The organism is Alteromonas sp. WD8-37 (assembly GCF_055326825.1).
In genome coordinates, this window is record NZ_JBUZOV010000010.1 from 1 (window position 1) to 57,671 (window position 57,671).

At 53.9% G+C, this 57,671-nt stretch carries 51 protein-coding genes, 1 tRNA gene and 2 rRNA genes (1 of these 54 running past the window's edge); 34 read left to right on the forward strand and 20 right to left on the reverse strand.

Annotated elements, in window-relative coordinates; all coding sequences use genetic code 11:
- Both ACTUJZ_RS15265 and rrf read left to right on the forward strand, forming a co-directional pair.
- Positions 1–104, forward strand: a 23S ribosomal RNA gene (locus ACTUJZ_RS15265); the annotation flags it as partial.
- 235 nt (positions 105–339) lie between these two features.
- A 5S ribosomal RNA gene (gene rrf / locus ACTUJZ_RS15270) occupies positions 340–455 on the forward strand.
- 912 nt (positions 456–1,367) lie between these two features.
- On the opposite strand, the gene ACTUJZ_RS15275 is transcribed toward rrf, so the two are convergent.
- The 9 genes from ACTUJZ_RS15275 to ACTUJZ_RS15315 all read right to left on the reverse strand — a co-directional run bounded on the left by ACTUJZ_RS15275 (position 1,368) and on the right by ACTUJZ_RS15315 (position 11,727).
- Positions 1,368–2,087, reverse strand: a complete 720-nt coding sequence (locus tag ACTUJZ_RS15275; protein WP_463637203.1) for an EF-hand domain-containing protein — start codon at positions 2,085–2,087, stop codon at positions 1,368–1,370.
- A gap of 184 nt (positions 2,088–2,271) precedes the next feature.
- Positions 2,272–2,775 carry an acyloxyacyl hydrolase gene (locus tag ACTUJZ_RS15280; RefSeq protein ID WP_463637204.1) on the reverse strand — a complete coding sequence of 168 codons (504 nt, stop codon included), beginning with the start codon at positions 2,773–2,775 and terminating at the stop codon, positions 2,272–2,274.
- A 218-nt stretch (positions 2,776–2,993) separates the two neighbouring features.
- Entirely contained in the window at positions 2,994–3,740 is a 747-nt protein-coding gene (locus ACTUJZ_RS15285) for a hypothetical protein (protein ID WP_463637205.1), read from the reverse strand.
- A 64-nt stretch (positions 3,741–3,804) separates the two neighbouring features.
- Positions 3,805–6,879 (reverse strand): error-prone DNA polymerase, encoded by a 3,075-nt coding sequence (locus ACTUJZ_RS15290; RefSeq protein WP_463637206.1) that lies wholly within the window; start codon positions 6,877–6,879, stop codon positions 3,805–3,807.
- Positions 6,879–8,276, reverse strand: coding sequence for a Y-family DNA polymerase (locus ACTUJZ_RS15295; protein ID WP_463637207.1), 1,398 nt, complete (start codon positions 8,274–8,276; stop codon positions 6,879–6,881). Before ACTUJZ_RS15295 ends, ACTUJZ_RS15290 begins: the two co-directional genes overlap by 1 nt.
- Before the next feature lie 7 nt (positions 8,277–8,283).
- Positions 8,284–8,964 (reverse strand): translesion DNA synthesis-associated protein ImuA, encoded by a 681-nt coding sequence (gene imuA / locus ACTUJZ_RS15300; protein ID WP_463637208.1) that lies wholly within the window; start codon positions 8,962–8,964, stop codon positions 8,284–8,286.
- Between the two features lie 147 nt (positions 8,965–9,111).
- Positions 9,112–9,612 carry a hypothetical protein gene (locus ACTUJZ_RS15305; RefSeq protein WP_463637209.1) on the reverse strand — a complete coding sequence of 167 codons (501 nt, stop codon included), beginning with the start codon at positions 9,610–9,612 and terminating at the stop codon, positions 9,112–9,114.
- Positions 9,613–9,614: 2 nt separating this feature from the next.
- Positions 9,615–11,360, reverse strand: coding sequence for a DUF885 domain-containing protein (locus tag ACTUJZ_RS15310; RefSeq protein ID WP_463637210.1), 1,746 nt, complete (start codon positions 11,358–11,360; stop codon positions 9,615–9,617).
- Positions 11,361–11,400: 40 nt separating this feature from the next.
- Positions 11,401–11,727: a DUF1820 family protein gene (locus tag ACTUJZ_RS15315; protein ID WP_463637211.1), complete on the reverse strand. Its 327-nt coding sequence runs from the start codon at positions 11,725–11,727 to the stop codon at positions 11,401–11,403.
- 198 nt (positions 11,728–11,925) lie between these two features.
- Between ACTUJZ_RS15315 and ACTUJZ_RS15320 the strand changes: the two genes are divergently transcribed.
- Positions 11,926–13,581: a M28 family metallopeptidase gene (locus tag ACTUJZ_RS15320; protein ID WP_463637212.1), complete on the forward strand. Its 1,656-nt coding sequence runs from the start codon at positions 11,926–11,928 to the stop codon at positions 13,579–13,581.
- A 79-nt stretch (positions 13,582–13,660) separates the two neighbouring features.
- On the opposite strand, the gene slmA is transcribed toward ACTUJZ_RS15320, so the two are convergent.
- Complete coding sequence (gene slmA / locus ACTUJZ_RS15325; protein WP_463637213.1) at positions 13,661–14,248, reverse strand: nucleoid occlusion factor SlmA; 588 nt, start codon at positions 14,246–14,248, stop codon at positions 13,661–13,663.
- 100 nt (positions 14,249–14,348) lie between these two features.
- Entirely contained in the window at positions 14,349–15,560 is a 1,212-nt protein-coding gene (gene coaBC / locus ACTUJZ_RS15330; protein ID WP_463637214.1) for a bifunctional phosphopantothenoylcysteine decarboxylase/phosphopantothenate--cysteine ligase CoaBC, read from the reverse strand.
- Positions 15,561–15,716: 156 nt separating this feature from the next.
- On the opposite strand from coaBC, the gene radC reads away from it, so the two are divergent.
- The 10 genes from radC (at position 15,717) to mutM (ending at position 23,718) form a co-directional block, all read left to right on the forward strand.
- Positions 15,717–16,403: a RadC family protein gene (gene radC, locus ACTUJZ_RS15335; protein WP_463637215.1), complete on the forward strand. Its 687-nt coding sequence runs from the start codon at positions 15,717–15,719 to the stop codon at positions 16,401–16,403.
- 165 nt (positions 16,404–16,568) lie between these two features.
- A complete protein-coding gene (locus ACTUJZ_RS15340) occupies positions 16,569–16,913 on the forward strand; it encodes a hypothetical protein (RefSeq protein ID WP_463637216.1) in 345 nt (114 codons plus the stop codon).
- Between the two features lie 85 nt (positions 16,914–16,998).
- A complete protein-coding gene (locus ACTUJZ_RS15345) occupies positions 16,999–17,694 on the forward strand; it encodes a YjbF family lipoprotein (protein ID WP_463637217.1) in 696 nt (231 codons plus the stop codon).
- Positions 17,694–18,416: a capsule biosynthesis GfcC family protein gene (locus ACTUJZ_RS15350; RefSeq protein WP_463637218.1), complete on the forward strand. Its 723-nt coding sequence runs from the start codon at positions 17,694–17,696 to the stop codon at positions 18,414–18,416. The genes ACTUJZ_RS15345 and ACTUJZ_RS15350 overlap by 1 nt, the downstream gene beginning before the upstream one ends.
- Positions 18,416–20,521: a YjbH domain-containing protein gene (locus ACTUJZ_RS15355; protein WP_463637219.1), complete on the forward strand. Its 2,106-nt coding sequence runs from the start codon at positions 18,416–18,418 to the stop codon at positions 20,519–20,521. The genes ACTUJZ_RS15350 and ACTUJZ_RS15355 overlap by 1 nt, the downstream gene beginning before the upstream one ends.
- A 55-nt stretch (positions 20,522–20,576) precedes the next feature.
- Positions 20,577–21,578, forward strand: a complete 1,002-nt coding sequence (locus ACTUJZ_RS15360; protein WP_463637220.1) for a glycosyltransferase — start codon at positions 20,577–20,579, stop codon at positions 21,576–21,578.
- Between the two features lie 303 nt (positions 21,579–21,881).
- Complete coding sequence (gene rpmB, locus ACTUJZ_RS15365; RefSeq protein ID WP_139754770.1) at positions 21,882–22,118, forward strand: 50S ribosomal protein L28; 237 nt, start codon at positions 21,882–21,884, stop codon at positions 22,116–22,118.
- A 12-nt stretch (positions 22,119–22,130) separates the two neighbouring features.
- On the forward strand, positions 22,131–22,286 hold the full coding sequence (rpmG, locus tag ACTUJZ_RS15370; RefSeq protein WP_013786148.1) for a 50S ribosomal protein L33: 156 nt from the start codon (positions 22,131–22,133) through the stop codon (positions 22,284–22,286).
- A gap of 166 nt (positions 22,287–22,452) precedes the next feature.
- On the forward strand, positions 22,453–22,896 hold the full coding sequence (locus ACTUJZ_RS15375; RefSeq protein WP_463637221.1) for a hypothetical protein: 444 nt from the start codon (positions 22,453–22,455) through the stop codon (positions 22,894–22,896).
- Positions 22,897–22,908: 12 nt separating this feature from the next.
- Entirely contained in the window at positions 22,909–23,718 is an 810-nt protein-coding gene (gene mutM, locus ACTUJZ_RS15380) for a bifunctional DNA-formamidopyrimidine glycosylase/DNA-(apurinic or apyrimidinic site) lyase (protein ID WP_463637222.1), read from the forward strand.
- Here mutM and coaD read toward each other — a convergent pair whose 3' ends face one another.
- Both coaD and ACTUJZ_RS15390 read right to left on the reverse strand, forming a co-directional pair.
- A complete protein-coding gene (gene coaD / locus ACTUJZ_RS15385; RefSeq protein ID WP_463637223.1) occupies positions 23,719–24,228 on the reverse strand; it encodes a pantetheine-phosphate adenylyltransferase in 510 nt (169 codons plus the stop codon).
- Positions 24,229–24,293: 65 nt separating this feature from the next.
- On the reverse strand, positions 24,294–25,013 hold the full coding sequence (locus tag ACTUJZ_RS15390; RefSeq protein WP_463637224.1) for a 3-deoxy-D-manno-octulosonic acid kinase: 720 nt from the start codon (positions 25,011–25,013) through the stop codon (positions 24,294–24,296).
- A gap of 135 nt (positions 25,014–25,148) precedes the next feature.
- Here ACTUJZ_RS15390 and ACTUJZ_RS15395 point away from each other — a divergent pair, with 135 nt between their 5' ends.
- From ACTUJZ_RS15395 to glpG, 8 genes are all read left to right on the forward strand, one after another.
- Positions 25,149–26,105 carry a glycosyltransferase family 9 protein gene (locus tag ACTUJZ_RS15395; protein WP_463637276.1) on the forward strand — a complete coding sequence of 319 codons (957 nt, stop codon included), beginning with the start codon at positions 25,149–25,151 and terminating at the stop codon, positions 26,103–26,105.
- Between the two features lie 163 nt (positions 26,106–26,268).
- Positions 26,269–26,667 (forward strand): hypothetical protein, encoded by a 399-nt coding sequence (locus tag ACTUJZ_RS15400; protein ID WP_463637225.1) that lies wholly within the window; start codon positions 26,269–26,271, stop codon positions 26,665–26,667.
- Positions 26,664–27,830: a hypothetical protein gene (locus ACTUJZ_RS15405; RefSeq protein WP_463637226.1), complete on the forward strand. Its 1,167-nt coding sequence runs from the start codon at positions 26,664–26,666 to the stop codon at positions 27,828–27,830. The genes ACTUJZ_RS15400 and ACTUJZ_RS15405 overlap by 4 nt, the downstream gene beginning before the upstream one ends.
- 4 nt (positions 27,831–27,834) lie before the next feature.
- On the forward strand, positions 27,835–30,291 hold the full coding sequence (locus tag ACTUJZ_RS15410) for a putative bifunctional diguanylate cyclase/phosphodiesterase (RefSeq protein WP_463637227.1): 2,457 nt from the start codon (positions 27,835–27,837) through the stop codon (positions 30,289–30,291).
- Positions 30,292–30,421: 130 nt separating this feature from the next.
- On the forward strand, positions 30,422–31,618 hold the full coding sequence (locus ACTUJZ_RS15415) for a glycine C-acetyltransferase (RefSeq protein WP_463637228.1): 1,197 nt from the start codon (positions 30,422–30,424) through the stop codon (positions 31,616–31,618).
- Complete coding sequence (tdh, locus tag ACTUJZ_RS15420) at positions 31,615–32,637, forward strand: L-threonine 3-dehydrogenase (protein ID WP_463637229.1); 1,023 nt, start codon at positions 31,615–31,617, stop codon at positions 32,635–32,637. The genes ACTUJZ_RS15415 and tdh overlap by 4 nt, the downstream gene beginning before the upstream one ends.
- Before the next feature lie 6 nt (positions 32,638–32,643).
- Complete coding sequence (gene glpE / locus ACTUJZ_RS15425) at positions 32,644–32,961, forward strand: thiosulfate sulfurtransferase GlpE (protein WP_463637230.1); 318 nt, start codon at positions 32,644–32,646, stop codon at positions 32,959–32,961.
- Positions 32,958–33,818, forward strand: coding sequence for a rhomboid family intramembrane serine protease GlpG (gene glpG, locus ACTUJZ_RS15430; protein WP_463637231.1), 861 nt, complete (start codon positions 32,958–32,960; stop codon positions 33,816–33,818). Before glpE ends, glpG begins: the two co-directional genes overlap by 4 nt.
- Here glpG and ACTUJZ_RS15435 read toward each other — a convergent pair.
- Positions 33,815–34,225: a flagellar basal body-associated protein FliL gene (locus tag ACTUJZ_RS15435; RefSeq protein ID WP_463637232.1), complete on the reverse strand. Its 411-nt coding sequence runs from the start codon at positions 34,223–34,225 to the stop codon at positions 33,815–33,817. The genes glpG and ACTUJZ_RS15435 overlap by 4 nt on opposite strands.
- 277 nt (positions 34,226–34,502) lie before the next feature.
- Here ACTUJZ_RS15435 and ACTUJZ_RS15440 point away from each other — a divergent pair, with 277 nt between their 5' ends.
- Both ACTUJZ_RS15440 and ubiA read left to right on the forward strand, forming a co-directional pair.
- Positions 34,503–35,051 carry a chorismate--pyruvate lyase family protein gene (locus ACTUJZ_RS15440; RefSeq protein ID WP_463637233.1) on the forward strand — a complete coding sequence of 183 codons (549 nt, stop codon included), beginning with the start codon at positions 34,503–34,505 and terminating at the stop codon, positions 35,049–35,051.
- Positions 35,052–35,053: 2 nt separating this feature from the next.
- Positions 35,054–35,932 (forward strand): 4-hydroxybenzoate octaprenyltransferase, encoded by an 879-nt coding sequence (ubiA, locus tag ACTUJZ_RS15445; protein WP_463637234.1) that lies wholly within the window; start codon positions 35,054–35,056, stop codon positions 35,930–35,932.
- A 4-nt stretch (positions 35,933–35,936) separates the two neighbouring features.
- Here the strand turns inward: ubiA and ubiK are convergent, their stop codons facing one another.
- A complete protein-coding gene (gene ubiK / locus ACTUJZ_RS15450; protein WP_463637235.1) occupies positions 35,937–36,191 on the reverse strand; it encodes a ubiquinone biosynthesis accessory factor UbiK in 255 nt (84 codons plus the stop codon).
- A 112-nt stretch (positions 36,192–36,303) separates the two neighbouring features.
- Between ubiK and rep the strand changes: the two genes are divergently transcribed.
- Positions 36,304–38,319: a DNA helicase Rep gene (gene rep / locus ACTUJZ_RS15455; RefSeq protein ID WP_463637236.1), complete on the forward strand. Its 2,016-nt coding sequence runs from the start codon at positions 36,304–36,306 to the stop codon at positions 38,317–38,319.
- Between the two features lie 98 nt (positions 38,320–38,417).
- Here rep and ACTUJZ_RS15460 read toward each other — a convergent pair whose 3' ends face one another.
- Complete coding sequence (locus ACTUJZ_RS15460) at positions 38,418–41,018, reverse strand: sensor domain-containing phosphodiesterase (protein WP_463637237.1); 2,601 nt, start codon at positions 41,016–41,018, stop codon at positions 38,418–38,420.
- A gap of 239 nt (positions 41,019–41,257) precedes the next feature.
- A complete protein-coding gene (locus tag ACTUJZ_RS15465) occupies positions 41,258–41,668 on the reverse strand; it encodes a c-type cytochrome (protein ID WP_463637238.1) in 411 nt (136 codons plus the stop codon).
- Between the two features lie 284 nt (positions 41,669–41,952).
- Between ACTUJZ_RS15465 and ACTUJZ_RS15470 the strand changes: the two genes are divergently transcribed.
- A tRNA-Arg gene (locus tag ACTUJZ_RS15470) sits at positions 41,953–42,029 on the forward strand.
- A gap of 671 nt (positions 42,030–42,700) precedes the next feature.
- On the opposite strand, the gene ACTUJZ_RS15475 is transcribed toward ACTUJZ_RS15470, so the two are convergent.
- Positions 42,701–46,012, reverse strand: a complete 3,312-nt coding sequence (locus ACTUJZ_RS15475) for a DUF3427 domain-containing protein (protein WP_463637239.1) — start codon at positions 46,010–46,012, stop codon at positions 42,701–42,703.
- Entirely contained in the window at positions 46,009–46,620 is a 612-nt protein-coding gene (locus tag ACTUJZ_RS15480) for a class I SAM-dependent methyltransferase (RefSeq protein WP_463637240.1), read from the reverse strand. The genes ACTUJZ_RS15475 and ACTUJZ_RS15480 overlap by 4 nt, the downstream gene beginning before the upstream one ends.
- Before the next feature lie 169 nt (positions 46,621–46,789).
- On the opposite strand from ACTUJZ_RS15480, the gene ACTUJZ_RS15485 reads away from it, so the two are divergent.
- The 9 genes from ACTUJZ_RS15485 (at position 46,790) to ACTUJZ_RS15525 (ending at position 57,558) form a co-directional block, all read left to right on the forward strand.
- Entirely contained in the window at positions 46,790–48,385 is a 1,596-nt protein-coding gene (locus ACTUJZ_RS15485; RefSeq protein WP_463637241.1) for a hypothetical protein, read from the forward strand.
- A gap of 329 nt (positions 48,386–48,714) precedes the next feature.
- Positions 48,715–49,116: a hypothetical protein gene (locus tag ACTUJZ_RS15490; RefSeq protein WP_463637242.1), complete on the forward strand. Its 402-nt coding sequence runs from the start codon at positions 48,715–48,717 to the stop codon at positions 49,114–49,116.
- A 369-nt stretch (positions 49,117–49,485) separates the two neighbouring features.
- Complete coding sequence (locus ACTUJZ_RS15495) at positions 49,486–51,573, forward strand: TonB-dependent receptor (RefSeq protein ID WP_463637243.1); 2,088 nt, start codon at positions 49,486–49,488, stop codon at positions 51,571–51,573.
- Positions 51,574–51,654: 81 nt separating this feature from the next.
- The gene (locus tag ACTUJZ_RS15500) at positions 51,655–52,413 is read left to right on the forward strand and encodes an MBL fold metallo-hydrolase (protein WP_463637244.1); all 759 of its coding nucleotides are present in this window, start codon (positions 51,655–51,657) and stop codon (positions 52,411–52,413) included.
- 54 nt (positions 52,414–52,467) lie between these two features.
- Positions 52,468–53,595, forward strand: coding sequence for a hypothetical protein (locus ACTUJZ_RS15505; protein WP_463637277.1), 1,128 nt, complete (start codon positions 52,468–52,470; stop codon positions 53,593–53,595).
- Positions 53,596–53,665: 70 nt separating this feature from the next.
- Positions 53,666–53,899, forward strand: coding sequence for a DUF1656 domain-containing protein (locus ACTUJZ_RS15510; protein ID WP_463637245.1), 234 nt, complete (start codon positions 53,666–53,668; stop codon positions 53,897–53,899).
- Complete coding sequence (locus tag ACTUJZ_RS15515) at positions 53,872–54,732, forward strand: efflux RND transporter periplasmic adaptor subunit (RefSeq protein ID WP_463637246.1); 861 nt, start codon at positions 53,872–53,874, stop codon at positions 54,730–54,732. The genes ACTUJZ_RS15510 and ACTUJZ_RS15515 overlap by 28 nt, the downstream gene beginning before the upstream one ends.
- A gap of 4 nt (positions 54,733–54,736) precedes the next feature.
- The gene (locus tag ACTUJZ_RS15520; protein WP_463637247.1) at positions 54,737–56,791 is read left to right on the forward strand and encodes an FUSC family protein; all 2,055 of its coding nucleotides are present in this window, start codon (positions 54,737–54,739) and stop codon (positions 56,789–56,791) included.
- 80 nt (positions 56,792–56,871) lie between these two features.
- The gene (locus ACTUJZ_RS15525; RefSeq protein WP_463637248.1) at positions 56,872–57,558 is read left to right on the forward strand and encodes a hypothetical protein; all 687 of its coding nucleotides are present in this window, start codon (positions 56,872–56,874) and stop codon (positions 57,556–57,558) included.
- 18 nt (positions 57,559–57,576) lie between these two features.
- Here ACTUJZ_RS15525 and ACTUJZ_RS15530 read toward each other — a convergent pair whose 3' ends face one another.
- Positions 57,577–57,671, reverse strand: partial view of a Card1-like endonuclease domain-containing protein gene (locus ACTUJZ_RS15530; RefSeq protein WP_463637249.1) — the end only. It continues 1,042 nt past the right edge of the window; 95 of the gene's 1,137 nt are visible here — the last part of the coding sequence; its start codon lies beyond the right edge, outside the window — the gene reads right to left on this strand; its stop codon occupies positions 57,577–57,579.

Genomic DNA, 57,671 nt, shown 5'->3' on the forward strand with positions numbered 1-57,671 from the left:
ACTTCTGGAAGGGTTGTCGTAGACTACGACGTTGATAGGCAGGGTGTGGAAGCGTTGTAAGGCGTTAAGCTAACCTGTACTAATTGCCCGAGAGGCTTAACCATACAACCCAAAGCAAGCTTTTTACCTACAAACACTTGCTTCGCAAGTGGGCGTGCAAACTGCTTTATCGTCGAGGTAAACTCGACTGAGCATTTTGCTACTCGCTAAAGACAGGTAATTCGAAACTTTGAGTTGTAGCAAGCTAATAAATTAGAGTAGTGAAGTTACTCAACATGATTGAATATCAGACTTTCCCAAATTGTTAGTTATCGACATTGTCGGTAACACCTTTTTTTGTCTGGCGGCCATAGCGACGTGGCACCACCTGATCCCATTCCGAACTCAGAAGTGAAACACGTTAGCGGCGATGGTAGTGTGGGGTCTCCCCATGTGAGAGTAGCACACCGCCAGACTCCTAATTTGAAAAACAAAAGACCCCGCGCAAGCGGGGTTTTTTGCTTTTAGGACCCGCACTGGCGTGCGGCTCCCCGTGGACACCTAACCCATCGGGTCGTTGAGTCATTGCATTCGGAAACATCCATGTTGGTTAGTGCCAGGGCGTACGTCCTTTACGCCCGTTCGTTCCTTTTAAGGTGACGTTAAGTCACCTTAAATTTGCGTTGCAAACCGGAGCCTCACCCATCCCTGGTGCATTGTCCAGCTCGGCATCCATACCTCGCGCTCTTCACTTTATTCACCACATCCATGTGGTTCACCTGCTTACGCAGGCCAGCTAAAGCTGTTCAAACTGCTTCCAAACCAGTTTGTTAGCGTGCCACTGGCACCCCTCGCTCGCTACGCTCACCGCTCATCGCCCAGTGTGGGCCCAGCCCCATGTGAGAGCTTATCTGGCTTTTTACTACTAAGTTTCATCCACAAATTAGGGCGGTCATCGCGGCGCAGGCCGCGATCTCCTACAGTACTTAGGGTGTTTAAAATATCCTCGTCATCGCGGTGAAAACCGCGATCTCCCACAGTACTTAGGGTGTTTAAAAGGTGAAGCACGCATGCCTGCCCATGGAAGTGTCCCCAGGGAGATCCCGGATTGCGCCAGGACGACTATTATTGATAGCCGGGATAACAAACATCCTCGTCATCGCGGTGAAAACCGCGATCTCCTGCAGTACTTATGGTATCTGAAATAACAAGAGGACGTCGCGAGCCATACTAGCAACTCCCGATAGGTCCCGGCCTGCGCCGGGACGACGAATAATAAAAGCCGGGGTTTTTAACAACACATACTGCGACAAAGCAAACAGGCTGTGAGCATGCCAAAAAAAACCACTGCGAGGCAGTGGTTTTTGCTGAACAATCAACGTTAGAAATTAATATCCAACTTGTTCGCTCTTACGAAACTCGCGATATTCTTCACGGGTGATCATATCATCCTGGTTTTCATCAAGCTCTTCGAATACCAGGTACATGTTGGCCATTTTGGCTTCTTCTACCGAAATCTTGCCATCATTGTTGGCGTCTGCTTTTGCAAATTCGGCGGTTTCATCTACATGTGTATCAGTGCCGGCCATCTCATCATGATTGCGCAAGTCGGCGTCATCGCCTAGCGTATCCACATCATGCATGGCATCCTCGCCATGTGCCTGAGCAGATTGCATACTGTCCTTCATTCCATCATCCATGTATTCAGTATCTTGCTGCTCAGTGTCATAGTCGCCATCCATTGACGCCACCTGGGTTTCGTCAGTTTTCAGCTCTTTGGGCGATTTGTCTAATACTTCTTCGCGCTCGGCGACTACTTTGGCTTCAGTGTATTGCACCTTGTCTTTTACTTCGCTGGCAAACATATCCGGATTGGCTTCCAGATAAGTAACATACTCATCTTCAGACAACATGTTATCGCTGTTCTCATCTAACTTAGCAAAATAATCAGCAATTGCATGATCGCCGGCTTCCTGCTGTGTCAGCATGCCATCACCGTTTTTATCTAGCGAATGAAAGGTGTGGGCAATCTTATCTTCATGGTGACCGGCCATCGCGCTGGCCGACATAAGTGCTGAAACAGATAGTGCAAGTGTTAACTTTTTCATCATTTCTCCTTAATCGTTGCCTCCAAAAGACTGCGTACGGAGGAAAATGTACCCAATTACTTATTCATAACGTGTGCCGGTCTGATCTTTGGTAGTAAATTCAGTTGCTTGTACAAAAATGTACCGATAGAAAAAATGACTATCCCTGTCAGATATTTATACGCTGTGAAAATTCTGCCTAGGCTTAGAAGTGATAAGCGTAAGACAGGCTGAGAAAATCCAGGCCCGGATTTTTGTCACTCAACCCGGCATTGGAATAATGCATATAGCGCAGTGTTAGCTGAGATGTTTCCTGTTCGTTCAGGCTCAGCGTCAGACCTAAGCGATCTTCAAACTGAAAATGCGAACCAATATGTTTACCGGCGAAGGTTTTGTCATTTACCACACTGACTCCGACACCAAATTCTGCGTAAAGCGGATACTGTTCGCCAAAGGTTGTGAGATGATTGACAAACACTGGCGACAAAGAGAGGGCATAATTCGACGAATGGGTATCCTGCTCACCGTACTCCCACAAATTGACACTGGCCTCCCAATACAGATTAAATGTGCCCAGCCAATCAGTTTTCCACTGCTGAGTTACAGGTCGATAGGCAAAGCGCAGGCCATCAATATTGTCGGTGCCATGCATGTAATCCAGCGTCACTGCTTGGTGTGGCGGCTTGGCTTGGGCGGTAAGGGGCAACATGCACAAGGCTGCGAAAAGAAAAGCATAGAAAGATTTCATGACAGGCTCGCTGACTAACAAAGCGCTAGTACGAGCAAGATCATCGCCAATCTGAAAATTGAACGACTGTTCAAGTGTTTATAAAAAAATACCCCATTTGCCTGAGAAGCGCAATGAGAAAAGAGCACAGACTATTGGCAAAAATTACACTGCACGGTGTAGTTTAGATATTTACTATGTCATTGTTGCAAAATTTCGGCAGGTTGGTGGATCTGATAACGCTCATACAAGGCAGTGATAAGCCCTTGGTTTTGCGTGATAAACCGGCTAAAGTCGTCCACCAGTGCCGGGTGACGAATGGTCGATAAACGAAAACCGACCACAGTATACGGTAAGGCGGGGTCCAGAGTGAACGGGCCCAGTTCCGGTGTGGTAGAGGCAAAATGCTGTACCACATTCAATTCCAGGTTAGTGGCATCCACCCGGTCTAACTGCAACAATTGCAAAGCCGTTATCGAATCTTTGACTTCTACCAGGCGGGTCAGTTTTTGGTCGATACGTTGCTGCCAGTTAACCGGTGAAAAGCCTCTGGGCACAGCCAGGCGTGTAATCGAATCGATCCCTTTGCCGCGATTGTGGGGCTTGATGATGGTGCCCCCGACAATTTGCACCAATGGCACCGAAAAATGCTTTTGCGAGCTGACAGCACGTGGCACATACCATTTGGGGTTATCCGGATAAACAAAATCCACATTGCCTTTGGCTAGCTCGCGCTGTAACCGAAGAATGGGCATGGCGTGGTAGCTGAACGTGTGACCCGATTCTTTGGCATAGGCTTCAAGAATTGCCCAGCCCAGCCCTTTATCAATGGAGGACTGAAAATCATAGTGAGGGTAGTACTGAATATTCTGTGCACCGACAATAAAGGTTTCGGCGCGAACCGTGACGGCTAAAAACAGCGCCAGGAAGAAAGCTGACAAGCGCATAGCAATCCTAATTAAAAGTGTTCCTGCTAAGCATAGTCAATATTAAGCAAACAGCTACACTGGATTAATGAAAGTCGCGCGAGGCCACCTGCAACTCGCCTAACCAATCGGTACGATCGGTTAGCTTGCCGGCAATCACATGAATCACGCCTTCCGGGCTGCGCTCTAAAATACCGTCCACCTGGAGCAACCGGGCTTTCAGATAAGGCTGTTTTTGCGCCCGCGCGGTTGCCTGCCAGATAACCACATTGGTATTGCCGGTATGATCCTCCAGGGTTAAAAAGGTCACCCCCGAAGCGGTACCCGGGGCCTGCCGGCAGGTAACACAGCCTAACAGGTGAACCACCGATTGGTTCGCGGCAGTGGCCAGTTGCGCCGCCAGCGTCAGATTACGGATATTCTTATGCTGCAAAATCAGTTCGACCGGATGCTGGCGTAACGACACACTGGTAGCCGCATAATCTTCCAGCACATTAACGGTGTCGGAGGGGAATAAGACCAACTGGCTATCCTGACTCTGAGTTGCAAATAACGGCAGATCGCTGTGTTTATCCATCAACTGCCAGCGAGCCTGGTAGCGATTTGCCCCCAACTGATGAAAGGCATCGGCACTGGCCAGAGCTTCCAGCTCATTGGCCCGCAGCAGATCCAGCTGGCGGATGTCAGTGGTGTGAACAAAGCCACCGGACGGGCGCTGGGCTAATAATGCCTGGATATGATCCTCATTGAGCCCCTTGACCAGGCACAAGCCTAAGCGAATTTTTTTGTGGTGCCCGCTTATGATCACCTGGTGAGCCCAGTCAGAGTGATTAATACACACCGGCAGTACATCAATCTCGTGGCGCCGGGCGTCCTGAATCAGTTGCGCCGGGGTGTAAAAGCCCATGGGCCAGCTATTGAGCAGGCCTACGTAAAACTCCACCGGGAAGTAATATTTTAACCAGCACGAAACATAGGCCAGCACCGCAAAAGAAGCACTGTGCGACTCCGGAAAACCATAACCACTAAACCCTTTGATTTGATCAAACAGGCGCGTGGCAAAGTTAGCGTCATAGCCTTTGTCAAGCATGCCGTCGATGAGCTTTTGCCGAAACTCATGCAGGCGGCCATTTTTTTTCCAGCTGGCCATGGCCCGGCGCAACTGGTCTGCCTCACCACCGGTAAAGCCGGCTGCCACCATGGCCAGCTGGATCACCTGCTCCTGAAAAATCGGTACACCCATGGTACGGCCCAGCACCCGTTCTACATCCGGTGACGGGTAGGTGATATGTTCCTGGCCCTGACGGCGTTTTAAATACGGGTGCACCATGTCACCCTGGATGGGGCCGGGGCGGACAATGGCAATTTGGACCACCAGATCATAATAGGTTTGGGGCTTTAAGCGTGGCAACATGCTCATTTGCGCCCGCGACTCAATCTGAAACACTCCCACGGTATCGGCCCGTCCAATCATCTCATACACCTGGGCATCATCGCCCAGGCCGGTAATAAAGGGAATGGAGACCGGCACCGGCGAGTGTGCATTAATTGTTTCAAAAGTACGCCTGATAGCCGATAACATGCCCAGCGCCAGCACATCGACCTTGAGCAGGCCGAGGGTTTCCAGATCGTCTTTGTCCCACTGGATAACCGTGCGCTCTGCCATTGAGGCATTTTCCACCGGGACCAGTTCATACAGTGGGCCGGAAGAGATCACAAAGCCGCCCACATGCTGTGACAGATGCCGGGGAAAGCCCACCACTTCATTGACCAGTGCAATCAGCTGGCGCACTTTAGCTGACTCAGGATGAAAGCCCAATTCGGCTAACTGGGTTTGCCAGGGAATCGTGCGGTCGCGCCGGTTGATATTTTTAATCGCAAAGTCGAGTTGCGATTCGGCAAATCCCAGCGCTTTGCCCACTTCGCGAAAGGCACTGCGAAAGCGAAAACTGATCACCGTGGCGGCCAGGGCGGTGCGCTCGCGGCCGTATTTTTGGTAGATATACTGAATGATTTCTTCGCGCCGCTGATGTTCAAAATCCACATCGATATCGGGCGGCTCATCCCGCTCTTTGGAGATAAAGCGTTCAAACAGCACATCAATCTGGCGCGGGTCCACCGCAGTAATTTCCAGGCAGTAGCACACTACCGAATTAGCCGCCGAGCCCCGCCCCTGATACAAGATGCCCTGGGCCTTGGCAAACTGCACAATGTCGTAAATGGTCAGAAAAAAATATTCATACTGTTGTTCGGCAATCAGCGCCATTTCTTTTTCGATAGTGGCCCGAATGCCCGGACTGATATTTTGCCCGAAACGTCGTGTGATGCCGGTTTCCACACATTCACGCAGGTAGGTTTGCGCGGTATAGCCAGCCGGGATGATTTCGGCCGGATACTGATATTGCAGCTCTTGCAGTGAAAAGGTGCAGCGGCTGGCAAGCTCAGTGGCGGTGTCCAGCCAGGCCGCCGGGAACAGTTTTTGTAACTTGGCCGGGGCGCGCAGCACCCGCTCTGCATTGGCCAGGTTAACAAAGCCGAGCTGGTCTACCGTGGTATGACGGTTAATCGCATGCAGCACCTGCTGTAAGGGCAGCCGATCAGCATGATGAAACAATACCTGGGAGGTGGCCAGCACCGGCAACTGATACTGTTGCTGCAGCCTCACCACCTCCTGCAGATGGGCTTCATCGGTGCCGTCCAACAGCCGGCTGGCCGCCAGATAACAGCGGGTGCTGTGAAAACGTGTCAGCCAGCGCCCCCAGTGATCATTGGTTTGGCTGGAGGCCCCAGGCAGCCACAGCACATAGCAGTGGCGCAGCGACTTAATGTCCCATTCTGCCAGCTGGTACTCGCCCTTTGGGGAGCGGCGGCGGGCATTGGTAATAATGCGGCATAATTCTGCATAGGCTGCCTTGGTGGGGCACAACAGAACCAGCTCCAACGACTCGGCCAGGCTAAAGCGGCTGCCTACAATCAACTGCAATGATAGATTATTACGGCGAATTTCGGCATAGGCACGAACCACTCCGGCCACCGAGCACTCATCGGTGATGGCCAGGCTGCGATACCCTAAAAAGGCTGCGGTATTGACCAGCTCCTCGGGATCCGAAGCGCCGGTCAAAAAACTAAAATTAGACTGACAAATGAGTTCGGCCACCATCAGCAATACCAGCCTTGTACAAACCATTGTTGCTGGTCGTCACGAAACAACTGTAGCCGTCGCCCATCCTGAGTGCGGCCGATAAAGTAATCGCGCTTGACCGGATGACCATCCCACCAGCCGGTTTGAATGCGCACCGGGCCATATTCAATATGCGGCGATTCATTAAGCGGACGCGGCTGGGTAAAACATACAGCCGGCAGCGTCTGTGGATGGCTGTGAGCTGCTGGCCGGGGGTGGCTGACCAACAATTTTTCAGGCCGGTAATCCTGCCCGCTGGCCGGGTAGGCGATGGCAGCGCTACCCAACCGGGTTTGTAGGCGACTTAGCAGGTGCTTTTGCGCAAACACATGCACCCGGTGGGCAAAAAAATCGTCGGTTTGCTCTTCGACCGCTTCGAGCTCGGTGACCGCCAGGCTGACTTTAACCACAGGTGCATCCAGCTCCAGTTGCTCTAGTTTTAATGTGATGAGACTTTGCCACAAACTGAGTCGGGAAAGGGCAGAAGCAGCCTGTATCAACATGGGCTGGGGCGGCTGCTCGCGAAAATGCAGGGTAAACGCGAGGGTCCTGGTGCGCTGATTACGCAGCCGGGCAAACATCAAACATTCGTCGGTCAGGCTGCTGAGTAATGGTTCAAGATGTTGGGCATGGCTGATTTCATAGGAAGGTTCGGCCACGCTGTGAAAATGTTCATCAGGATGAAAATACTGTACCCGGGGAAAAGCTTCGGCCCGCAAGGCACACAGGTACTCAATCAACGTGTTGTCAAAGCGCTGACCCAGTTCACTGACCGGCATGGCCAGCACCTGTGCCAGAGAACGCACGCCTACTCGCTGCAAAGCGTGTTGCTGCTTATCCGTCAGGTGAGTGGCACTTAGCGGGCAACGCGCCAGCGCCTGTTTGATACTGGCAGGTTCGGTCAGCAGTCTATCGGCGCCGCTTTCCGCCAGCACCTGGGCAGCTTCCACGCCCCAGGCGGTGCCAAAATGAAAACTTACCCCGGCTGCCTGCATTTCATTGCTCAGAGTTTGCCATACCACATCCAGCCCGCCGTAATAGCGGATCAACGGGTCGAGCCGAATGGCCAGCCCGCCAGGCGGCTGCAGCACGATGTCTGCAGCCAGGGCATACAGGCGATGGGCCAGGCTGCGCAGATGACGCAACTGGCGTGCTTCACAATAATCCATGATGGTCAGGGCCGGGCATAAAGCAGCTGCCTGCGCCATGCCCATACCGGGCTGAACGCCTTCGCGCGCTGCCGCCGGACTTACCTGCAGTAACCGGTTCTGGCTGGCCTGATAAATCACCAACGCCCCTTGCGCACGGGTTTGCCCAAACCGTTGCACATGGTCCAGCGTCAGCTGATAGCAATTAAAATAAGCCCACAACTGCATCGGTCATTCAGCCTGCAACGGCATCGGATGGCGCTGGCGCAGCGCCCTGCATCAGCCGGGTGATGGTCGTATTGTGCGGTGTGTAGGGTAAGGCCACTTCGGTGTGCTGGCCGGGCCAGCCTCCCACCTGTTTGGCGATTTCCACCTGCAACCCATGGCGGGCCGAATATAAAGACAAATCCAGCGCTACGGGCAAGGCCACCCGGGCTGCCTGGCTGGCTTCGTACAAGACACATAATACATGATGCTGACTGGCGGCCACCTGTAAGCGGCGGGCCTGCTTTGGGTTCACCTGATTGTGCCAAAGTATCACCAGGTAACAGGCTTCACTTTTTACACATTGCTCGGCGGCCCACAAGGCATCATCTGAAGTGGCGGGGCGGGTGCATATTATTTTGTGGGGGTCCAGCTCCAGCTGCTGTAACCAGGCTTCGGTGATCATGCCTGGCGCATTGATAAACATCAGCAATTTTTGTTGCGGATTGTGCCGCATCAGCTGTTGTAACAGGGTCAGCTCACCGACCCCGGGCAATGAGCGTATCCGGACCAGCCCGGCCTGAGGAAAACCGCCGCCCAACAGAGTATCCAGGTTGGCAAAACCACTGGCCAGTCGGGCCTGGGAAGCGGCCTGCGGATCACTGGCGCGCCAAATCTGACGATGCTGTTGAAGTTGGGTTATCGAAGTCATAAATCACCTGTATATATGTACAGTATTATAGGTGATTTATAAGCCAGCGCAAGCTGCTCAGATTAATTGAACAGCGAAAAAAAACGCCGGGCCTGTGGCACCAGCGTTTTTTAATTTTACCGTCAATGAGTTAGGGGCAGCGGCAAATTATGCCGGTTGTTCGGCACCGGTCTCTGTGGTCAGCGCCGGCTGGGACAGATGTGCACAGGTTTGCAGGTAGCCGTCTGGGGTGTTTTGCACCCAGGCCAGGCGCACCTGGCTGGGCTGCTTTTTCATGACCTCACGGATCTGCTCCAGGCTGACATCCGGGTGTTTTTTTAATGCCCGGGTCAAGGCTTCTTCGACCTTGTAGCCTTTTTCAAAACAATCGGTGATCACCGTGGCAAAGTTACCCACCACAAACCGCAGTGCCGGGTAATCGGCCGCATTGATCAAGCGTTTAGCGTACGCGCTTTCCAGCCGGCTGGTGTAGATGCGTTGCAGCTCATCACACACATGCACCAGGCTGGTATAGGCTTCGCCCACCCGGCGGGCATTGGTTTTGGCGGTCTGCCGCGAGAGCGCCACTTCGCGCTGCAGGTTTTGTGCTCTGATCACAAAAAAAATCAGCACCAGCACCAAAAAACCGATTACTCCAAATGCCACCATGATTATTGCCCTGCCTGGTGTTGCTCGATGTATTGATTGATGTTTTTTTCAAGAATAAACAGCGGCACCGAGCCATGCTCCAGCACAGCGCTGTGAAATTCGCGCACATCAAAGTCCGCGCCCAGTGCCGCTTCGGCTTTTTCACGCAGGGCTTTGATTTTGATCTCACCAATTTTGTAAGACAGCGCCTGGGCCGGCCATGAAATATAACGGTCTACCTCGGTGGTAATATTGTGCTCCGACAAAGCGGTGTTTTTCATCATATAATCAATGGCCTGCTGGCGGCTCCAGCCAAACATGTGCATGCCGGTATCCACCACCAGGCGACAGGCCCGCCACATCTCGTAACTTAAGCGGCCAAAGTGATCATAGGGCGAGTTATACATGCCCATTTCAATGCCCAAAAATTCAGCGTACAGGCCCCAGCCTTCACCAAAAGCCGAAATATAGGTTTCCTGGCGTACCGGCGGCACATTGTCCATCTCATCGGCTAACGAAATTTGCAAATGGTGACCCGGTACGGCTTCGTGCAGAGTCAGTGCCGGCAGGGCATACAGGGGGCGCTTATCCAATGCATAGGTATTTACCCAGTAATAGCCCGGCTCGGTCTCTTTAGATGGATGAATATAGCGGCCAGTGGTGTATTTAGGTGCGATATCGTCGGGCACCGGCGCGACCCCGTACGGCTTACGCGGCAGGGTTTCAAAAAAGCGCGGCAGCTGAGCATCGGCTTGTTTAGCCAGATAAGACGCTTGCTTGATCAGCGCATCGGCACTGTCCGCATAAAATTGCGGGTCACTGCGTAAAAAGGCAATAAAGTCATCGATGTTGCCCTCAAAGCCCACCTCATCCACAATCTGCTGCATATTCTGGCGAATGCGTTTGACCTCACGCAAACCCAACTCATGAATTTGGCGCGCGGTCATATCGGTGGTGGTGTAGTGGGCGATGCGGTTTTGATAATACTGCTCGCCCTGGGGCCAGGAGTTGGCTGCAATGTCGTCCCGCGAACCCGGAATATACTCGTCGACCATAAAATCATAAAAGCGCTGAAACGCCGGCACCACCTGGTTGCTGATAAGCTTTTGGGCCTGCTGCTGTAGCCGGTCGTGCTCTTCGATATGTTCAGGTATGGTTAACAACGGCGCATAAAACACACTGTCGGCGGCATCATCGACTAAAAAGGGCGAAATGCTGTCTTCATACCCGGCCAGGACCTGCTGCGGCTGGGTGTAATCTTCGGCCAGCCCTTGTTGCATATAGGCAATCTGCTGGTCGATATACGCCGGGATGGCGGCTAGCTGCTCAAGATACGTGGTGTAATCATCTTGCTGACGAAAACTGATGTTGTTGGGCAGCGATGCCAGCGCACTGTGAAAGCCGTATTCTGAAGTGATGGGCACCTTATAGGCGCCAAAGCGGTATTCATCCACATAATTGTTTAACCGGTATTGCTGCATCAGCAGGGTGATCCGCTCATTGTCGGTCAGGGCCTGCGCATCGATGGCAGCGAGCTTGTCCAGATAGGTCTGGTATTGCTGGTGGTGGGCTTTCAATGCGGCTGGGGAAATATCGGCCGGTACCGTATCCCGCACCTGGGATTCATACTGCCAGATGGTGTCGGTCAGCTGAGTCAGCTGCTCGCCGGCCGGGCTGGCCATCGCCGAGGTCGGCAGTACAGCCAGCAATAACCAGCCGGCCACACGCGTAGGGCGGCATAAAGAGATAAACGCAATCGGTAATTTCATAGGGACATCCGCTGTATTGGGCCCGTCGGGCAGGCATCATTCAGTCTTTTTTCGGGGTGTAAATGGGGCCGGGAAAGGCGGTAATTTTGTCAGACAATGTGCTGATCTTGGCACTGCCTTGTTTTTTGACCACATCTATTCGTAACACATTGTGCATCGGAACGTAAGTTGATGTGACATCAGCAAATTCTGATTTTAGCTTTTCATGGCTTGGATCCACCACCACACTGCTGTGGGTGTCCCACACAAAATCGCCAATCTCGATAAAGCCAAACAAGGCGCCCTGGCTAACCTGGCGCACATACAATTCATAGCGCTGGCCATTGCTGACAAACTGCACCCGGTATACAGGCTGACTGTGGGTCATAGCATTACATCGTATCAATCCTTCAATAAGCCGATTTTACCCCTTCCACGGCTGATCACAATACTCTGCTGCACGTACACAGCAGCACATCATCCGCCGCTGTAAACATAGCCTTGGGCTTATATCCGATTGCAAGGCTGGTCATTTGCTGTGGCTGGTATACCATAACCTTTCTTTCACGCTAATAACCTGACGATTATGATAAAAAAATTACTATTAGGTGCCATGGTGTCTGCATTGAGCGCAGTGGCCTATGGCCACGGCACACCGGCGCAGTCCGCCCAGGACATGGCGTTTGCGCCCGACACTAACCGCATTAAATCGCATTTGTTTTTTTTAGCCGATGACTTGCTTGAAGGCCGGGATACCGGCTCGCGCGGCCATGATATCGCATCCCTGTACATCGCCACCGAATTTGCCAAATATGGCCTGACGCCCATGGGCACCGATGGCTATATGCAGTCGGTGCCTTTTCGTAAAGCCACCCTGGTGCAGGAGTCGCCCAAGCTGACCTTAACCACCGACAGTGGTGAGCGTGCCTTTAGCTACCCGAAAGAGTATCTAACCGGCCCGGACCTGCTGAATACCGACACCAGCCTGAGTGGCGAAATGGTGTTTGCCGGTTACGGCATTGTGGCCGATGAGCTGGAGCACAATGACTATGATGGTCTGGATGTGGACGGCAAAATAGTCGTCATTCTATCCGGCAAGCCGGCGTCTTTTCCCAGCGAAATGGGCGCGCACTTGGCCTCTGGCAAGCAAAAAGCCCAGTATGCGGTAGACCGCGGTGCCATTGGTATGATTTCCATCACCACCCCGACCGCCGAAAAAGTGCGCCCTTACCAAAGCCGCCTGAGCTATATTCACACGCCGAGCATGGCCTGGTTAAACAGTAACAATCAGCCGGCCAATACCTTTGAGCAACTAAAAGGCTCAGCCTTTTTAAGCAAAGCCGCAGCCACTGAGCTGTTTGCCAAGGCGCCGATGACGCTGGATGAGATTTATGCGCAGCTGGAACAGGATAAAACACCGGCCGGATTTGCGTTGCCAGGTACCTTGAGCCTGAGCAAGCAAAGCAAGCACGACAAAATCACCAGCCCCAATGTGGTCGCAGCGGTAGAAGGCTCGGACCCTGAGCTGAAAGACGAATATGTGGTATTTTCAGCCCACTCTGATCACATCGGCTTTGCCAAAACGGTCAAAAAAGACAACATCAACAATGGCGCCATGGACAATGCCTCCGGTACCGCCATCATGCTGGAAACCGCGCGTCTGTTCAGCCAGCGGGAAACCAAGCCTAAGCGCTCTATCTTGTTTGTGTCAGTGACCGGCGAAGAAAAAGGCCTGTTAGGCGCCGATTATTTTGCCAATAATCCCACTGTGCCGGTGAATAAGATGGTAGCCAATGTGAATTTGGATATGCCTATTCTGACCTACGAATTTGCCGATGTGATCGCCTTTGGTGCCAGCCACAGCGACATGAAAGCGTCGGTGACCGAGGCAGCTAACAATGCCGGCATCGAGCTGAGCCCGGATCCGTGGCCAGAGCAAGCCCTGTTTACCCGCTCTGATCACTATGCCTTTGTAAAACAGGGCGTACCGTCAGTGTTTTTGGTGCCTGGCTTAAAATCCAAAGATCCGAATGTGGATGGCAGCAAGATCTTTGGCCAGTTTTTATCAACCCATTACCACAAGCCCAGCGATGATATTAATCAGGACTTTAACTGGGATGCCGCGCGCACCTTTGCCGAAGTCAATGCACAAATCGGCTACACCCTGGCCACCCAGGAAAAAGCCTCACAATGGAATGAGGGTGACTTTTTTGGTAACACCTTTGGCCAGCAACGTAACTAATCAGGCCTAGCGTCTGGTAACCCATAAAAAAACCGGTCACTGTAAAGTGACCGGTTTTTTGTATCTGATGCCAAATAGTTTATAAAAACGCCTGGCGGTAGCAGCTCCAGTGATCAGAAAACTGCTCGGTGGGCTTGCGGGTAAAGCCGCTACGGATAAACATGTTAATACGCCCGTCCACATAGCACACAAACAGATTGGCCAGAATGGCTTCATCGGCACCCAGGTCACGGCCTTCGCGTAACTTGCGTTCACGCAGTACCTGCTTAAACTGAGTTTCCAGCCGCTCGAACAGCTTGGCGATTCGAGCGCGTAAGCGATCCTGTTCGCCCTGCAGGGCATCGCCGTTTAAAATACGGCTGATGCCCGGGTTTTTTTCGGCAAAGCCCAGCAGCAAATGTAAAATTAACTGGCAGCGGGCCAGCGAGTCTTTTTCTTCATTGAGTATTTTATTAATGCGCGAAAACAGGGTGTCTTCAATAAATTCAATGAGCCCTTCAAACATCCGCGCTTTGCTGGGAAAGTGGCGGTACAGAGCGGCTTCTGAAACGCCTACTTTTTCGGCCAGTTTGGCGGTGGTAATACGCTGGCCAGGATTGCTTTCGAGCATTCCCGCCAGCGCTTGAAGAATTTGCGCACGACGATTGGTCTTTTTTACTGCAGGCATAACGCGTGTGTTTCCTCAGCTTTGGGCAAGCTGCCCGTTCCTTGTCAAAATGGCTGTGTGCCAGGTGTTTTTCGCGTCTTATCTATCGGCGGCTGCGCGCTCAAGTTGACGCTTTTTTTATATAGTGTTGTTCAATCAGGGTAAGCAGCTGGCCAGCCAACTCAGTTTTTGGTGCCGGGCCCAGTGCTGTGTCGCCGTCGTGCCAAATCACCTGCAGCGCGTTGTGGTCACTATTAAAGCCCAGTCCGCTGGTGGTGATATCATTGGCCGCGATCATATCCAGTTTTTTATTAGTCAGTTTGGCTTTAGCATATTGGGCAACCTGATCACTTTCTGCGGCAAAGCCGACAGTAAAGGGAGGGTGTGCCAGCGCGGCGACGTCTTTAAGAATATCAGGGTTTTTAACAAAAGTAAGTGTTAACTCATCTTGCTTTTTCTTGATCTTGTTTGGCGCCACCTCGGCGGCCCGGTAATCGGCCACTGCGGAGGTGGCGATAAAAATATCGCAGCCGGTCATCTGCGTCATGACCGCCGCGTGCATCTGTTGGGCACTCTCCACATCGATACGCTGGACACCGGGCGGGGTGCTAAGGGCGGTGGGCCCGCTGACCAGAATGACCTGCGCCCCTGCGCGCGCTGCGGCGCTGGCCACCGCATAGCCCATCTTACCGGAGCTGTGATTACTGATATAGCGCACCGGATCCAGCGCTTCCCGGGTGGGCCCTGCAGTGATCACCACCGTTTTGCCCACCAGCTGGCTGCGACGTGCGTTGTAATGGGTATCCAGCGCCGCCACTATCTCCAGCGGCTCCACCATCCGGCCATAACCCAGATCACCACAGGCTTGTTCGCCACTGGCCGGGCCAATCATATGGATCCCCATGTCGATCAGCGTGGCCAGATTGCGACGGGTGGCCGGTGCGGCCCACATTTGCTGATTCATGGCCGGAGCCATAAAAATATCGGCAGTGGTGGCCAGCATCAGGGTCGAGAGCAGATCGTCGGCCAGGCCGGCGGCCAGCTTGGCCATCACATTGGCGGTGGCCGGTGCAATTAGCAAAATATCGGCCCATTTGGCCAGTTCAATGTGGCCCATGGCGGCCTCGGCGGCCGGGTCCAGCAGGGTGTCATGCACCGGGTGGCCGGACACGGCCTGCAGCGCCATGCTGCTGACAAACGACTGGGCTGAATCGGTCATGACCACGCGCACGGTGGCACCGGCGGCGGTCAGTTTACGGACGATATCCGGGGCTTTGTAGGCGGCGATACCCCCACTGATCCCGAGTAAAATATGTTTTCCGGAAAGCTGCATACTGGTTCATAAATCGCTGAATCTGTGGCCAAGATTACCACGCTCGTGGCGCTATCGGTAGCAAGGCGATGCTAAACGGGCAATAAGATCAGTTTTTTGCACCGGGGCGGGCCGGTATAACTAGGCCATCACCCGACCTAAAAAAATTACTTAACCATGATGCTAAATTGCCACACTCAGGCGCTTACCGTCCAGGAGCAGCCGCGTGAAAAATTGCTCAAAACCGGGGCGGGGCAGCTGTCAGACCGCGAGTTGCTGGCGGTCTTTCTGGGCTCCGGGCTGCCTGGACGACCGGTACTACAACTGGCCCAGAACTTGCTCACTCATTTTGGTACGCTGGCTGGAGTATTGACCGCGCCAGCCAGCGAATTTTGTGCTGTGCCTGGGTTAGGCCAGGTTCGTTACTGCCAGTTGCAGGCTGCGCGCGAGATTATTTGTCGAGCCTGTGAAAAACCGCTGGCAGAGCGGGTGGTGCTTAATGATGTGGCCGAAGTCAGCCGCTTTTTGCAAATCAAGATGCTGGGTCTGGAGCAGGAGGTGTTTGCCTTATTGTTGCTTGATAGTCAGCATCAGCTAATTGTCTATCGCCCGATGTTTAGCGGCACCATCAACAGCGCGGCGGTGTATCCGCGGGAGCTGGTCAAGCAGGCACTCAAAGACAATGCTGCGGCGGTGATCCTGGTGCATAACCATCCGTCAGGGGTGGCCGAGCCCAGTCAGGCCGATGTGGCGCTGACCAAAGAAGTGGTGGCGGCCATGGCGCTGGTGGATATCAGCGTGTTGGATCATTTTATTGTGGGGGCCGGCTATGTGGTGTCATTATCACAGCGAGGATTGATGTGACTTGCAAGCGCGGCTATACTCACACTGCGTCAAATTCTGACCGGCTTTTTTATAGTTGCTGGGGACGGATTTTTGATAAAATGTGACGAATCTTTGTATAAAGTGTGGTCAGTGATGACCAAATGCTTTAGCATTGAGAGTCAATGGATATTTGTAAGGACCATTATGAAAAAGTCATTAGTTTCATTAGTAATGGGTGCTAGCTTAGCTTTTTCTGCTACAGCTCAGGACCAGGCTGGCGGAAACACATCAGGTGATTCTGCTTTAGGTAACATGACCGCTGCGCAAATCGCCACCGGTGTTGTTGCAGTCGGCATCGCAGGTGCGGTTATTGCTAACAACCGCGGCTCTGCTGACGTTGTTGAAGTTACTCCAACTCCAACTCCAGGCTGTAACGGCGACGACGAGCTGAATGCAGACGGTTTTTGTGTAGGTACGACTAACACTGTTACTGGTACTGGCACCATGACTACCATGACATCTGTTACTTTTACTTATCCTGCTCAGTAAGCCGGAAAGTTTTTTTAAAGCCGCATCTTTGGTGCGGCTTTTTTTATTGTCCTTAAGTCCTCTAACGCTTTAACACCACGCCTTCATGAAAAAACATTCGGTTCTCCTTTTGGCCAGTGTCTGTCTGAGCCTGCTGATAAGCGGCTGCTCGTCAACCAACCGTGCCTATTATGACACCCTGAAACTGGCCTTTGCTGCCGGTGACGGCCCACGCCTGAGTGCTGACCAGGTTCGCCAAAGCCAGGCAGATTTATTGCAGGTTACCCGCGGCGAACGCGCCCCGGTGATCCTGGCTCTGGCGTTTATTGAAAATAATACCAACAAATGGGTGTCGGCCGACAGCAGCCTGCTGTACATCCAACAAGGTGTGGTAACCCAAACCCAGGGGCTGGCGCAGGATGTGCTGTACACCAGTAATACCCGACGCCACCCACTAACCCAACCAGGCGCGCTGGCGTTCTCCTGGACCCGCCAGCTGGATATTGACGGCGTGGGTTATGGTATCGAGGTGACCAGTGAATGGCACCAGGCCGGCACCGACACTGTGCAGATTTTTGACCAGGCTTTTGCCACCCGCAAGGTGGAAGAACAGGTGGTGTTTAGTAAAACCACGCCGTACCTGGAAGCCGGGCTAAGCTGGACCAATACCTACTGGTTTAGCCAGGCCAGCAGCGAGCTGGTGCAGGCATCGGTGCAAGTCACCCCGTATGCCGATCGTATTCATATGGTGTATCTGAGCCGGGCTGCCCGGCAACTGGCGGCGCAGGAGCAGGCAAACTGATGCAAAAATTATTATGTCTTGTACTGTTATTCACCAGCGGTCTGGCCGGGGCGGCAGTGCACATTCAAATTAATGAACAACAATACCGCTACAATGAACCGGTGCGGCTGGCGCAGGTGCTGGCCCCGGTGGCCAACGCCCAGCCCTGGTACTGGCCGGCCAGTCGGGTGTTCGATCTAAGCAAAGATGTGGAAAGCCAGCGCCAGGATGTGATTGCGCTGATTGACGAGCTTACCGTCGCCTTAGAGCCCAATAATAGCCGTGCCATGGCCTTACGGGCCCTACGCCAGCAAATCGAAGGCTGGCAGCTGGCCCACCGCGTGCAAATGCCGGTGAACTTTGATCTGGCTCGGCTATCGGCTCCGCATAATCCGCAATTTCAGCCTGGCCGGTATCAGCTGACCTTAACCCCGCGTCCGCAGGTGGTGTACCTGAGCGGTCTGGTGCAACAACCCGGCCCGTACCAGTATCAGGCCATGGCCAACAGTGCCCAGTACACCCAGGCGGTGGCGCTGCGCGACGACGCCGAGCCGGACTTTGTCTATGTGATTGCCCCCACCGGGGAGATCCGTAAATTGGGTACGGCCTACTGGAACCGGGACTACGCCTCTGTGATGCCCGGCAGCCAGATTTTTGTGCCGGTCTTTTCTTATCTTCTTACGCCTTCGCTGTCTGAGCTTAATCAAAAAGTGGCGGAGCTTGCTGTCAATCGAGTGCTGTAATGATCCCAGGCAAACCAAGTTATTTATCTGTTATGGTGGCAGCGCTGGTGGCTGCCCCGGTGGCCGCCAACCAGACGCCCCGTACCACGCTATCGGTTACTCCGTCACAAATGGTGCACGGCGGGACCGGGCTGATCCAAACTCCGACCTCGCGCATGCGCGAACCCGGCGAACTGGCATTTAGCTACTCCGACAATGATCAGTACCGCTTCTGGACGGTGAGCATGCAATTGTTTGAGTGGATGGAAGCCACGGCCCGCTATACCGATGTGCGTACCCGTTTATACAGCCAGGTGGAAAGCTTCAGCGGCGACCAAACCTTAAAAGACAAAGGCCTGGATGTGAAATTCCGGCTGCTGGAAGAAAGCCATTATCTCCCGCAGGTTTCGCTAGGCTTCCGCGATTTTGGCGGCACGGGCTTTTTTGAAAGTGAGCATGTCACCGCCAGCAAAGCGTGGGGCCCGCTGGATTTTCACGTGGGCATGGGCTGGGGCTATCTGGGCAATGCGGGCAACATCACTAACCCGTTTTGCAAACTCAAAGACAGCTTTTGCGATCGTCCCACCGGCTTTTCCGGCCGGGGCGGTAAAGTGGATTACGATCAGTTTTTCAAAGGCCCGGCCTCGCTATTTGGCGGCGTGGAATACCAGTCCCCCTGGGAGCCGCTGCGCTTAAAAGTGGAATTTGAAGGCAACAACTATTCCCGCGACCGGGCCGGCCGCCTGGAGCAGGACACCCGCTGGAACGTGGGCGCAGTGTATCGCTGGAATGATTTTGACTTTGCCGTCAATTATCAGCGCGGTAATACCATCGGGTTTTCTGTGACTTACAACTTCAATATGAACACCTTTGAGCAGGTGAAAATTGATGAGCCACCCAAATCATTGATGACCAGCCAGCCGGCGGCATCGATGGCGGAGATTGACCGGGTTCGGTTATCGCGCGAGCTGGCCAACGATGGCGGCTTTTATCTGCACGATGCCAAAATCGAAGATAATAAGGTGGTGGTGTATGGTGCTCAGCGCGCCTACCGCGACCTGGTGGAAGCCACCGAACGGGTGGGTCGAATCCTGGCAGCCGAAATGCCTGACGAGGTCAGTGAATACCGGCTGGTGGAAACCAATGCCGGCCTGCCGATGACCACCACCGAAATCGATGCGTCGGCCTTTAAAGCCGCAGCCCGCTATGAGGGACTGGAGACGGATATTACCAACACCTACACCCGCGTCACACCCAGTGATGAGGATATGGCTGGCTATCAGCCCAAAGGCGTGCAGGGCTTTGGCTATTCGGCGGACTTTTTCTGGACCCAGAGCTTTGGCGGGCCGGAGAGCTTCTATCTGTACCAGGGCGGCCTGCTGTTAGGCGGCAGTTACACCTTTAATGAAAATGTGGGGCTGTTTGGCAGTGTGCGCGGCACCTTACTGGAAAACTACGACAAATTTAACTACACCATCGACCGTGCGGCCTCCACACTGCCACGGGTACGCACCAATATTCGCGAATATGTCACCCGCTCTACCGTGATGGTAGATACCCTGTATGCCCGCTGGACTGATAAAATCGCCGACGACTGGTATGCCCAGGCCTACGCCGGCCATCTGGAGACCATGTTTGGCGGGGTAGGCGCTGAAGCCCTGTATCGTCCGGTAGACAGCACCCTGGCCTTTGGCGTGGATGTGAATTATGTGCAGCAGCGCTCGTACGAAAACGATTGGGATTATTTTGATTATAAAGTGCTGACCGGCTTTGCCTCGGCCTACTGGCGCCCGGAATTTTTGGACGATACCCAAATCACCGTCAGCGCCGGTCAGTTTTTGGCTAAAGACAAAGGGGTCAACCTGGATTTTGCCAAGCGCTTTGACAGTGGCATAATCGTAGGCGCCTATGCGGCCTTCACCGATGCATCCTCGGCTGAATACGGCGAAGGCAGCTTCACCAAAGGCTTCTACCTGTCGGTGCCGCTGGACTTGTTTGTGCTGAAAAATGCCAAAGGCCGCGGCCGCTTCCCCTGGGTACCCATCTCACGCGATGGGGGCCAGATGCTAAACCGGCCGTCACAACTGATGGATCTGACCTCGCCACGGTCACCGTTTTACGATTAAATAGTATGCCCACATTTGTGGGCATATTTGTATTACGCAGAGGAAAAACAACAACATGAAAATTCTGCATGTACTGATCTCACGGGTCTCGCTGCCGCCAGAAAAATACGGAGGCACTCAGCGGGTGATTTGGTCACTTGCTCAGGCCCAGCGCCAGCAGGGCCACGAGGTGCGTTTTTTGTGGGGCGAGGCGCCCCGGGTGCCGCCTGGCACCATTGTGGCCAAGCGCCATCAACCCTTGAATCCGCTAATTGGTGACTGGCCGGACATTGTGCATTTTCATCGTGCGCCGGATGAGCCCATTGATAAGCCGTTTGTGGTGACCGAGCACTTTAATGCCACCGCTGCCTGTGAATATCATCCCAACACCATCTTTTTATCAAAGCAACATGCAGCCATTCATCATGGCCACTGCTTTGTGTACAACGGGTTGGACTGGTCTGACTATGGCGAGCCGGAATTTCACCCCAAACAGCAGTATCTGCACTTTTTAGGCAAAGCGCGCATCGCCACCAAAAACCTAAGTGGTGCCATCGCCACCGCCAGCCTGGCCGGCCGCAAGCTGGCCGTGCTGGGCGGCCCGCGCTTCAAGCTGGGCCGCGGCGGATATGCCTATTTTACCCCGCGGGTCAGCTTTAAAGGCATGGTAGGTGGCGAGCACAAACATTCGCTCATCCGCCAGTCTCAGGGGCTGTTATTGCCAGTGCGCTGGCATGAGCCGTTTGGCCTGGCCTATACCGAGAGTCTGTATCTGGGCTGTCCGGTATTTGCCACCCCTTACGGGGCGATTCCAGAGATTGTCAGCGAACCGGAGCTGGGCTGCCTGGCCACCGATGCCACCGCTCTGGCCGAGGCCATGGCCGATATGAGCCGCTATGATCGGCGCCTGTGCCACGAAGTAGCCAAAACCCGCTTTGGCCATCTGCAGATGGCGGCAGGCTACCAGCAGTATTACGAACAAGTGCTCGATGGCCAGCCGCTGCATCAGCAGGCCCCGTATGCCACCACGGATCTGACCGCGTTATTACCTTTTAACGGCGAGCGGAGCGGGCAATGATCAGATAATTTGGCGGATAAATCAGCAGGATCGCACGCAAACAGCCATAAAATTGGTTAGATCCGCAGCAGCCCCTTTAATAATGGGGGCAGGATAGGGTAGAATCCGCCACCGGGATCGCAGACAGATCCGACTTTCAGGGGGCAACGACCAGATTTTTTGCTGCTTACCTTGTATTTTAGATAGCTTTGCTGTATAAAATGCGCCCTCTTATTTATAGTAATACGTCATTTGACCCAGTGACTAGTTGTGGTGGTGGGATCGATTGGCGCGACAGTTATCGTTGTTCTGGAGACAAATACAATGTCAAGAGTATGTCAAGTAACAGGTAAGCGTCCTACGGTTGGAAATAACCGTTCGCACGCACGTAACGCGACCCGTCGTCGCTTCTTACCAAACCTTCAATCTCACCGTTTCTGGGTTGAGAGCGAAAACCGTTTCGTTAAACTGCGTCTGTCTGCTAAAGGCATGCGTATTATCGATAAAAAAGGCATCGATTCAGTACTGACTGACATCCGTGCCCGTGGTGAAAAAATCTAAGGAAGCCTAACAATGCGTGATAAAATCAAATTAGTTTCTTCTGCAGGTACTGGTTTCTTCTACACCACTGACAAGAACAAGCGTAATATGCCTGGCAAAATGGAGATCAAAAAGTTTGATCCCGTAGTGCGTAAGCACGTTATGTTCAAAGAGGCCAAAATCAAGTAATAAAACTTGCTTTTGTCTCCACGAAAACCCGGCTCTGGCCGGGTTTTTTGCGTTTGGGCCGCGCCCGACGCCAGGCGTTCCGCCGCTACCGACTATCTGCTATAGTCAGGCCATTGTTTGGCATACCTGAGCACCCATGGCTGGCACCCGCATATCCCCTAAAATAATGAATAACATCGTAATCTTTGCGATGTTGCTAATGATCCTGTTATTTAATCTGGACCGTTTTTTGCCCCAGCCGGACGCCCCGCAACTGCGCCCGCTGTTGCCGCCCGATGCCTATGTGTTGCGGATTGAGCAAGGCCAGTACAAACTCGAGCGGGCCGGTCAGGGCTGGCGCCAAAGCCAGCTGGATGCGCCGGTGGATATCACCCCGGCCACCCAGCTCCAGGCCTGGCAGCAGGGCCAACTGGCACCGCTGGACAATGTGCCTGAGGCGGTTAATCAACTTGCCCCGCTGGTAGTGGTAGTGTGGCTGGCCGGGTATAACCAAGGCCAGGTGTTTGCCTTTTATCCCACCGCCGAGGCCACTTTTGTTAAAGCCGATCAGCAGTGGTTTCGCTTGAAAGCCGTCAGCTTGCCCACACTACTACCGTGGAATTCTTATTAAGACGAGTATGCGATGCCTGAGTTACCCGAAGTAGAAGTCAGCCGGCGCGGGGTGGCGCCGTGGCTGCAGGATCAGCAGATAAAGGCAATTATCGTGCGCCAGCCACAATTACGCTGGCCGGTACCCGAAGCCATTCAGGAGGCGGTGGGCCAGACCGTAATCGCGGTATCCCGGCGCGCTAAATATCTGCTGATTGAAGTGGGCAGTGGCACCATTGTGTTGCACTTAGGCATGTCAGGAAAGCTGCGGGTGATTGATGCGGCCACGCCAGTGGTCAAGCATGATCATCTGGATATTGTGCTGGGCAATCAAAAATGCCTGCGCTTTAATGACCCACGGCGCTTTGGGGCCTGTTTATGGCAGCCACGCGATACGGTGCTTAGCCAGATGCAGCGGCTGGGCCCGGAACCGCTGACCGAGGCCTTTGATCAGCAGCGCTTGTTTAAGTTGTCGCGCCAGCGCAAAGGCGCGGTAAAAAACTTTATTATGGATAATGCGATTGTGGTGGGGGTGGGGAATATCTATGCCAACGAAGCGCTGTTTATGGCCGGCATCGACCCGCGTCGGGCCGCCGGCCGGGTGGGTCAGGCGCGTTATGTGCTACTGACCAAAGCCATCAAACAGGTCCTGGCCGAGGCCATCGAGCAGGGCGGCACCACCTTAAAAGACTTTACCCAGAGTGACGGCAACCCAGGCTATTTTAAACAACAGCTACGGGTGTACGGGCGGGCCGATGAACCTTGCTTAACCTGCCAGACGCCGATTAAAAGTGTGGTGATTGGTCAGCGCAACACGTTCTACTGCCCACAGTGCCAGCGCTGATCAGGCGTTGCTGTTGTCATCCGCCTTACTGGTATGAAAACGGGCTTTGAGGGCTTTTTCTACCACCGGATGACAAAACTCATGCACCTGACCATGGTGCATGGCCACTTCTTTGACCAGGGTCGAGGAGATAAACGAATTTTCCTCAGACGGCGTTAAAAACACACTTTCCAGCTTCGGATTGAGCCGGCGGTTCATGTTGGCCAGCTGAAATTCATACTCAAAATCCGATACCGCGCGTAAGCCGCGGATCAAAATGGTGGCATTTTGTTTATCGGCAAAATCCGCCAGCAACCCGGTAAATCCGCGCACTTCCACATTAGGCAAATCACCGGTCACTGTTTTGATCAGTGCTACCCGTTCTTCCAGCGAAAACACCGGTTGTTTGCTCGGGTTGGAGGCAATCGCCACAATCACATGGGAAAACATCTGCGATGCGCGGTGAATCAGGTCGGCATGGCCGTTGGTGATCGGGTCAAAGGTGCCCGGGTAAATGGCTCTGGTATGCATGGGGTTCATCACTGTAACTTGAATAAGCGCACACTACCGCCTATTGGCGCGCCTTGCAATTGGCTTTAGGTGTCATTGTAGCCGGCTACCAGCGCACTCCAGTCATCGGCCTGCCAGTGCAGTTCGGGGCTGCGCTGCTGCTCTTTAACAAAAGAGCGGTGTAAGCGGTCCAGGTTGGCCTGTTTCCAGCCCCCGGCGCGGCGCACCGCGCAGCGGTCAAAGTCGATGATCCAGGCCACATAATGGGTATCCAGCATGATATTGCGAATATTCAAATCATGATGATACACCTGGGCATTGTGCATTTTTTTAATACTGGCGCCGATATGCCGCCAGATACTGGTATCCAGCGCCTGCTGCGTGAGCACCTGGTGTAAGTCCTGGGCACCTGGAATGCGCACGGTCAGGAGGTCGGCGCGGTAAATCAATCCGCTACGGCGGGCGGCAGCAGCCACCGGTACCGGCACATTCAGCCCTTGTTCCTGCATATACATCAACAGCTTAAATTCGGCAAACGGGCGAGTGCGCGACCAGCCGGCAAACAAAAACTGATCGCTTAACAGCTTGCCAATCAGGCCGCCGCGCCGGTAATGGCGCAGCACCCATTGCTGATGCTCGGTGCCCTGCACAAACCAGCTGGTGCCGCGACCCTTAGCCTGGCCGACCACCGCATCCTGCTGTTGCCAGTAGGCCGGGGAAAAAATCTGCTCGTTGAGCTGCTCAGCAAAGTCGCTGTTCACTAACGTATGATGTGATATACCTAGTTTTTGCTGCTTTATCGCCATGAATGCTTTAACTTATGATAAATTCGCGGACCATTAGTAGTTTAAGCGTTTTACGCAGTGGAGAAACGCCCTGTGACGAAAAAAATTTGCCTGGTACGGCTGTCGGCCATCGGGGATGTTACCCATGCGGCCGCCATGGTTACCCGCATTCGTCAGCAGTGGCCTGATGCCCAGCTTACCTGGGTTATCGGCAAATTAGAATATCAGCTGGTGCGCCTGATCCCGGATGTGCGCTTTGTGATTTTTGATAAAAAGCAAAAACAGGCTGCGGTCAATAAGCTCAAAGAAGAGCTGGGCAATGAACAGTTTGATGCCCTGCTGATGATGCAGGTGGCGCTGCGGGCCAATTTAGCGGCCCGCGTGATCAAAGCTAAGCGGCGTATCGGCTTTGACTGGCAGCGCTCTAAAGAGCTGCACTGGCTGTTTACCAATGAGCGCATTGCGCCGCGCCGCCATGCGCATGTGCTGACCGGCTTTATGGACTTTGCCGACAAGCTGGGGGTACCCGAGGCGCCGGTGCGCTGGAACATTCCGCTGGAAGAGACGGCGACGCAGTGGGCTAAGCAGCAGGCTGAGCGGTTAGGCCGCTTTGTGGTGATCAGCCCGGCGGCCAGCAAGGCTGAACGCAACTGGCTGGCGCCACGCTATGCACAGATTGCCGATAAACTGCATGCCCACGGCTTGCAGGTGGTACTGTGCGGTGGCCCTGGCCAGCTGGATCGCGACACCAGCGATGCGATTAAACAGCATGCAGACAGCGCGCTGGTGGATTTAGTGGGACACACCGACTTGCATCAGATGGCGGCGTTGCTAGGCGAGGCAGTGCTAGTGATTGCACCGGATACGGGTCCGGCGCATATGGCCGCGGCCATGGGCACGCCGGTGGTAGGATTGTATGCGCATTCAAACCCGCGCCGCACTGGCCCGTATAATAATTTGGATAATGTGGTGTCGGTGTATGACGAGACCATTGAACAACAAAAAGGACGATCCTGGGACAAACTGCGCTGGGGCACCCGGGCAAAAGGCAAGGAGCTTATGCAACAAATTACCGTTGAGCAGGTATGGCATAAGGTATCAGCATTGATCTAATTGCTGGTAGGGCCGAACCTGCAACGCAAAATTCATAATAATAACTACACTGATAAAGATGCGAAGATTCGGTACAACCAGGGAGAGGCACTGGGTGTCCAGGCTGTTATGTAGTAAGAATCCCGGATGGCGCTCATTGGCGTTATTATGGATGATAAGTACCTTGTGGTTTATATCTGCTCCTGCTTTGCAGGCGGCAGAAGGCAACCTGCAATTTGTGTTTCACCCCTCGGTGGCCCACAGCAGCTTGAGCCCGGCCGACGCCCGCGCGATATTTTCAGCCCGTCAGCAGTACTGGGATGATGGCACCAAAATTCATGTGTTTGTATTACAAACCGACTCCCCGCTGCACCAACAATTCTGCCGCCAAATGCTGCAGATGTTTCCTTATCAGTTAGAACGGATCTGGAACCAGATCACGTATTCCGGACAGGGTGACCCACCCCATATCATGCAATCAGAACAGGCCTTACTCGAGGCAGTCAGACAAACACCGGGCGCAGTGGGCTATGTGCAGCGCCAGACATTTTCATCACAGCAGACAGGGGGCGAGACGCAGTGAACAAACGCCTTGTTTTTCTTGCTCTTATTTTATGCGGCCAGGCTCATGCCACCGATTTTAGCTGGCATGGCTATATTTCGCAGGGACTCACCCAGTCCATCGATAGCAATTTTATTACCGATAATAACGATATCACCACCGATTTGACCGAGCTGGGCATCAATGGCCGTTGGCAGTTGCAAGACCAGCTGGCGCTGGTGGGCCAGGTGAACTATCTCAATGGCGGTAACCGCTTTAAATCCGGTGGCCGGGTCGACTATCTGTTTTTTGACTGGCAGCTGCCCGCGGTAGCCGGCTGGCAATCGCGCCTGCATCTGGGCCGGTTTAAAAACCAGCACTGGCTGTACTCGGCCACCCGCGATGTGCCTCATACCCGGGCCACAGCCATTTTACCCCAGTCCACCTATTTTGACGGATTTCGAGATATTGCGCTGGGTAGCGACGGGATCAGCTGGCATGCCACTAAAAATTCCGAGGCTGGCGCCTGGGAAGTGAACTGGAGCTACGGTAAATCACCCCTCAATCAGGACGAAACCAACCGGGTGCTGGGGGATCAGGCCCGGGGCAAGGGCGAGCAGGATTTTGTGCATCAGTTCAGTGTGTTTTATCAGCCGCCGACTTACAACTGGCGCTTGGGCTTAAGCTGGCTGCGCTCCGATTTTTGTTACACCGCGGCGCCGCAAGATGCGTTTGTGGACGGCAAAAGTACCGTGGACCGCTGGATTTTGTCCGGCATGTATTTTCGCGAGCACTGGGAATTTAGCGCCGAGCTGGTCAAAGACTTACGCACCGAAAGCGGGGCCTATTCGCCCACCTTTTTCAACAAACGTATCGGTGAAGGCGGTTATGTGCAGGCGCGCTACCTGATCAACGATAAGTTTAGCGCACTGGTCAGCTACGACACCTACACCTTAAACAAAGACGATCCGGATGGGCAGCGCTTAGAACAGCAAACCGGCGGATTGATCCCGGCCTATTACAGTTATCAGGATACTGTGGCAGTAGGGCTGCGCTGGGATATTGCGCCCAGATGGCGACTGCAGGCGGAGCACCACTGGGTGGATGGTGCGGGCCGCTCCACCGGCCTGTTATTACCTCAGCACACTCAAAGCACCCAGCCGGAATGGCGCATGTGGGCGGTGCAGTTGATGCATTGGTTCTAAGCCCATGAAAGTGCAGTTATCCTTTTTAACCAAGGTGATGTTGCTGGCGGTGATGATGATGGCCAGCCTGATCCTGGTCATCAGCTCGCTACTTATTGAGCAGTCTGATGCGACCATTGAGTCGCAACATCAGGCGGTGCAGCAACAAAATATGCGTCGTTATGAGCTGCTCAATACATTGCTGACCGATCGTATTTTACTGTGGGCCGATACCTTTGCCCGCGGCAAAGATGGCCAGCCAGCAACTTTGAGCGAGCTGACCGATTCGATTGAAAGCGCCCGGGCCTCGCTCGATGTCAGCCTGCAGGTGGACAATGTATGGCTGCTCAGCAGCACCGGTAAGCTGTTATATGGCGAAGCTGAGGCCATGCCCGGCTTTGTGGACCAACAGCGCCAGGCCGCGTTAGAGAATCTGCGCCCGCAATTGCTGACTTCCTGCGAACATCTGTGCCGCCGCTATGTGGCTGCCCCGGTGATCACCCAGGGCGATCCCCCTTCGGTGCTGGTGTTTTCGACTGGCACCCAGGAATTATTAGCATTGTTATCACGGGCCGCCGATGTACAACGTATTGCCATTACCCGCGGTGAGCACCTGGCCGGCTCCATGCAGGTGATCAGCCGCCTTTCCAGCGCCAACCGCACCGCAGTGATGCATATTTTGCAAAGTCTGCCGGCGCAAACCACCATCGACCATCTGACTACCCAAGGCGCGCGGGTGGCCTTTGCCGGCCGCCATTTGCTGGTCAGCTTGTTACCAGTACTCGATGCCCGCGCCGCCGACAGCTATATTCTGTTTACCCGCGATATCACTCAGCAGGTCACCGCAGCCGCCTCGTACAAAGACTGGGTGGTAGGCAGTGCCATCGCTTTGCTGGCAGCCTTTTCGTTGATGTTATTTTTGGTGGTCAATCGCTCGCGTATCAAGCTGTTGGGGATTAGTCAGCGCTTACCTTTACTGGCCGAACACCGTTATGCTGAATTTAAACAGGGCGCAGCCAAAATCACCAGCTTTCGTAATAAGCGTTTGCCCGATGAACTGGATGTGCTGGAAGCCGCCGCGGCCAACCTGGCCGCTGAACTGGAAAGTATCGACCATAAGATGACCCGCACCACCGAACAGCTGGAAAATATGGCGATGTTTGATGTGCTGACCGGGCTGCCCAATCGCAATATGCTGATGTTCCAGATGGAAAAAGAAGTGGCCTTGCGCGAGCGCCGGCCGCAGCCGCTGGCGGTATTTTTTATCGACCTGGACGATTTTAAGCGGGTTAACGACAGCTACGGCCACGATGTGGGCGATAAGCTGATCCAGGCGGCGGCCCGGCGTCTGTCCCGGCCCTTGCGCGACAGCGACCTGGCGGCACGTTTTGGCGGCGATGAGTTTGTGATTTTGCTGTCTGGCATCGACACCATCACTCAGCTCAAAACTGTGGCCTGTAAGATCATCGAGTCTTTCGACACGCCGTTGCAATTTGATAATCATCAGTTTCATGTGTCGCTGTCCATCGGCATCGCTTTTACCGAAAACGGTAAAATCAGCGCCACCGACTTGCTGCGCCATGCCGACATGGCCATGTATGAAGCCAAGGCGCAGCAGGGCTCCACCTTCAGTATTTTTGATAGCACCATGCATAAAAAAGCCATCCGCCGTATGGAGCTTGAAAATGATGCGCGCCTGGCACTGGCCGAAGGGCACTTTTCACTGGCCCTGCAGCCGCAGGTGGCCTTACCGGACCAGACCCTGGTCGGCTTTGAAGCCCTGATCCGCTGGCACAATCCTGATAAAGGCTTTATTTCACCGGGTGAATTTATTCCGATGCTGGAAAACACCTCGCTGATGATGACCATCGATTACTGGGTGATAGACCAGGCGCTGGGCTGGCTGGCGCAATTACAGCAGCGCGGTTACCGCGATTTGAAAATGGCCATCAATGTGTCGGCTGCGCAGTTTTTAGACCCGGCGCTGCCGGCGTATCTGCAGCAGCAGATCCACAATCATCAGGTGATCGCCGCCAATGTGCAGCTGGAGCTGACCGAAACCGCGCTGGTGGCCGATATCAGCCGCGCCACCGCCACCTTGGAAGCCATTCGCGCCATGGGCTGTAAAATTGCCATTGATGATTTTGGTACCGGCTATTCCTCGCTGGGCTATTTGAAAGCGCTGCCGGCCGACTTTATTAAAATCGACCGCTCCTTTGTGGCCGGCATGGGCCAAAGCGACGGCGACCGCTCGATTGTGTCGTCCACCATTGCCATGGTCAAAGGCATGGGCCGCATTGTGATTGCCGAAGGTATCGAAACCCAGGAGCAGCTGGATATGCTGGCCAGCTTTGGTTGTCACCAGGCGCAGGGCTATCTGTTCAGCCCGCCCATTCCGCAGGCCGCGCTGTGGGAACAACTGAACAAAAACACCGTTCAAGGTGTATGGAAAGGGGTTGAGCAACAACAGGCAAACGGCTAAGGTGTGGCGAATTATTTACATCCGCCCGTCTTGCCGGCCCGCCAAAGTCACGGCCAATCCGGGCAAAGAGTGTACCCTGCATCCGCCATTGACTAAAATGGCCCTTCTTATTTCTTAAACGGAGATACGCATGTCTGAGGCATTCATTGCACACCTAAATTCGCAAATCGAGCAGGTCAAAGAAGATGGCCTGTATAAAAAAGAGCGGGTCATTACCTCGCAACAAAAAGCGGATATTGAGGTGGAGCACAGCGACCAGGTGATCAACTTTTGTGCCAATAACTATCTGGGGCTGGCCAATCATCCTGATCTTATCGCCGCCGCCAAAGACGGCCTGGACTCTCACGGCTTCGGCGTGGCCTCGGTACGCTTTATCTGCGGCACCCAGGACATCCACAAACAGCTGGAACAAAAAATCAGTCAGTTTCTGGGTATGGAAGATACCATTTTGTATCCTTCGTGCTTCGACGCCAACGGTGGCCTGTTTGAAACCCTGCTGGGCCCCGAAGATGCCATCATCTCAGATGCGCTGAACCATGCCAGTATCATCGACGGTGTGCGCCTGAGCAAAGCCAAACGTTACCGTTATGCTAACAATGACATGGCCGCGCTGGAAGACCAGCTGAAACAGGCGGTGGCCGATGGCGCGCGCTTCAAAGTAATCGCTACCGACGGTGTGTTTAGCATGGATGGCGTGATTGCCAACTTAAAAGGCATTTGCGATTTGGCCGACCAGTACGATGCGCTGGTGATGATTGACGATTGCCACGCTACCGGTTTTCTGGGTGAAAATGGCCGTGGTAGCCATGAATACTGCGATGTGCTGGACCGGGTCGACATCATCACCGGGACCTTAGGTAAAGCCTTAGGCGGTGCCTCCGGCGGCTATACCTCCGCGAAAAAAGAAATTGTTGAGTGGCTGCGTCAGCGCTCACGCCCGTATCTGTTTTCAAACTCGGTAGCGCCACCGATTGTGTCGGCGTCACTGAAGGTGTTCGACATGATGGCTAACGGTCATCAGTTGCGTGACCAGCTTTGGAAAAATGCCAGTCATTTCAGACAGCGCATGCAAGAGGCTGGCTTTACCCTGGCCGGTAAAGATCACGCCATCATTCCGGTGATGCTGGGCGATGCCAAACTGGCCAGCCAGATGGCAGACAAGCTGCTGCAAAAAGGCATCTATGTGATTGGCTTTTCGTATCCGGTGGTGCCTAAGGGCCAGGCGCGGATCCGCACGCAGATGTCAGCGGCGCACAGCATTGAGCACGTGGATAAAGCGGTGGATGCCTTTATTGAGGTGGGCCGCGAGCTGGGAGTGGTGCAATGAAATCATTAGTTAAAGCTAAAGCTGAAAAAGGCATCTGGCTGCAGGATACCCCGGAGCCGGAGGTGGGCCATAATGACCTGCTGATCAAGATTCGCAAAACTGCGATTTGCGGTACCGACATGCACATCTACAACTGGGATGAATGGTCACAGCAGACCATCCCGGTGCCCATGGTGGTCGGCCACGAGTACGTGGGCGAAGTGGTGGGCATGGGCCAGGAAGTGCGCGGTTTTGAGCTGGGCGACCGGGTCTCCGGTGAAGGCCACATTACCTGCGGGCACTGTCGCAATTGCCGTGCTGGCCGCCGCCACTTGTGCCGCAATACCACTGGGGTAGGCGTAAACCGCCCCGGTGCCTTTGCTGAATATTTGGTGATCCCGGCATTCAATGCATTTAAAATCCCGGATAATATCTCCGATGATTTAGCCGCTATCTTCGACCCGTTTGGCAATGCGGTGCACACTGCGTTGTCGTTTGATTTGGTCGGCGAGGATGTGCTGATCACCGGCGCCGGCCCTATCGGCGCTATGGCAGCGGCGGTGGCCAGACATGTGGGTGCACGTCATGTGGTCATCACCGATGTGAACCCGTATCGGCTGGAGCTGGCCAAAACCATGGGCGCCACGCGCACGGTGGATGTCAGCAAAGAAAATCTGCGTGATGTGATGAACGAGCTGGGCATGAGCGAAGGCTTTGATGTGGGCCTGGAGATGTCAGGCGTGCCATCCGCTTTTCGCGATATGCTGGATACCATGAACAACGGCGGCAAGGTTGCCATGTTGGGCATTCCGCCGTCAGAGCTGGCCATCGACTGGAACAAAGTGATTTTCAAAGGCCTGGTGATCAAAGGTATCTACGGCCGCGAGATGTTTGAAACCTGGTACAAAATGGCCAGCCTGCTGCAAAGCGGCCTGGACTTGTCACCCATCATTACCCACCAGTTTGCGGTGGATGAATATCAACAAGGCTTTGACCAGATGGGCTCAGGAGAGTCCGGTAAAGTCATTCTTAACTGGTAGTACAATATGCCTGAATTTGCGCACATTTCTGTGCAGGATGTGGCGGCCGATCCGGCCGCCTATACGGTTGTCGATATTCGCGACCCGCAGTCATTTGCCCGCGGGCACATGCCTGAGGCGATGCATTTAAATAACGACAACATTAGTCAGTTTTTGACCGACACGCCACGCACCACACCGGTGGTAGTGGTATGTTATCACGGCATCAGCAGCCAGCAGGCTGCCCAGATGCTAATCAATCAGGGCTTTAACATGGTGTACAGCATGGATGGCGGCTTTGAAGCCTGGCAGCAAGGCCAGACGGTAGCAGTAGGCCCGGCGTGACCCCTCTTCTTACTCTTAACAGCCAGGCCCATGCCCATTCGCTGGCCAACTATCTGACCAGCCAGGGCATTGCCGCCACGGTGATGACCCGTGATGCCCATGAGTATGAAATCTGCCTGACCGGCACCCCGCCTGCGGACATGGACCGGGTGCGCCAGATTTGCGAAACCTTTTTACGCGAACCCAATCATCCGCGCTACCGGCAAGCCGCCTGGCAATCCGGTGAAGGGGTGAATCTGCAGCGCAGCTCTTCTGGGACCACTACGCGTATTCTTTCGCAGGCTCGCCAGGCCCCGTTTACCGCCGTGATCTTTGTGATATGCACGCTGGTGTATGGATTATCCCTGCTGGGCTGGTTTGCGCCCTTGTATGACACCCTGACCATTCAGCCGCTGGGCATGCTGGCACAAAATCACGAATGGTGGCGCTTGCTGGGGCCGGTGTTTTTACATTTCAGCGCGCTGCATTTTGTATTCAACCTATTATGGTGGGGCATGCTGGGCGCGCAGATAGAGCGGGTGCTGGGCATCTCGATGCTGCTGTTGGTATTTGCGGTATCCGCCATCACCTCTAATCTGGCGCAATTGCTGGTCAGTGGGCCTAATTTTGGCGGCATGTCGGGCGTGGTGTATGCCCTGCTGGGCTTTATCTGGTGGCTGGGCTGGCTACGGCCGTCCTGGGGGCTTTCGCTGCCCAAATCCATCATCGGCTTTATGCTGGTGTGGCTGGTGGTCGGTTATGCCGATGTGCTGTGGGTGAATATGGCCAATACCGCCCATACCGTGGGGCTTATCAGCGGCTGTGCGCTGGCGGCGATTCTGGCACTGGGCAATGCCCGGCGCGGGCGGGCAGCCTAGATGTGATACAGGTACTTGGTGAAAATCACATTTTTGATGATTTCCGCACCGGTTTCCTGTTTCATGTGTTGTTGTAATGCGGCCAGCATGGCCAGGCGAATATCTTCACGCCCGGTCAGGGATTTGACCTTTTCGGCACTCTGCTGGCCGACGATCTCAATGGCTGTGGCCCGCAGCAATGGCATATGATGCTCGGCGATTTCCATCTGGTCAGCATCATTGATCATCAACTCCACCGAAATACGCACATAGCCCAGTTTTCGCGCACTGGGGCTGATAAAGTTGGTAATGATATCCGGCTCTAAACCCAGGTAGGCATAGTTAGGTTTATCCTGCGCGTGCCCAGGGGCACTCAAAAAGCCGGCAATTCCTGCCAAAAATACACAATGTCGAATCCAGTGACGCATAATCAGATGCTGCTATGTTAAATGCTTAAAAAAGAGATACCCAGTGCGGCCCCGCCGGCAGGGTCAGTCGCGGGCAAAGATACACTGAGTGTAGCAAACCGGCAATATTAAACGACCTTTGGTTCCATACCCCGGTATTGCCACACACCCGTATTGGCACGCATGTAGCCGAAGCGATCAGGAGCATAGCCGAATCAACAAGGCTACAGCTCAGACTAGGCCAGGCGCCTGTCATAATGCTAAGATAGCGCGCAAACCGGCCAGAGTGAATTAGTCTTTGGAATACACTTTTCCTTATCAACATGGGCTGCAGGTGCAATGGCAGCCTGCCAGTGAGATGGCGATCCCCTCCGCGACCCTGCATCACTGGCTGCTGGATACCGGCTCGCTGACCGAGCGGCTGGAGGAATGCTGCCGTCAGTTCAGCCTAGCCAGGCTGGGCCAGGGCGAGGTGCCCTTAAGCGCCAATGAGCAGCGCTGGCTGCCGGCACGTCCCGGCCATCACTGGCAAGCCCGTGAAGTGGTGCTGTACGGGGATAGCCAGCCCTGGGTATTTGCGCGTTCCATTTTACCGCAAAGCCTGGTGCGCCAGGAACTGGCCAACTTAGGCAATGAGCCCTTAGGCAAACGGCTGTTCAACGATCCCCGCTTTAGCCGCAGCGAATTTGAGCTGTGCCGGGTACCGGCCAGCGCATTTTGTTTTACCGGCCAGCAGCGCCAGCGCGAGGAACTGTGGGGCCGGCGCTCGCGTTTTCACTGTGGCGACGATGACATTATTGTGGCAGAAATCTTTTTACCGGATGCTCCGGCTTACCAGGGCAGTTAAGCATGCACAAGCACCTGACATTTTCTAACTGGCACGCCTATGTGCAGCTCACCCGCCTAGACAAACCCATCGGCATCTACCTGCTGCTGTGGCCCACATTGTGGGCGCTGGTCATTGCTGCCGAAGGCGTACCGACGCTGCCGGTCACGGCGATATTCATCGCCGGGGTGGTACTGATGCGCTCGGCTGGCTGTGTGATCAATGACTATGCCGACCGCAAGGTGGATGGTGCAGTAGAGCGCACTGAAGGCCGCCCACTGGTCAGTGGCCAGGCCAGCAGTGCCGAAGCCTTGCAGCTGTTTGGGCTGCTGGTGGCCCTGGCGTTTGTGCTGGTACTGTTTTTAAACTGGCAGACCATTGTCATGTCGGTGGTGGCGGTGGCGCTGGCAGCCTGTTATCCCTTTATGAAGCGCTATACGCATCTGCCCCAGGTGGTGTTAGGCGCGGCTTTTAGCTGTGCGATCCCCATGGCGTTTTTAGCCATTCGTGAAACGGTACCGCCGGTGGGCTGGGTGTTGTTTATTGCCAATATCGCCTGGACGGTGGCCTACGATACCTTGTATGCCATGGTGGACAGAGACGATGATTTGAAAGTGGGCATCAAATCCACAGCCATCTTGTTTGGCCGCTATGATAAGGCCGTGGTGGGCGCCTTGCAGGTGCTTACCTTAGGTTTGCTGGCGCTGGCCGGCATGCTGATTGATGCCAGCTGGCCGGTGTATACCGCGCTCATCATTGCTGCCGGATTGTTTGGCCAGCAGCAATTCAGTGTACGTGGGCGCGACCGCCAGGCCTGCTTCCAGGCCTTTTTAGATAATCACTATATCGGCCTGGTATTTACCGTGGGCCTGCTGATGCAGTATCTGGTGGTGGGCGGCTAGGGCGTTACTTGTCGCCCTGGTGCTTGCTTTCCAGTTCGGCCAGACGGGCTTCCATGGCATCAAGCTTTTCACGGGTGCGGATCAGCACCTGACTTTGAATATCAAATTCTTCGCGGCTCACCAAATCCAGCTTGCTTAGCTGCGACTGCAAAATTTGTTTGATGCGCGCTTCAGCACCCTCGGCCATATTGCGCACGCCCGGGGGCACCGCATCTGAAATTTGTTTGGCCAGTTCTTCGAGTTTTTTCGGATCGAGCATAATTTTCCTCTATAATGCGCCACATCATGTTGTGTCTATTCTAAAGCAAAGCTGGGCACATACAATGAAAACCGCCAGTGTCTAATCTTCCTACGCCCGGGTTACCTTGTCTATGCGCTTAAACGATGCCCAACAATCTGCAGTCACATACGTATCAGGCCCGTGTCTGGTTCTGGCCGGGGCCGGCAGCGGCAAAACCCGGGTGATCACCAATAAGATTGCGTATCTGGTGCGTAACTGCGATATGCCGGCCCGGCAAATCGCCGCGGTGACCTTTACCAACAAAGCGGCCCGCGAGATGAAAGAGCGGGTGGCTCAGACCCTGGGCAAAACCGAAGCGCGCGGCTTAAAGGTGTCGACCTTTCATACCTTGGGCTTAAGCATCATCAAGGCCCATGTCAAAGATTTGGGCTTAAAGCCGGGCTTTTCGTTATTCGACGATAAAGACTCCATGGCGCTGCTCAAAGACTTAACTGAAGACACCATTGATGGCGACAAAGACCAGCTGTCGCTACTGCAAAGTTGCATCTCCAACTGGAAAAATGACCTGCTGTTGCCAGAGGCATTGCTCAAGCAGGCGCAAAGCACTGGTGAGCGTGAATTTGCTGAATATTACCAGCAATATCAAAACCACTTAAAAGCCTACAATGCGCTGGATTTTGATGATTTGATCCTGCTGCCCACGCTGTTGTTGCAATCTAGCGAGAAGGTACGCGATAAGTGGCAGCGTAAAATTCGTTATCTGCTGGTGGATGAATACCAGGACACCAACACCAGTCAGTATGAACTGGTGAAGCTGCTGGTGGGCGAGCGCGCCCGCTTTACCGTGGTGGGCGACGATGATCAGTCAATTTATTCCTGGCGCGGGGCCAAGCCGCAAAATCTGAATTTATTACAGCAGGATTTTCCGCGCCTGAATGTGATCAAGCTGCAGCAAAATTACCGCTCTTCCGGCCGCATCTTGCATTGCGCCAATATCCTTATTCAGAACAACCCGCATTTGTTTGATAAAACCCTGTTTTCCGAGCTGGCCTACGGTGAGCCGCTGCGGGTGATCAGCGCCAAAAACGAAGAGCACGAAGCCGAGCGGGTGGTGGCTGAACTGATTGCGCATAAGTTTATGAACCGCAGCCAGTTTAAAGACTACGCCATTCTGTATCGCGGCAACCATCAAAGCCGCCTGTTTGAAAAGCTGCTGATGAGTAACCGTATTCCGTACAAAATCAGCGGCGGTATGTCATTTTTTGGCCGCACCGAGGTTAAAGACATCATGGCCTACCTGCGCCTGCTGGTGAACCCGGATGATGACAATGCCTTGCTGCGGGTGATCAATACCCCGCACCGGGGCATCGGCCGCGCCACCCTAGAAAAGCTGGGTAACTTTGCCAATGAGCTGGGCGTGTCTATATTTGCCGCCGCGGTGGACAGCCGCCTGTCACAGGTCATGAGCGAGGCGGCCTATCATCGGGTGGCCGGCTTTGGCCGCTGGATGGTGGAGCTGTCTGACAATGCCCAGCGTGGCGATACCAAGGCGGTGCTGCGTGAGATGATTAAATCCATGGGCTATGAGGAATGGCTGTACGAGCAGAGCACCACGCCAAAAGCCGCCGAAATGGCCATGGCCAATGTCAGTACGCTGTTTGGCTGGATCACTGATATGCTCGAAGGCAGCGACCTGGACTCGCCCATGACCCTGACCGAGGTGGTCAACCGGCTGATCCTGCGTGACATGATGGAGCGCGGGGAAGATGATGCCGAAACTGATCAGGTTCAGCTGATGACCCTGCATGCCTCCAAAGGGCTGGAGTTCCCGGTAGTGTTTTTGGTGGGTATGGAAGAAGGCCTGCTGCCGCATCAAAGCAGCATTGACGAAGACAATGTGGAAGAAGAACGCCGCCTGGCCTATGTGGGCATTACCCGCGCCCAGCGCGAACTGATTTTTTCGCTGGCCAAAGAGCGTCGCCAGTTTGGTGAGGTGATTAACCCCGAACCCAGCCGCTTTTTAGATGAGCTGCCTATGGACGATGTGCAGTGGGAACAGCAAAAAAAGCAGGTCAGCAAAGAAGAACGCCAGGAAAAAGGCCAGAAAAGCATCGCCAATCTGCGTGCAATGTTAGGCAAAGACTGAAGCGCGTTTTAACCACAAGTTGCAGGGAAGGGTAAGTCTTTACTCACCCTTGAAGTCAGCAAAATAAATCCAGTAAGACCAAGCCAGGCGCTGAATGGCTAGACCGCCACCTGACGCAAAGATAGCGAGCGCGCCTGACTTAACACCTTGCCCTGAGCATAATTGCACTGGATCTCTGTGAGTGCAGCTAGCTGTGACGGCGAATCCACCCCTTCAGCAATCACTTTAAAGCGCAGATGTTCTGAGATCAGCATCACCGACTGAATGAGCTTTAAGTTACGTTGCGAGCGCGGCAGGGATTTGACAAACCGATGATCAATCTTGATGTAATCAAATGGGTAGGCAAACAGATAGCTGAGCGAAGCCAGGCCACTGCCAAAATTATCCAGCACCAGCGTCAGCCCGGCCCGCTTGAGCTTTTTAATCGCCGGTAAGATGTACTGAGAACGCCGGTTTAAGTCATTTTCATCAAACTCAAACACCAGCCGGCTGGGGTTGGTGCCGCGGTGTTTGACCAGACCAATGATTTTGTTCACCAGCTCGGGTTGCAATAAATGGTTAATCGACACATTTACCGCAATGCGGGCCGGGCGGCTACTGTCATCTTTCCACTCTTCCAGCAGGTCACAGGCTTTGTGCAACTGGAATAAATCCAAATCTAAAGTCAGGCCGCTTTGCTCGGCCACCTGGCGAAACTGTTCGCGGGCCACCTTGCCATGTTGCGGGTGCGACCAGCGCACATACAGCTCATGGTAAATGGCTTCTTTAGATTGCAGGTTGATAACCGGCTGCAGATAGCACTCAAATTCTTCTTCACGCAGCGCATAGCGAAACTGGTTTTCCAGTTCCAGCTCTTCCAACAGGCGCTCGCGCATGCTTTTATCAAACAGCACAAAGCGCCCACGGCCTAAGGTTTTGGCCTGATACATGGCGGCATCAGCATCGCGCAAAATCTCATCTGCTGCGCGGTAATACGCTTCTAGGTGGGCAATACCGATACTGGCACCCGAGTACATCTCTTTGCCTTCCAGCATGAACGGCTCAGACACCGCATCGATGACACGCGCGGCCACATCTTCCACATCACCGTTGTCGGCAAAATTATCCAGCAGCACTACAAACTCATCGCCGCCTAAGCGGGCCAGCAGATCGTGGCCACGAATACACAATGAGATGCGCCGCGCCACTTCCACCAAAAACTCATCGCCGGCATGATGCCCCAGGGTATCGTTGATCACCTTGAAGCGGTCGAGGTCAATAAATAGCACCGCAAACATATTTTCCGGGTGGCGTTGTTTATTGGCAAGGGCCAGTTCCAGGCGGTTGGTAAACATGGCGCGGTTGGGCAGATCGGTCAGCGCATCATGATGGGCATCGTGGATGAGTTTAAGCTCCATCTCTTTACGCTCATCAATCTGCTTGCGCAGGCTGGCATTGGCTTCGTTGAGCTCTTCGGTGCGTGCTTTAACCCGTTCTTCCAACTGCTGATTGTACTGATGGATGGCCTCGGTACTGCGCTTACGCTCCATGGCCACCGCAATGTGGTGTGAGACAAAGCGCAGCAGTTCCAGATCCCGGGCGGTGTATTTGTCGTGTTTGCCGTAGGTTTGCACCGCGATCACACCTGAAATCTCGCCTTCCACTACCAGTGGCGAGCCCAGCCAGGAGTTGGCGCTTTTAAGCATGGTTTTAGCCACCGACACATCCAGCTCACCGGATTCGGCCAGCTCCAAGACCCGCGGTGGGTTGATCAGCTCAGCCTGGCCACTGCGTAACACAAACTCGGTCACGCCCAGGCCTAGCGGACGTTCTTCAGCGGTGTCATTCATGGTGTCGCTGAAGTATGGAAAGCACAGTTTATCACGCGCTTCGTTTAGAATGGCGATGAAGCAGTTGGGGGCGCTGATCAGGCGGGCCAGGATCTCGTGCAGGCTAGAATAAAAGCTGCCCATATCGCCATCATGGTTAGCAGCTAGCTCCGAGATTTCAAACAAGGCATTTTGAAGTTGTTCAACCTTCTGGCGCTCTAAAATTTCTTCCTGCAAATCGTCATTGATTTTGCGCAGCTGACGGGTGCGTTCGCGAATGGTGCGCTCGGTCAGCTCGCGACTTTTGACCCGATCCACCGTGGTCACAATGTGCTGCGACACAAATAGCAGCACCTCTAAATCTTCGTTGGAGTAGAGCACATCTTCATCGTAGGTTTGCACCACCATGGCGCCAATCACCTGAGTGCCGCGTTTTAGCGGTACGCCCAGAAACTGGTGCGGCGTGGCGCCGACCAGCTTGGTACCGGTGCGCTCACCAAATTCATCGGTGTTGTGTTTATCTAAAAACACATGATTGCCGGTACGCAGGATATAGCCGGTGATGCCGTCCATCAGCTGATCGGCCGGCACCTGATTGATGGTTTGCTCGTCAAACTCATCCACAAAATAGGCAAAATTAATCAGATTGGCGTCGCGCTCGTAGAAGGCGACAAAGAAGTTATCGGCATTCATAAAGTCGCCGATGATTTCGTGAATAGCAGAATAAAGACGATTAAGATTACTGACTGAGCTGGCCAGTTCAGAGATATCGAACAGGGCTTTTTGTACGCGCTCCGCGCGTTTATATTTTTCCGTTAGTTGCTGCAGTTGCGGGATCAGCTCTAAGAGCTCTTCCTCAGACAACGGATACTGCGTAGACTCTGTCGACATTCAAGGGTGCCAGCTTATGATAATTTAGTATTAACCTACCTAACCTAACTGATTTGTACACAAAATGCCACAATTTGAATAAAATTGCGGCGCTCATGCACGACTTTTAATGTAACACCGGCGAACTAGCCACGAACATCGTCGATTGCTATCCCTTTCAAATCACGGTATTAGACCAGTTTTTAGGTAATCCTTTTTTTGTAGATTGCTACTGTAGGTAGCTATTGTAGAAAGCTACGTTAAATACCTTCAATCATGTATTCAATGGCAGCTTTTATTTCATCATCACTACAATCATTACAGGCGCCTTTAGGCGGCATGGCGTTATAGCCATTAATGGCATTTTGCCAAATCTGGTCAAAACCCCGCTCATCCAGGCGCGGTTGCCATTCCTCAGCCGCCCGGTGCTTAGGCGCACCCAGCACCCCCGACGCATGGCAGTTCACACAGGCGGCATTATACACCGCCTCACCCGAACGCGGCCCGCTGGCCCCGCCACCGGCGGCCTCGCCTGCGGCTTCATCACCGGCCATCTGCAGTGAGCCTACTGGTTTGATGCGCTCAGCAATGTCTTCGTCACTCATTTCCTGCGCTTGCAGCGCGCAACATACCACCACCGCTGTTGCACCTAACCACGTTTGTAATTTCACATCCGCCTCCGGGCATATCGGTAAAACGCCTTATCATCAAAAGATTATAACGGTTCTATAAACACTACAACCGTTTACAGTGAATTAACTATTTTTTAATCAATCTAACCGCAGCATCGCAAATAATCCGCATTTCTACCACAAAACGGTTGATGCCAGCCGCACGCGTCAGTATTATAGCGCCCCGCAATGGCGCACAGCGTGCCTGTTGCACACATCCTGTACGCCCAAATGTTGCGGCGGGAATGGCCCACCACAAAGGGCCATGACAAGTTTCAAAGTACGCACCCGTAGCTCAGCTGGATAGAGCGTTGCCCTCCGGAGGCAAAGGTCATAGGTTCGAATCCTATCGGGTGCGCCAGATATAAAAAAGCCGACTTTTATGTCGGTTTTTTTATATCTGTTGTATTCCGTGGATAAGAACCTTCGTTCGACAAAATTGTCAGGAACGATTTTGAACGCGCTTCAGCGCGGCCCGCAGGGCGAGGCGCAGGGACGCGCCGAGTAATCCTATCGGGTGCGCCAGATACAAAAAAGCCGACTTTGATGTCGGTTTTTTTGTATCTGTTGTTCACCGTGGACGAGAACCTTCGTTCGACAACAGTCCACAGGGTGAGGGCATCAGCCCGAGAAATCCTTGCTGTTATTCGTCTTAGTGTTGAAAGCTGTTTCAATACTCCCACTGCACCGATCTGCATTGATAGCGTGAGTGGGCTTCTGCTTTACGCTCTCCAACTTATTGCTCAATCGCTTCGTAGTTTGGGTAGTTCGACATTGTCACCGCATACAAACTCGGCAGCGTCGCTCATTGTGGAAACCAGCAGTAACGGGGCCGGGGCCAATAGCGAGAAGCAGAATTTTTCATGGCAGCTCTCGAAGATCGTTAAGATATGCAGTGATTTGCATATTGGTACGAGGCTGTGATTAATAGGATGCCTGCAACGTCCTGCTGAGCGTTCGGTTGTCTCAGCAGGAAGTAGTTCAGTTCAGGGGTAGCTCCCCGTCGTGGTGGTTCGTTTATCAATTGTCTAGCTAGGAATGTTGTACCTCATGCGCTAACCGCCAAATCACATTCATGGGCTTTTCCTCAGTATGACTTTCGTAGAACACCTGACCATAGTAGGTAAATGGGGCGGCGGTTTTACCATGCAGTTTATGCTCGCGCACAAAAAGAAACACCTTTGCGCCGTCCTTTTCATGGTTGATGATTTGCTGGCCACGTTTATTAGCTGGTGAGGTGCTATTTTGTGATTGCCAGTGAAATTGGTGCGAACCTTCAAAACGATCTAGGTATTTAAATTCATTCGACTTGCCTGATTTATCCAATCTCACTAACAATACATGCGCGCTGTGATTGGCCAAATAAACATGCCCACTGTTCCAATTACCTGGATTGAAGGATTCACCAAATAATTCTGGTATGTCCTCGCGCATGAACGCTTTGCCAATAAATAGTTCAAGCGGGTCGACCTTGCCTTTCAAGCGCGCAAACGTGACCATTTCCTCGCTGGCAACTAAGTCTTCATAGTCGGGGTTAGCTGCGCGCAGTAGATAACCACCGGCTGGTTGTTTGATCACTTTACGCAGCAAATATTGATTGTCTCCTCCGGTGTCTTGGCGCTCAATGGTGATGGTTGCATTGCTGATTGAGCCGGCATTGGCAGGGGTGATTTGCTCAAATAATAAATAATCACCATCAAAAATCGGCGATTTACCACCATTCATGGAGTTGCCAGAAGCGCGAGCAATAAAATGTTTACCCGGCGCGAGGTGGCCATGCCCGTGCGGCATGAATACTTGTTCAGAATGTTCAGCACTGCCACTTTTAAAATGGCCGCAGGCGATTTTTATATCCGGGAAATACGGCAGAGTTGCATCATCAACAATCGGCTTGGCAAAGGGCACAACGGTACTGCCGGCAGTCGGCAAGTTGTGCTGCTTGTAATAGCGCAAACGCTGTTCGTTGATCTCATTAGTCATCCTAGCCAATGTTTGCGTGTACTTGGTAGGAGCCGGTTGTGCGAAAATAAACTGGTCATCGGCAAGTGAAAACCACGCCTGTTGTGAGCCTTGTTCTTCGGTACACCAGAAGGTCACAGGATTTTTGCGCCAGTGAGTTTGCCAGGCTCTGTCGCTAACATTTTCTACTGGCTTTTTTGATGCGGGCAGGTCTGCTTGCCACGAAGCATGGGTCGCAAACCATTGCTTTGCCCATTCGCTTAAGTCGGTCAGTGAAACTGGCTCGTCGAGCATTTCATTGGCCAGCAATGTATCCAACAACACCAGCTTATAGGATTTAGACGTTTTGGTGATCGCCAAATCCTTAAACCACTGTAGATGGCTTTCCAGTACAGCCACTTCGTCTGGCTGTATATCGCCCATCTCATCTACAAACTGCCACCACGAACCGTAGTTTTTGCGCAATTTGGTGTCAGAATTTCCGTTATGCCAAAACTCGGTATAGGTAGGTCGGCGGCCAAGGTTGGCTTTTAGTTTTTGATACTGCCGTGGCAATGCATCGTCGGCCAAGCTTTCTAGAAATTCGATAAACGCCAAATCAAAATTGACGTAACAGCCATCCGGAAGCAACTTTTCTGGCTGTTTCGCCAGCTGAATAAGCTTGGTGCGACTTGGGCTGCCGGCTAACAGGGTTGCGAGCAACATTTCAGGCCGGTTTAAAAAGCTGTGGTGGTTGCCCACAAAATCCAGCACGACTAATCGATCTTTGTCGGCATGTTTACGCAAGCCCCGGCCTAGTTGCTGTAAAAAGAGGATCTTGGATTCGGTGGGGCGAAGCAGTAGCACAGTGTCGATATGTGGAGCGTCTACGCCTTCGTTGAACAAATCAACTGAGAACAATACCTTGATGGTGCCTTGTTCAAGTTGCTCCAAGGCATCTGAGCGAGATAGCGCCGAGTCGGCATGGACGCTGGCAGCCGCTACGCCTTTAGCATTAAAAAATGTGGCCATATAATCTGCATGCTTTTGCGACACACAAAAAGCCAGGGTGCAGGCCTGCGCTTTGTCACGCCACTCTTTTAAGGCATGGTTGGCGCGCAATGAGGTAGCCAGTTTGGTAGACAACTTGTCCGGATCAAATCGGCCACTGCGCCACGGGATGTGCTCATAGTCTACAGTCTCATCAAAGATGCCGTAGTAACTGAATGGGCACAAAACATCTGCAGCGACCCCTTCAAATAAGTTTTTCTGGTACACCAAGTTGTTGTGGCACAGTGCCAGAATGTCAGAGCCGTCGGTGCGTTGTGGTGTGGCTGTCAGGCCCAGCAAAAATGCCGGTTTGAAATGTGCGAGCAGATGTTGGTAGCTGCCGGCCGCAGCATGGTGAAATTCATCCACCACGATATAGTCAAAAGCGTCAGGGGCGAAGGTGTCTAAATGCCACTGGCGGCCAATGGTTTGGATCGACGCAAACAACATGTCGTACTCAGCATCTTTTTGCTGACCGGTATAACGGCCCACCTTTTTATCCGGCATTACTGCCAAAAAGCTGTCTTCGGCTTGCAGCAAGATTTCTTCGCGATGGGCCACAAACAGCACCTTGTTGGCCTGGCACTGAGCAGCATCAAAAGCGGCCAGATAGGTTTTACCCATGCCGGTTGCCAGCACCACCAGCCCGCGTTGTTGCCCTTGCTGGCGAGTGGTGGTCAACTCAACCAGCGCTTCTTGCTGGTGGTCAGTGGGTGAGGGCGGTACATATTCTTGTTCATCCGGCAGGTCGGCCGCCGAAGGCTGCGCAACTGCAGTGCGGGCTTGGTCATAGCGCTTTTCATATTCAGCAATCCAGTCATAGCAAAGCGAGACTACATTGGCGTGGGTAAGTAATTGCTGAAATTCTGCTCGGATATGATTGAGTTTGGCCAGTGAGGCGCTATCGCAGCTATCCGGATGGTCGATACGGTAGTTCCACTCAATACCATCTGTTAGCGCAGTTTTACTGATGTTACTTGAGCCAATAAACGCTGCTGCCGAGAGCAGCTGGCTGTCTTCTTCGCGCACAAAAATATAGGTTTTCAAATGAAAGCTTTTGGCCTTTTGGCTATTGAATACCCGGATCTCCGCACCCCGCTCTTGTAACAACATCAACCGTTTCAACGCCTGGGGTTCGGTGATATTCATATAATCGCTGGTCAGCAGGCACAGTTGGACCTGTCGCGAGCTCGACATCAATGCTTGCTCGATATCATCAAACAGCAAACTCAGGCCGGAATTGCGAATGAAGGACACTGCAATTTCGATGTGAGTGGCGGTGGTTAGCGCACGACGAAGCTCATGGACTAAATGCGGTGTATTCTGGCCGGTGATTAGTGCAGGTTTGGCACTCATGCGGTCACCTCCCGGAATAGCACCACGGTTTGCCAAGTAACCTGCGGCCGGGCCAGGCTGTCTTGGGTGGGCTTATCACCAACTTGCTGTACACATAATTGGTGAGCATGGGCCAGCGCGGTGACTTCCGCCACACTAACCGCATGCATGGGCCGATTGGGATCATCCGGGCCAAAGCGTAGCGAGATCACCAGATACCCGCCTGGGGCCAGCAAGCCTGCCATGCGTGCCAGTGCGGACGCTCGCTCTGCCGGTGCAAGGTGCATCCATACCGCAGATAACAAAATAAGGTCATAACAGGTCGGCGTGGGCGGTAATTCAGCCAGCGCTGGTAAGCGCGCTGCACACCAGTCAATAGCAGAGTGAGCCGGTTGCTGGGCGCGTTCGCGCAAAGCGGTGGCTGGCTCTGCTGCGACCACCTGCCAACCTTGGCCGGCCAGCCAACGAGCATCACGGCCACTGCCAGCTCCCACATCTAAGGCTGTGCCTGGCTGCTTGTGCTGAAGAAGTGCCAGCCAGCAGGCGTGCACCGATTCGGGCTGAGCGTGATCGTAAAGCGCCTGAAAATGCGCGGCATGATCGCTGTAATATTGAATGGTATGTGTCACTGTGCCTATCCCTGGGCTGGTACTACCGGCTATTTGAGCTGTGTGCAGCGAGCCTAAAAGAAATCCTCAAACCGTGCAAGCCACGCAGCCCCAACATAATTGCGCAAAAATTCCCCAGTCATGCTTTTTTGGTATATGCTACATCGCGTATCAACCAGGAAGATAAGCAATGAGAACAGTTTACTACCTTGCTGTGTTAGGGATGACGTTGGTGCTTAGCGCCTGCGGCGGCTCTGGCAGCGAAGCGGCGCCTGGCGCGGTGAATAATGAACAGGCTGGCGGCGCGACCGACCAGTCGGGGGAGTCCACCGGCGACTCAAGTGGCAATTCAAGGGGTGACTCTAGCGGTGATGCCAGCGGTGATTCTACCGGTGATAGCGAACAGGCCTCGGATGAGGATACCACTGACGGTGATGCGGAGCCGCCGGCACCGTCGTTGTCGGGCAAAGTCATCGATGGCTATGTCAGTGGCGCCACCGTGTGGCTGGATTTTAATAACAACGGTGTGTTTGAAGACGGCGAACCCTCAGCGGTATCCGGTGAGGCCGGCAATTATAGCCTGGAGCTGACCGAGACCCAGCAGCAGTGTGCGCAGTACGCCACCTTGTATGTGGATGTGCCGGTGGGCGCGATGGATGAAGATTTGGGTGAGGTGACTGAGGCGTATCAAATGGTGCGCCCGCCGCAGATGTCGCCGCTCAATGATGACAGCCTGCTGCATATCTCGCCGCTGACCACAGTATTATGGCAGGGGATCCAGGCCGCGCTGGGTGACGCCGTGGTACAGGATTGCGACTCCTTGCTGGCCGACCAGGCTTTACGCGAGGAACTGCAAGCCCTGGTTGACGATACCATTGCCAATACCGTGAGCCTGTATAACATCAGCGCGCAAACCATCTTTAATGATTTTATTGCCGAGGGCGACGATGAGGCCAAAGCGCTGGCGCAGCAGTTTGTGACCGGCTTGCAGCGCAGTTTTGCCTATACCGCCACGGTCAAAGCCGACTACCCGCAGGCTGATGAAATTCGCGTGGTGCATTATTATGGCAAAAACGCCTATTTTACCGTTGATGAAGAGCTCCACTGGTTCCGCGATGTCGTGGTGTTTAACGGTGATGCGTTTGTGTCCCGTGAAGATTTGATGAACGACACGCTGGATGAAATTGTCACGCCCATTTACTACCGCGACTCGATAGATACTGCCTGGGGCGATGGCCAGCTGAATCAAACGGTTGATGCCATTTACAATGGCGCTGGCCAGGGTTTTCGCTGCAGTGTCAGCGAGCAGGTGACGGTGACGGCCGAGGAGGTTGTCTACAAGCTACAAAATTATCTGCCGAGCGGGCAGCAGGTGGCCAGTGTGGAGGAGTGTGATGTCCAGTCGTTTGTGGGCACCACGCCACGGCGCATTTTCTATGTATCTTACAGCGAAGAAGGCAGTGACTATCTGGCGGATCTGCGCCAGGAAGATGGCAGTGTGACGGTGTTGCCCAACTGGGTCGGCTTTGAGGGGGCCAGCGCATCCTTTGATACCGCCGAGCTAGTTGGCGAGCTTAGCCAGTCCGGTTACCGCTTTGATGAAGCGGTGACTATTACTACCAGCAGCTGGGCCAAGCGTCGCACCTGGGATGATGGGGTCAACACATACCAGGTGGATTACAACTCAGCCGGCGACTGGGTCAAAACCACCACCGCCGCCGATGGCACATCCAGCACTGAGTGTTCGGATGACGAAGGTGCTACCTGGCAAGCCTGCGCCAGCTAGAACCCGGCCACAACATCCGTTTTATCATTGCCTTTCAATAGCGCTCAAAGCGCTGTGATATACTTGCCCTGGCGAGCGCCAGGGCCGCGGCCGAAGCCCTGCTAAAACTTAGCCGAATCTTTTCTTACTATTTTATATGAGCCTTATTTGCAGATTGGGTGCAGGCTCTATCATTTAACAAATATTCTATTAGTCAAAGATAAGTTCTGTAAGAATATGAGTTACGAAAACAGCAAACATTCGAAGATTGTGAGACGTAGCTTACGGCTGCTTAGAGCAGTGCATGAATTACAAAAGCAGGGATATCAAAATGTAGCGATTTATAAGGGATGTCGTCGTCCGGAGCCTACTGGCGGCTGGAACTGATACCGCATAATTTACTATCCTGTGATGAAAGAGGTAATCTCAATAATCTGCAGCAATACCATCCAGAAAATCCTATCCATTCAAGTGGAGAGGCGGGCAATCAGTACTTCGACTGGGATGACGCCGCAAAAGCCACTGTTGTAGAACTCGCTGAGCTGATCAGGCGTCGTTATTCTTCTTTAATAGCAAGATGTGAAGGTTACAATTTTGACTATGTAGGCTGGTTCGTTACGATGCTGGGCGTGGCGGAAAAAGGGGATTTGCCTGTTATGTACCGAGATTATTATTCAGCTAGTCCAACGCATATTCCCACAACAGGCCAATCTAAAGTGCCCATGCCGCCTATAGCTCATAGGGCGTCGTGAATACACAATGCGTGTGGTTCGGTTATCCCAGGGCAGGTGAACACTCTGCCTTAAATTAAACACAAAACGACGGGTTAGGTCGAACCAGTCATGGGCAAGGTTTGCCGCTCGATACGCGTAAAGGCTCTCGGTAAATGTGGTAAATTACCACCGTTAAAAATTCTCCTCATTATTTATCTTTTCACTGTATTGCACGTAAGTTCCTATTGAAATTATTCTTACAGAAGATCGCGGGAAGGTGATAAACCCTTTCAATAGCAGGCCATACATTAGTTTGGAGCGTATCATGACCTTTTGGCCGCCCATACAAAATTCAACAGGCGGCCGCCGGCTGATTACGCTGGCGAACAAATAACAGGAATATACACTATGCGGGGAATTGTTGTGGCGCTGGCGGTTTGTGCGAGCATGCCGGCGCTGGCCCAGGAACAGGATCCAGGGCAGAGCCAGTCTCAGGCAGCGCCAGAGACCATCGAAACCATTGTGACCACCGGGTCACGGCTGGATAAACAAGATGCCGAGGCCGGGCTGTTGATCAGCAAGGTAGACGAACAGGCCCTGCAGCTGGTGGCCCCCACCCATATCGAAGAAGTACTTAAATTTGTGGCCGGTGCGGGCGTGCAGCGCGGCAATGGCCAGGAATATCTGCCCGCCCTGCGTTCCCAGGTGTTTACCGGGGCCGGCGCATGTGGCGGCCTGCTCACCGCCGAAGACAGTATCCCGCTGCGGGCTGCCGGATTTTGTAATATCAATGAGCTGTTTGAAGCGCATACTGAAATGGCCCAGCAGATTGAAGTGCTAAAAGGCCCGGCGTCTGCGCTGTACGGCTCCAATGCACTGCATGGGGTCATCAATGTCATCACCCCGGATACCACCCGCGATGTGGGCCTGCTGGGCGTGGATTATGGCTCTTACGGCTATGAACGCTACAAACTGCGCCATGGCGAGGATTTTGGTGACAGCGGGATTGGCATCAATGCCAGTATTACCCGCGACAGTGGCTACCGCGAGCTGGAAAGTGTGGCCCAGGAAAAGGTCAATCTGCGCCATCGCTATGACGGTGAGTCAGTGTCGGTGATGACGGGCGTAAGCTATACCCATCTGGATCAGGATACCGCCGGCTATATCGAAGGCTTTGAAAGTTACAAAGATGAAACACTGGCCCAGCAAAACGGGGATCCGGATGCGTTTCGTAAAAACCGCGCACTGCGTATCTGGAGCCACATCGACACCACCTTGCCTAATGGCGATGCGCTGGCGGTCACCCCGTATTACCGTAATCAAAGCATGGATTTTTTGATGCACTTTTTGCCTGGCACGCCGTTAGAACAAAATGCCCAGGAAAGTATCGGCGTGCTGTCGGCGTGGCGTCATCCGCTAAGTGCAAACTGGCAGCTGGAAGCCGGCCTGGATGCGGAATATACCGAGGGTAGTCTGCGCCAGAGCCAGGACGGGCCGACCATGGGGTCAGCCTTTTTGATGGAAACCATCCCGGCCGGGGCCCATTATGATTACGAGGTAGAAGCCACCATGCTGGCCCCCTATACCGCGCTCACCTGGCAGCAGGGTAACTGGGAAGTGGCGGCTGCCGCGCGCTTTGAGTCCATGCAGTACGACTACACTAATTTTTTACCGGCGGGCCGAACCCGCGCCGATGGCACCGAATGTGGCATGGGCGGCTGCCGCTACAGCCGGCCCCCCAGCTCGAGTGATGATTTTTCAAACTTTTCGCCCAAGCTGCGCGCGGCCTATCAGCTCAACCCGGGCTTAACTGTATATGCCAGCCTGGCTCAGGGCTACCGCGCACCGCAGGCCACCGAATTGTACCGGTTGCAGCGCGACCAGCAGGTGGCCGATTTAGACTCTGAAACCGTCAACAGTATCGAAGCCGGCTTAAAAGGGCAGGGCGATGATCATCAATGGACTCTGGCGGCCTATCACATGCAAAAAGACAATGTGATATTTCGTGACAGCGACTTTTTTACCCGTAGTGACGGCGAAACCCAGCATCAGGGCATCGAACTGGAATACCAGCATCAGTTTTCGGCGCACTGGGATGGGGCGCTGGCGGCCACCTACGCGCGCCACACCTATGATTATGATGAGCTGCTCAATGACATCAACATCAATGGCAATGATATTGATACCGCGCCGGATCTGCAGATGAATGCCCGGTTGGGCTGGCATCCGGTCACCGCGCTGCGCCTGCAACTGGAATGGCAGCATGTGGCCGACTACTACACCGACCCGGAAAATCTGCACAGTTATGAAGGCCACGACCTGCTGCATGCCCGGGCGCGCTGGGATGTACTGCCTCAGCTGGCGGTGTTTGCGCGCATCAACAATGTGACCGATGAGCGCTATGCCGAACGGGCGGATTTTTCCAGCTTTTCCGGCGACCGTTATTTTCCGGGGCGGCCGCGCAATTATATGCTCAGTGTGCAGTATCAGTATTAAGGGGGGCCGCCCGGCCAAAAAGATGGTCTTACCAGTGATTGTTTGCTAGCGTAAGCCTCTCTTTAGTCACTTGTTACGATTATGCAGATACACACCTTGCACGGCTACATTCAGCACATCTTCTTAATTGAAGATGGCCGCCAGCTGTTGTTGTTAGATGGCTGTTGCCGCGCCGATGTGCCAATGGTGTGTGAGTATATTACGCAGAAGCTGGGCCGGCCGCTGTCGGATCTGGCGTTGATTGTGGTGACCCACATGCACCCGGATCATGCTGGTGGCGCGCACCGCCTGCGCAAGCTCAGTGGCGCACGCATCGCCGCTCACCCGCGGGCGGCGCGCTGGTACGGCGGCCTGATGGGGCGGGTGGCGCATCTGATTGATGTGGTGCTGCTGTACTGGGTGGCCGATAGGCTGGGCAAGCCGCGCAAAAATGCCTGGTATTCGCCCATTCTCAAACCCGATGTAATTCTGGCCGATGAACAATCCCTGCCGGGCTTTGCCGACTGGCAGGTGCTATACACCCCTGGCCATACCAATCATGATTTATCCTTATATCACCGGGCCTCGGGCAAGGTATATGTGGCCGATCTACTGGTCAAGGTCAAAGGCCAGTTGTGCCCGCCATACCCGGTGTGTCATCCCAATCAATACCGGCGCTCGTTGCAGCGCATCGCCACACTGGGTGCCGATACCCTGTTTTGTGCCCATGTGAAGCCGCTGGCCACCGAGGCGGTGCCGTTCGATCACTTGATTGACAATGCGCCCACCCGGCCAAAAAATCACTGGCACTCGACAAAAAATCGGATTGTGAAAAAATTAGGTATAAAGAAGGCGTCGTAGCCGGGGTGACCGTAACCGCGGCTAAGTTGTATTACCAAATTTGCAGGAAGTCTTATTGTGCAGCGCCCGTTACTCAAACATATCCGTGACCATGCCGTGTTATTTTCCGAACTGGCTGCCTACCGCGACCGCGGGGTGCAGCAGCTGGGCCTGGACGGGTATGAATTTCATAAAACGCCTAAATTTTTTAGCCCCAGCGGCGAGCGCCTGACCATTGAGCCAGAGCGCAGCATTGTGATGCCGGCACTGTCTTCGCTGGCCGGCGTGCGCCAGATCCTGCGCGACTCCTTGCCCGCCTACACCGATGTGCCGGATTCTGAAGTGGGTTATCGCTATCCCACCGCGGCGCTGGCCGGCCCGGAGGCACCGTTTATTAAACGCCTGCGCTCCGAATATTTTCACCGGGTGGATGAGGATCGCAGCATCTGCCGGCCGGTAAATTTATCCTTTGGTATCAAAAGCCGCGGCAAGGGTGATAACCGCCAGGAATACGAAGTGTGGATGCCCAACGACAACCCGTCGCAGTCGGCGCTACCGCTGTTTATCGAGCGCTATGGCGAAGACTTGCCCCATGATGTGCGCGAGTTTGTGCAGCAACCAGCCTGTGTGTATGGCTGGATGGGGGTCAAGCGCGCCGGGTTTCAGGGCCTGTATTACGATCCTGAGCGGTTAGGAAAGATTGTGGTCTGCGTGGCCTTATCGGTGGATGCCTACAATGTGGGCGCGCGGCCGGATTTGTCCTATTGCGAAGAAGCCGGTAGTTCTATCGCGCTGAGCAATGCCGAACTGGAATGGGAAATCGATGGCTATTATGTGCCTCACGATGCCTTTTTATCTCATGATGAAATCTGGCATGCCATCAACCATACCCTGGCGGCGGTGGGCAAGCCGCTGGAGCAGCGCTTTGCTGGTGAGCTGATTGATACCAACGAAAGCAAAACCGAGCGGATCTTATCCACGGTGCTGCAACACGGGGTCACCGAGACTGATATCGTAGGGCAGAATCTGCAGCCGTGGGAATTTTTGCAAACTACCAGTGAGCGGCGGGCCAAAGCCCACGACCCCAGCCGTGGGGTGAATTTTTTAGGCCGTCTTAACCGGCTGTTTTATCAGCCTGAGCATCAGTTGCCCGGCATCAATGAAATTCATGATTTGATCAGCGGCCCGCCGCCAGCTAACTGATCTTTTACCTTTTTTTGCGCTACTGATAAGCAAGCCTACAACTTTTTAGGCAAACTATTTTAGGCAAATTATGTTTAACGAAGTGGCCCTGGGCGGGATGTTATTCAGCCCGCTGGTGGTGCTTATTCCCATCGCATTTGGTTTATCGGTCATCACCCGCTACGTGTTATACCGTAGCGGCTGGTATCAGCGTGTGTGGCGGCCGGCCTGGCTAGAGGTGGCATTATTTGTGTGCTACCTGGCCGCGGTGGTGTTTATTGCAGGAGATGTGAGTGCATGGCAACCGTCCTTCGGATCATTGTAACCCTTATCATCGTTGCGTTAGCGGTGGTGGCCGGTCGCTGGGTGTGGGACCGTTATCTGCATGCGCCCTGGACCCGCGATGGCCGGGTGCAGGCCCATATCACCACCATCGCACCGGATGTGTCAGGCTGGGTCACCCAGTTACATGTGGCTGACAATGAACAGGTGGCCAAAGATCAGCCCTTGTTTGCCATCGATGCCGCACGCTATGAAGCCGCACTGGCTGAACAAAAAGCGGTGCGTCAGACCAAAGCGCTGGCCTGGCAGCTGGCTAAGCTGGAATACCAGCGCCGCCAGCAAATGGCCAAAGAAGATGCCATCAGCCAGGAAGCGCTGGCTGCCAGCCGGCTCAAAGTTGAGCTGGCCCAGGCCGATTACAATCTGGCCAATGCCCAGCTGGCCACACTGGAGCTGAGTGTGGCGCGTACCCAGGTCAAAGCACCCCAGGCCGGCACCATCGTCAATCTGGATCTGCGTGAAGGCAATTATGTGGAGCAGGGCCGGCCGGTGCTCTCACTGGTGCGCCACAACTCTTTTTATGTCACTGGCTATTTTGAAGAAACCAAGCTGCCGCTTGTTCATATTGGTCAGCGCGCCACCATCACCCTGATGAGCAGTGACACCAAGCTCACCGGCAAGGTCACCAGCATCGGCCGGGCCATCGCCGATACCAATGTGGGTCGCAACAAGCAGCTGTTGCCGCGCATTCAGCAAACTTTTAACTGGGTGCGACTGGCCCAGCGGGTGCCGGTGGAAATTACCTTAGATCCGGTGCCCGACTCAGTACGCCTGGTGGCCGGCACCACCGCCTCAATCACTCTCAACGAGCGCTAAGCCTGTGCCCTTGCTGGCCGCCACTTACCTGACCCCCAGCCGCGAAAGCCTGATTTTTGCGTTTAAGGGCGTGTTGTCGATGGCTGCTGCGCTCTACATCGCGCTGTATTTTAACTTAGAAAAACCCTACTGGGCGGTGGTCTCGGCGGTGTTTTTACAAATCCGCCCGGAAGGCGGCATGGTGGTGGAAAAAACGGTCAGCCAGGTCAGTGGTACCCTGCTGGGCGGGGTAGTGGGCATGTTAATTTTAAATTATCTGCATGCTGCACCGGTACCGGCCATGGCCACGCTGGCATTCTGGCTGGCGCTAAATTCAGGCTTGTCGGCTATGGTGCGGCGGGTCAATTTTATTTACTTTTTTGCCATGGCCTGTGTGACGCCCTGCATCATTGTGCTACTGACGATGGCCTCGCCGCCCACGGTGAGCAGCCAGACAGTGTTTTTAATTGCCCAGGCGCGGGTGACCGAGATTATCATCGGCGCGCTATGTGCCATGACCGTGAGCATGCTGATTTTTCCGCGCCGGGTAAAGCACAGCCTGCACCGCCAGGCTCGTGAGGTGATCAACCAAACTCTGACCTATTTGCATTTGGAGTTGGACCCCAGCGGCTCTCATGAAACCCGCCATCAGCATATTGATGCCATTTTTGAGTCGTTGGCCAGCCTCAACGATGACTCCAGCGCGGTGGTGTATGAAGGCCCTCATGGGCCGGGACGAGCGCGTGCAGCCAGTGTGATTGGCAATAAAATTTTATCTCTGGTGGCAGTGATTCAGATTTTTGGCCGGCTGCAGCGTAATCATCCGGAGGTGGTCTCGGCCACCCTGCAAAAGCTGCTTCAAACCCTACGCCAGGATCTGTACACCATTGCCCGCACCGAGGATTTTTCCACCTGTTACAAGCTGGCCCAGGATCAGCGTCGGGCGCTGTTAAAAATGTCCAAACAAACCGATACGGTATCGCCGCTGGATGCCCGGCTGCTCAATACCGCCCATGAGATGGTCTCTGAGCTGGTGCTGATTTTGCGTGCCTATAACACGCTGGATAAAGGCCACAGCTCGGTGCTGCGCGCCCCCGAACATCGCCCGTATCGCGATCCATTGATCGGCCTGGCTACCGGCCTGCGTACCTTTTTGGTGTTTACCTGTGGCGCGGTATTGTGGCTGTACAGCGGCTCGCCGGCGGCAATTATGGTCATGATCATGCCGATTATATTTTCGGTGATGTTTGCCCGTCTGCCACCTATCGAGGTGAAAACCGCGCTTAAACGCATGCTGGTGGGCGTGGCAGTGGCCATCCCGGCCGCCATATTGTATGCGCTGAACTTGCTGGCTCAGAGCAACGGCGATTATGTGATGCTGATTCTGGTGCTGGCCGGACCGTATTTTCTGGGCCTGATGGCCATCGCCCAGCGCAGCACCCGGCCTTACGGACTAGGTTTTTGTATCCCGTTCACCTTACTGGTGCAACCGGCCAATGATATGAGCCGATCCTTTTCGGTGGACTATACCTTAAGCGCGGCGCTGGCCATTCTGATGGGGGTGAGCCTGTTGTACTGGGTGTTCCGGCTCATCACCGGACCGGGTGCCAGTACCGTGCAGCGGCGCCTGCTGGCCGCCACCCGGCGTGATTTAAAGCGGCTGAGCGGTCAGCGCACGCCGGCGCACTGGTTTAATGCGCGCATGGGCGATCGCCTGTTGCGGCTGGCCAACTACGACAAGTCCCTGGCCGGTAGCGCCAGGGTTATCACCGATTTGGGTCTGACCGGGCTCAATGTAGGGCATGCGTCCATTCGCCTGCGCAATCTGGTGCAAACCATTACCGATAAGGACTTATCGGTGATCCTCAAACACTGGCAATATGCACTGGCCGATGCTTACAGCGAAGCGGCCCGCGGCCGCCAGGACCCGCGCTTTGGCCAGTTATGTGAGGCGGTGCTGGCGCAGTTAAAACAGGACTGCCAGGGCCACTCCCACCTGACCCTCATCGAGGGCATGTTTACCCGCCTGGCGCTGACCTTTGAGCGCACCGCCACCATGATGCGCGAGCAAAAAATGTGAGCTTCTGCTTGTACACTGTTCTGTTTTGTGACATTTGTACTAAACTTTTATGACAGAATAAAAACTCTCAGGGACGTGGTATGAGACTTCTAGACTGGCGGGTGTCTAACCCGGTGTTACTGCTGTTAGCGCTGCTTATTGCCACTGATTTTTGCTTTATGCTGCTGCACAGTGCCTTCAAATTAAAGCTATTGTCTGACCCCAACTTTTTGATCACCCAAGATTTTGGTTTTGGCGAGGTATTTCAGTACATCAAGGTATTCTGGATTGTCGGCCTGCTGGTGAGCCTGTGGTGGATGCGACGGCTGGGCATGTATCTGGCCTGGGCGGCGGTATATCTGTATTTGCTGGCCGATGACTCGCTGCGTATACATGAACAACTGGGCGGGGTCATCAAAACCGCGTTTGACCTGCGTCCTGCCTATGGATTGCGCGGGCAGGATTTTGGCGAACTGCTGGTCACCGCCGGATTTGGGCTGATTTTATTGGTATTTTTAAGTGTCGGCTTTTGGTTTGCCGATCGCATTGCGCGGCGTGAATCCTATATGCTGCTGGCGCTGACCGGCGGCATCGGCTTTTTTGGCGTGGTAGTGGATATGCTGCAAAGTGCGGCACCGAGCGGCTGGGTCTCGTCGGTGTTTGCGCTGGCCGAAGATGGCGGCGAAATGGTGTTGGTGTCGCTGGTGCTGGCCTTTGTGTTTATGCTGGTGCAAACCCACGATAAACCGCAGCCAGCCGGGGTTACGCCGGCCTCGGCCACGGTCTAAACCTACCCGGCAGGTGGCTTAAGCCTGCTGGAGCCACTGGCCCAAATGATGCTGCAGCTGCGGGATCTCTCGTGGGCCGAAAATCTGGATTCCGAGCTCGGCCGCCCGCAGGC

Excerpts from the sequence above, each read along its gene's own strand:
- ACTUJZ_RS15510 (WP_463637245.1), top strand. The coding sequence starts at position 53,666 with ATGTTTAACGAAGTGGCCCTGGGCGGGATGTTATTCAGCCCGCTGGTG.
- ACTUJZ_RS15435 (WP_463637232.1), bottom strand. The coding sequence starts at position 34,225 with ATGCGTCACTGGATTCGACATTGTGTATTTTTGGCAGGAATTGCCGGC.
- ACTUJZ_RS15280 (WP_463637204.1), bottom strand. The coding sequence starts at position 2,775 with ATGTTGCCCCTTACCGCCCAAGCCAAGCCGCCACACCAAGCAGTGACG.
- imuA (WP_463637208.1), bottom strand. The coding sequence starts at position 8,964 with ATGACTTCGATAACCCAACTTCAACAGCATCGTCAGATTTGGCGCGCC.
- ACTUJZ_RS15275 (WP_463637203.1), bottom strand. The coding sequence starts at position 2,087 with ATGAAAAAGTTAACACTTGCACTATCTGTTTCAGCACTTATGTCGGCC.
- rep (WP_463637236.1), top strand. The coding sequence starts at position 36,304 with ATGCGCTTAAACGATGCCCAACAATCTGCAGTCACATACGTATCAGGC.
- rpmG (WP_013786148.1), top strand. The coding sequence starts at position 22,131 with ATGCGTGATAAAATCAAATTAGTTTCTTCTGCAGGTACTGGTTTCTTC.
- radC (WP_463637215.1), top strand. The coding sequence starts at position 15,717 with ATGATGCTAAATTGCCACACTCAGGCGCTTACCGTCCAGGAGCAGCCG.
- glpE (WP_463637230.1), top strand. The coding sequence starts at position 32,644 with ATGCCTGAATTTGCGCACATTTCTGTGCAGGATGTGGCGGCCGATCCG.
- ACTUJZ_RS15395 (WP_463637276.1), top strand. The coding sequence starts at position 25,149 with ATGGTTACCCGCATTCGTCAGCAGTGGCCTGATGCCCAGCTTACCTGG.
- rpmB (WP_139754770.1), top strand. The coding sequence starts at position 21,882 with ATGTCAAGAGTATGTCAAGTAACAGGTAAGCGTCCTACGGTTGGAAAT.
- slmA (WP_463637213.1), bottom strand. The coding sequence starts at position 14,248 with ATGCCTGCAGTAAAAAAGACCAATCGTCGTGCGCAAATTCTTCAAGCG.
- ACTUJZ_RS15460 (WP_463637237.1), bottom strand. The coding sequence starts at position 41,018 with ATGTCGACAGAGTCTACGCAGTATCCGTTGTCTGAGGAAGAGCTCTTA.
- tdh (WP_463637229.1), top strand. The coding sequence starts at position 31,615 with ATGAAATCATTAGTTAAAGCTAAAGCTGAAAAAGGCATCTGGCTGCAG.
- ACTUJZ_RS15345 (WP_463637217.1), top strand. The coding sequence starts at position 16,999 with ATGAAAAAACATTCGGTTCTCCTTTTGGCCAGTGTCTGTCTGAGCCTG.
- ACTUJZ_RS15285 (WP_463637205.1), bottom strand. The coding sequence starts at position 3,740 with ATGCGCTTGTCAGCTTTCTTCCTGGCGCTGTTTTTAGCCGTCACGGTT.
- ACTUJZ_RS15525 (WP_463637248.1), top strand. The coding sequence starts at position 56,872 with ATGAGACTTCTAGACTGGCGGGTGTCTAACCCGGTGTTACTGCTGTTA.
- ACTUJZ_RS15375 (WP_463637221.1), top strand. The coding sequence starts at position 22,453 with ATGAATAACATCGTAATCTTTGCGATGTTGCTAATGATCCTGTTATTT.
- coaBC (WP_463637214.1), bottom strand. The coding sequence starts at position 15,560 with ATGCAGCTTTCCGGAAAACATATTTTACTCGGGATCAGTGGGGGTATC.
- ACTUJZ_RS15500 (WP_463637244.1), top strand. The coding sequence starts at position 51,655 with ATGCAGATACACACCTTGCACGGCTACATTCAGCACATCTTCTTAATT.
- ACTUJZ_RS15485 (WP_463637241.1), top strand. The coding sequence starts at position 46,790 with ATGAGAACAGTTTACTACCTTGCTGTGTTAGGGATGACGTTGGTGCTT.
- ACTUJZ_RS15290 (WP_463637206.1), bottom strand. The coding sequence starts at position 6,879 with ATGGTGGCCGAACTCATTTGTCAGTCTAATTTTAGTTTTTTGACCGGC.
- ubiA (WP_463637234.1), top strand. The coding sequence starts at position 35,054 with ATGCACAAGCACCTGACATTTTCTAACTGGCACGCCTATGTGCAGCTC.
- ACTUJZ_RS15360 (WP_463637220.1), top strand. The coding sequence starts at position 20,577 with ATGAAAATTCTGCATGTACTGATCTCACGGGTCTCGCTGCCGCCAGAA.
- ACTUJZ_RS15390 (WP_463637224.1), bottom strand. The coding sequence starts at position 25,013 with ATGGCGATAAAGCAGCAAAAACTAGGTATATCACATCATACGTTAGTG.
- ACTUJZ_RS15305 (WP_463637209.1), bottom strand. The coding sequence starts at position 9,612 with ATGGTGGCATTTGGAGTAATCGGTTTTTTGGTGCTGGTGCTGATTTTT.
- ACTUJZ_RS15350 (WP_463637218.1), top strand. The coding sequence starts at position 17,694 with ATGCAAAAATTATTATGTCTTGTACTGTTATTCACCAGCGGTCTGGCC.
- ACTUJZ_RS15315 (WP_463637211.1), bottom strand. The coding sequence starts at position 11,727 with ATGACCCACAGTCAGCCTGTATACCGGGTGCAGTTTGTCAGCAATGGC.
- mutM (WP_463637222.1), top strand. The coding sequence starts at position 22,909 with ATGCCTGAGTTACCCGAAGTAGAAGTCAGCCGGCGCGGGGTGGCGCCG.
- ACTUJZ_RS15355 (WP_463637219.1), top strand. The coding sequence starts at position 18,416 with ATGATCCCAGGCAAACCAAGTTATTTATCTGTTATGGTGGCAGCGCTG.
- coaD (WP_463637223.1), bottom strand. The coding sequence starts at position 24,228 with ATGCATACCAGAGCCATTTACCCGGGCACCTTTGACCCGATCACCAAC.
- ACTUJZ_RS15340 (WP_463637216.1), top strand. The coding sequence starts at position 16,569 with ATGAAAAAGTCATTAGTTTCATTAGTAATGGGTGCTAGCTTAGCTTTT.
- ACTUJZ_RS15320 (WP_463637212.1), top strand. The coding sequence starts at position 11,926 with ATGATAAAAAAATTACTATTAGGTGCCATGGTGTCTGCATTGAGCGCA.
- ACTUJZ_RS15490 (WP_463637242.1), top strand. The coding sequence starts at position 48,715 with ATGTCGTCGTCCGGAGCCTACTGGCGGCTGGAACTGATACCGCATAAT.
- ACTUJZ_RS15515 (WP_463637246.1), top strand. The coding sequence starts at position 53,872 with ATGGCAACCGTCCTTCGGATCATTGTAACCCTTATCATCGTTGCGTTA.
- ACTUJZ_RS15495 (WP_463637243.1), top strand. The coding sequence starts at position 49,486 with ATGCGGGGAATTGTTGTGGCGCTGGCGGTTTGTGCGAGCATGCCGGCG.
- ACTUJZ_RS15295 (WP_463637207.1), bottom strand. The coding sequence starts at position 8,276 with ATGCAGTTGTGGGCTTATTTTAATTGCTATCAGCTGACGCTGGACCAT.
- ACTUJZ_RS15415 (WP_463637228.1), top strand. The coding sequence starts at position 30,422 with ATGTCTGAGGCATTCATTGCACACCTAAATTCGCAAATCGAGCAGGTC.
- ACTUJZ_RS15475 (WP_463637239.1), bottom strand. The coding sequence starts at position 46,012 with ATGAGTGCCAAACCTGCACTAATCACCGGCCAGAATACACCGCATTTA.
- ACTUJZ_RS15410 (WP_463637227.1), top strand. The coding sequence starts at position 27,835 with ATGAAAGTGCAGTTATCCTTTTTAACCAAGGTGATGTTGCTGGCGGTG.
- ubiK (WP_463637235.1), bottom strand. The coding sequence starts at position 36,191 with ATGCTCGATCCGAAAAAACTCGAAGAACTGGCCAAACAAATTTCAGAT.
- ACTUJZ_RS15310 (WP_463637210.1), bottom strand. The coding sequence starts at position 11,360 with ATGAAATTACCGATTGCGTTTATCTCTTTATGCCGCCCTACGCGTGTG.